The sequence below is a fragment of the Pedobacter frigiditerrae genome (genome assembly GCF_004331645.1).
Lineage (GTDB): Bacteria > Bacteroidota > Bacteroidia > Sphingobacteriales > Sphingobacteriaceae > Pedobacter > Pedobacter frigiditerrae.
The window spans coordinates 864,935-922,605 of record NZ_SJSK01000002.1; the positions used below are offsets into that span (position 1 = coordinate 864,935).

35 protein-coding genes (1 of these 35 cut by a window edge) are annotated in these 57,671 nt (G+C 35.6%); 21 read left to right on the forward strand and 14 right to left on the reverse strand.

Going from position 1 to position 57,671, the window contains the following annotated elements:
• From EZ428_RS10585 to EZ428_RS10600, 4 genes are all read left to right on the forward strand, one after another.
• Positions 1-2,623, forward strand: the 3' portion of a protein-coding gene (locus EZ428_RS10585) for a SusC/RagA family TonB-linked outer membrane protein (RefSeq protein WP_131553109.1). Its footprint begins 335 nt before the window's first position; the window shows 2,623 of its 2,958 coding nt (coding positions 336-2,958); its start codon lies beyond the left edge, outside the window; its stop codon occupies positions 2,621-2,623.
• Positions 2,624-2,636: 13 nt separating this feature from the next.
• Positions 2,637-4,220: a RagB/SusD family nutrient uptake outer membrane protein gene (locus EZ428_RS10590; protein WP_225871036.1), complete on the forward strand. Its 1,584-nt coding sequence runs from the start codon at positions 2,637-2,639 to the stop codon at positions 4,218-4,220.
• Positions 4,221-4,237: 17 nt separating this feature from the next.
• A complete protein-coding gene (locus EZ428_RS10595) occupies positions 4,238-5,245 on the forward strand; it encodes a SusE domain-containing protein (protein ID WP_131553111.1) in 1,008 nt (335 codons plus the stop codon).
• A 280-nt stretch (positions 5,246-5,525) separates the two neighbouring features.
• The gene (locus EZ428_RS10600) at positions 5,526-6,377 is read left to right on the forward strand and encodes an N-acetylglucosamine kinase (protein ID WP_131553112.1); all 852 of its coding nucleotides are present in this window, start codon (positions 5,526-5,528) and stop codon (positions 6,375-6,377) included.
• Positions 6,378-6,456: 79 nt separating this feature from the next.
• On the opposite strand, the gene EZ428_RS10605 is transcribed toward EZ428_RS10600, so the two are convergent.
• Positions 6,457-6,882 carry a T9SS type A sorting domain-containing protein gene (locus EZ428_RS10605; RefSeq protein ID WP_131553113.1) on the reverse strand — a complete coding sequence of 142 codons (426 nt, stop codon included), beginning with the start codon at positions 6,880-6,882 and terminating at the stop codon, positions 6,457-6,459.
• Between the two features lie 137 nt (positions 6,883-7,019).
• Positions 7,020-7,709 (reverse strand): NUDIX hydrolase, encoded by a 690-nt coding sequence (locus EZ428_RS10610; protein ID WP_131553114.1) that lies wholly within the window; start codon positions 7,707-7,709, stop codon positions 7,020-7,022.
• Positions 7,710-7,837: 128 nt separating this feature from the next.
• Here EZ428_RS10610 and pfkA point away from each other — a divergent pair, with 128 nt between their 5' ends.
• From pfkA to EZ428_RS10630, 4 genes are all read left to right on the forward strand, one after another.
• Positions 7,838-8,824 carry a 6-phosphofructokinase gene (pfkA, locus tag EZ428_RS10615; RefSeq protein WP_131553115.1) on the forward strand — a complete coding sequence of 329 codons (987 nt, stop codon included), beginning with the start codon at positions 7,838-7,840 and terminating at the stop codon, positions 8,822-8,824.
• A gap of 6 nt (positions 8,825-8,830) precedes the next feature.
• The gene (locus EZ428_RS10620) at positions 8,831-9,673 is read left to right on the forward strand and encodes a hypothetical protein (protein WP_131553116.1); all 843 of its coding nucleotides are present in this window, start codon (positions 8,831-8,833) and stop codon (positions 9,671-9,673) included.
• 5 nt (positions 9,674-9,678) lie between these two features.
• Positions 9,679-10,677, forward strand: coding sequence for a type I glyceraldehyde-3-phosphate dehydrogenase (gap, locus tag EZ428_RS10625; RefSeq protein WP_131553117.1), 999 nt, complete (start codon positions 9,679-9,681; stop codon positions 10,675-10,677).
• A gap of 975 nt (positions 10,678-11,652) precedes the next feature.
• Positions 11,653-12,501, forward strand: coding sequence for a hypothetical protein (locus EZ428_RS10630; protein ID WP_131553118.1), 849 nt, complete (start codon positions 11,653-11,655; stop codon positions 12,499-12,501).
• A 142-nt stretch (positions 12,502-12,643) separates the two neighbouring features.
• Here the strand turns inward: EZ428_RS10630 and EZ428_RS10635 are convergent, their stop codons facing one another.
• From EZ428_RS10635 to EZ428_RS10650, 4 genes are all read right to left on the reverse strand, one after another.
• Positions 12,644-13,342 (reverse strand): response regulator transcription factor, encoded by a 699-nt coding sequence (locus EZ428_RS10635; RefSeq protein ID WP_131553119.1) that lies wholly within the window; start codon positions 13,340-13,342, stop codon positions 12,644-12,646.
• The gene (locus EZ428_RS10640; protein ID WP_131553120.1) at positions 13,339-14,976 is read right to left on the reverse strand and encodes a sensor histidine kinase; all 1,638 of its coding nucleotides are present in this window, start codon (positions 14,974-14,976) and stop codon (positions 13,339-13,341) included. Before EZ428_RS10640 ends, EZ428_RS10635 begins: the two co-directional genes overlap by 4 nt.
• Before the next feature lies 1 nt (position 14,977).
• Positions 14,978-16,459 (reverse strand): TlpA family protein disulfide reductase, encoded by a 1,482-nt coding sequence (locus tag EZ428_RS10645; protein ID WP_131553121.1) that lies wholly within the window; start codon positions 16,457-16,459, stop codon positions 14,978-14,980.
• 203 nt (positions 16,460-16,662) lie between these two features.
• The gene (locus EZ428_RS10650; RefSeq protein WP_131553122.1) at positions 16,663-19,017 is read right to left on the reverse strand and encodes a PAS domain-containing protein; all 2,355 of its coding nucleotides are present in this window, start codon (positions 19,015-19,017) and stop codon (positions 16,663-16,665) included.
• 267 nt (positions 19,018-19,284) lie between these two features.
• Between EZ428_RS10650 and EZ428_RS10655 the strand changes: the two genes are divergently transcribed.
• From EZ428_RS10655 to EZ428_RS10690, 8 genes are all read left to right on the forward strand, one after another.
• On the forward strand, positions 19,285-19,851 hold the full coding sequence (locus EZ428_RS10655; RefSeq protein WP_131553123.1) for an RNA polymerase sigma factor: 567 nt from the start codon (positions 19,285-19,287) through the stop codon (positions 19,849-19,851).
• 90 nt (positions 19,852-19,941) lie between these two features.
• Positions 19,942-21,063 (forward strand): FecR family protein, encoded by a 1,122-nt coding sequence (locus EZ428_RS10660; RefSeq protein WP_131553124.1) that lies wholly within the window; start codon positions 19,942-19,944, stop codon positions 21,061-21,063.
• Between the two features lie 150 nt (positions 21,064-21,213).
• Entirely contained in the window at positions 21,214-24,603 is a 3,390-nt protein-coding gene (locus EZ428_RS10665; protein WP_131553125.1) for a SusC/RagA family TonB-linked outer membrane protein, read from the forward strand.
• A gap of 11 nt (positions 24,604-24,614) precedes the next feature.
• Positions 24,615-26,045, forward strand: coding sequence for a RagB/SusD family nutrient uptake outer membrane protein (locus EZ428_RS10670; protein WP_131553126.1), 1,431 nt, complete (start codon positions 24,615-24,617; stop codon positions 26,043-26,045).
• 17 nt (positions 26,046-26,062) lie between these two features.
• Positions 26,063-26,824 (forward strand): DUF4843 domain-containing protein, encoded by a 762-nt coding sequence (locus tag EZ428_RS10675; protein WP_131553127.1) that lies wholly within the window; start codon positions 26,063-26,065, stop codon positions 26,822-26,824.
• A gap of 14 nt (positions 26,825-26,838) precedes the next feature.
• Positions 26,839-28,359: a PKD-like family lipoprotein gene (locus tag EZ428_RS10680; protein ID WP_131553128.1), complete on the forward strand. Its 1,521-nt coding sequence runs from the start codon at positions 26,839-26,841 to the stop codon at positions 28,357-28,359.
• A gap of 60 nt (positions 28,360-28,419) precedes the next feature.
• Positions 28,420-29,808, forward strand: coding sequence for a TlpA family protein disulfide reductase (locus EZ428_RS10685; protein WP_131553129.1), 1,389 nt, complete (start codon positions 28,420-28,422; stop codon positions 29,806-29,808).
• Between the two features lie 94 nt (positions 29,809-29,902).
• The gene (locus EZ428_RS10690; RefSeq protein ID WP_131553130.1) at positions 29,903-31,069 is read left to right on the forward strand and encodes a retropepsin-like aspartic protease; all 1,167 of its coding nucleotides are present in this window, start codon (positions 29,903-29,905) and stop codon (positions 31,067-31,069) included.
• Positions 31,070-31,743: 674 nt separating this feature from the next.
• On the opposite strand, the gene EZ428_RS10695 is transcribed toward EZ428_RS10690, so the two are convergent.
• From EZ428_RS10695 to EZ428_RS10710, 4 genes are all read right to left on the reverse strand, one after another.
• Positions 31,744-32,211: a M23 family metallopeptidase gene (locus EZ428_RS10695; protein ID WP_131553131.1), complete on the reverse strand. Its 468-nt coding sequence runs from the start codon at positions 32,209-32,211 to the stop codon at positions 31,744-31,746.
• 21 nt (positions 32,212-32,232) lie between these two features.
• A complete protein-coding gene (locus tag EZ428_RS10700) occupies positions 32,233-36,582 on the reverse strand; it encodes a hypothetical protein (RefSeq protein ID WP_131553132.1) in 4,350 nt (1,449 codons plus the stop codon).
• A 2-nt stretch (positions 36,583-36,584) separates the two neighbouring features.
• Positions 36,585-41,915 (reverse strand): hypothetical protein, encoded by a 5,331-nt coding sequence (locus tag EZ428_RS10705; protein WP_131553133.1) that lies wholly within the window; start codon positions 41,913-41,915, stop codon positions 36,585-36,587.
• A gap of 328 nt (positions 41,916-42,243) precedes the next feature.
• The gene (locus EZ428_RS10710) at positions 42,244-42,432 is read right to left on the reverse strand and encodes a hypothetical protein (protein WP_131553134.1); all 189 of its coding nucleotides are present in this window, start codon (positions 42,430-42,432) and stop codon (positions 42,244-42,246) included.
• A 1,126-nt stretch (positions 42,433-43,558) separates the two neighbouring features.
• Here EZ428_RS10710 and EZ428_RS10715 point away from each other — a divergent pair.
• Positions 43,559-45,649 carry an HRDC domain-containing protein gene (locus tag EZ428_RS10715; protein WP_131553135.1) on the forward strand — a complete coding sequence of 697 codons (2,091 nt, stop codon included), beginning with the start codon at positions 43,559-43,561 and terminating at the stop codon, positions 45,647-45,649.
• 701 nt (positions 45,650-46,350) lie between these two features.
• A complete protein-coding gene (locus tag EZ428_RS10720; RefSeq protein ID WP_131553136.1) occupies positions 46,351-47,580 on the forward strand; it encodes an exo-beta-N-acetylmuramidase NamZ family protein in 1,230 nt (409 codons plus the stop codon).
• 153 nt (positions 47,581-47,733) lie between these two features.
• Here EZ428_RS10720 and EZ428_RS10725 read toward each other — a convergent pair whose 3' ends face one another.
• The gene (locus tag EZ428_RS10725; RefSeq protein ID WP_131553137.1) at positions 47,734-48,456 is read right to left on the reverse strand and encodes a hypothetical protein; all 723 of its coding nucleotides are present in this window, start codon (positions 48,454-48,456) and stop codon (positions 47,734-47,736) included.
• Between the two features lie 2 nt (positions 48,457-48,458).
• Positions 48,459-49,019 carry an RNA polymerase sigma factor gene (locus tag EZ428_RS10730; protein ID WP_131553138.1) on the reverse strand — a complete coding sequence of 187 codons (561 nt, stop codon included), beginning with the start codon at positions 49,017-49,019 and terminating at the stop codon, positions 48,459-48,461.
• 179 nt (positions 49,020-49,198) lie between these two features.
• Here EZ428_RS10730 and EZ428_RS10735 point away from each other — a divergent pair, with 179 nt between their 5' ends.
• The 3 genes from EZ428_RS10735 to EZ428_RS10745 all read left to right on the forward strand — a co-directional run bounded on the left by EZ428_RS10735 (position 49,199) and on the right by EZ428_RS10745 (position 55,176).
• Complete coding sequence (locus tag EZ428_RS10735) at positions 49,199-50,170, forward strand: hypothetical protein (RefSeq protein ID WP_131553139.1); 972 nt, start codon at positions 49,199-49,201, stop codon at positions 50,168-50,170.
• A 196-nt stretch (positions 50,171-50,366) separates the two neighbouring features.
• Positions 50,367-52,355, forward strand: coding sequence for a DUF7849 domain-containing protein (locus EZ428_RS10740; protein WP_131553140.1), 1,989 nt, complete (start codon positions 50,367-50,369; stop codon positions 52,353-52,355).
• Between the two features lie 148 nt (positions 52,356-52,503).
• Positions 52,504-55,176, forward strand: a complete 2,673-nt coding sequence (locus EZ428_RS10745) for a CHAT domain-containing protein (protein WP_131553141.1) — start codon at positions 52,504-52,506, stop codon at positions 55,174-55,176.
• Positions 55,177-55,200: 24 nt separating this feature from the next.
• Here the strand turns inward: EZ428_RS10745 and EZ428_RS10750 are convergent, their stop codons facing one another.
• Both EZ428_RS10750 and glgB read right to left on the reverse strand, forming a co-directional pair.
• Positions 55,201-55,554 carry a DUF6717 family protein gene (locus EZ428_RS10750; RefSeq protein ID WP_131553142.1) on the reverse strand — a complete coding sequence of 118 codons (354 nt, stop codon included), beginning with the start codon at positions 55,552-55,554 and terminating at the stop codon, positions 55,201-55,203.
• A 91-nt stretch (positions 55,555-55,645) separates the two neighbouring features.
• Positions 55,646-57,652 (reverse strand): 1,4-alpha-glucan branching protein GlgB, encoded by a 2,007-nt coding sequence (gene glgB / locus EZ428_RS10755; RefSeq protein ID WP_131553143.1) that lies wholly within the window; start codon positions 57,650-57,652, stop codon positions 55,646-55,648.
• Between the last annotated feature and the right edge of the window lie 19 nt (positions 57,653-57,671).

Consider the following 57,671-nt stretch of genomic DNA (forward strand, 5'->3'; position numbering starts at 1 on the left):
GGTTGTTATTGGTTATGGTACAGCAGAAAAGAAAAGTTTAACAGGTTCAATTACAACTGTTAATTCAAAAGATTTTCAAAAAGGAACAATTACAACACCAGAACAACTCATCCAAGGTAAGGTAGCAGGTGTTAACATTATCAATAATGGTGGAAGACCAGGTGGAGGTAGTGTAATACGTATTCGTGGTGGTGCATCATTAAATGCAAGCAACGATCCATTAATTGTTGTTGATGGTATTCCTTTTAGTGGTAATAGTATTGGTAATGCCCCAAGTCCATTATCATTAATCAATCCAAATGACATTGAGACCTTTACTGTATTAAAAGATGCCAATGCTACAGCTATTTATGGGTCTAGAGCTTCAAATGGTGTTATTTTAATTACTACTAAAAAAGGTGGTTCTGGTGCTCCAATATTTAATTTCAGCACAAACAATTCAATAGCTACGGTCATTAAAAATGTGGATGTGCTTTCTGCAGATCAAATTAAAGCTTATGTTAATGTTAACGGAACAACTGCCCAAAAAGCATTATTAGGTGGGGCAAACACTAACTGGCAAGATGAAATTTTCCAAAATGCATTTTCTACTGACAATGCATTGAGTATGGCTGGTTCATTTAAAAATGTTCCTTACCGTGTTTCTGCTGGCTATTTAGAGCAACAAGGCCTTTTGATAACAGATAAATTAGAACGTGCTACTGGAGCTTTAACAATTGCGCCAACATTCTTCTCAAATCATTTAAAGGTTAATTTAAACCTAAAAGGTTCATTATCCGAATCACATTTCGCAAATGATGGAGCAATAGCAAGTGCCATCCAATTTGACCCTACCCAACCTGTTTATGCAAACAATGCATTTGGCGGCTACTATGAATGGATTCAAGGTTCAGTACCAAATCCAAATGCACCAAGAAACCCAGTTGCTTTAATTAGGTTACAAGATAACAATGGTAAGGCCGCAAGAAGTTTTGGAAATCTTCAATTAGACTATTCATTCCATTTCTTACCAGAATTGCACGCTAATTTAAACTTGGCTTATGATGTAAATAAGGGTTACGGCTATACAAGAGTTGGTAGTATTGCAGCCCAAAGTGCTTCAACAAGTGGTTTTTATGGAAATCGATTAAACACAGAAAGAAATAAAATTTCTGAATTCTATTTAAACTATGCACATACGGCTGCTAGTATTAAAAGCAAATTTGACGTTACTTTAGGTTATGGTTATTATGATAATTCATCTACTGGCTATAATTTCCAAACGTTTAAAGGAACTGGAGAACTTTTAAATACCCCAGTATTTCCATTCTCAATTGAGCAAAACAAATTGCTTTCTTACTATGGAAGGTTCGTTTATACTTTAGCAGATAAATATATTTTATCTGGAACAATGAGAGCTGATGCTTCTTCTAAATTTGCAGAAGAAAATCGTTGGGGCTATTTCCCATCTGCAGGTTTTACATGGAGGATTATAGGAGAAGATTTCATGAAAGATAGCAAAACTTTCTCTGATTTAAAATTGAGATTAAGTTATGGTGAAACAGGTAATAAAGATGGCATCGGTAATTATGATTACCTATCTAAATATTATGCAAACAGTAACACTGGGCAATATCAAATTGGAAATACTTTCTATAACTATTATACCCCTGCCGCATATGATCCAGATTTGAAATGGGAAAGTACAACCACCTATAACGCTGGTTTAGATTATGGTTTTGCAAAAGGCAGAATATATGGAAGTATTGATGCTTATTATAAAAAAACTAAAGACCTATTAAGTACGATTAACATTCCTGTGGGTACAAACTTTAGCAACTTGCTAACTACAAACGTTGGCAACATGGAAGTTAAAGGTATTGAAGGAAGCATTAATTTTGCAGCCATTAAAAGTGAAAATCCCAATTGGGATTTCGGATTTAACATAGCTTACAACAAAAGAAAAGTTACTAACTTAACCTTAAACCCAGATCCAGGATCAAAAGTTGGAGCTGGCGATATTACTGGTGGTGTTGGTACAACATTAAAATACAATTCAGTAAATCAGATTCCAGGTTCATTCTTTGTTTACAAACAAGTTTACAACGCAAGTGGCACTCCTATAGAAGGCGTTTATACTGATTTAAATGCCGATGGTGTAATCAATACAAGTGATCAATACTTCTACAAATCACCAGATCCAAACTTCACTTTTGGCTTTAATACTGCTTTTAGCCACAAGAAATGGACTATCAGCACTGTGTTAAGAGCTAACTTAGGAAATTACATCTACGATAACGTTTCTTCTAATTTTGGCATTAAAACAAACATCTTAAGTCCTAGTGGAATAATTAACAACACTAATAGTGATTTCTTAAATACCAACTTCCAATCTAATCAGTTTTTGAGTGATTATTACATTAAAAACGCTTCATTTTTGAAAATGGATAATTTAGGTATTGCTTATAATGTTGGCAGGTTATCTAAAAATGGCAAAACTAATATGCGTATTTCTGCAAACTGTCAGAATGTATTTGTCGTAACTAATTATGATGGCTTAGATCCAGAACTATCTTCCGGTATTGATTATAACTTATATCCAAGACCAAGAACTTATACCTTAGGTTTAAATGTTGGTTTTTAATAAAAACATAAAAATGAAAAATTCATTTAAAACATTATTGGCAACTAGCATATTGCTAGTGTCATTAAATTCATGTAAAAAGGGCGATTTAAATCTAACCCCAACCAATGATGTAACTGCCGCAACAGTTTATGCTACTCCTGCGGGTTATAAGCAAGAATTGGTGAAACTTTATGCTACTTACGCATTAACTAGCTCTCAAGGATCTGATGTTAGTGAAATTGGTGGCATTAATTCTGGTTTTGCAGATTTTTTAAGATTATTTTGGACATCGCAAGAGTTAACTACCGATGAAGCGATTTGTGCTTGGGGAGATATTGGCATTCCTGAGTTAGATCATTCAACTTGGGCAGCAGATAACGTTTTCTTAAGAGGCCTATATTCTAGAAGCATTTTACAAATTACTTTTTGTAATGAATTTTTAAGAGAAAGTACACCAGAAAAATTAGCCACAAGAGGCATTTCTGGCGTAGACGCTTCTGATATTCAAAAATATCGTTCTGAAGCCCGCTTCTTGCGCGCATACCAATATTGGGTACTGCTAGATGGTTTTGGTAATCCTCCTTTTGTTACAGAAGCTGATGAAATAGGAAAAGTTTCTCCAAAACAAATAACAAGAGCTGCGCTATTTGCTTATGTAGAATCTGAGCTTAAAGCAATTGAAAGTTCCTTATCTGCTCCTCGTACAAACGAATATGGCCGTGCAGATCAAGGTGCAGACTGGGCTCTATTAGCCAGATTATACTTAAACGGTCAAGTTTATACAGGAACAGCAAAATACACAGAGGCCATTACTTATGCAAGCAAAGTTATTGCTGCTGGTTACCAATTAAAAGCTAATTATAAAGATTTATTCTTGGCAGATAACAACGTAAATAATTTAGAAACCATTTTAACTATTAACTATGATGGTTCAAGAGGAACAAATTATGGTGGTACAACGTTCTTAATTAACGCTGCTATCAATGGCGACATGAATCCATCTTCTTATGGGGTTCCAAATGGTGGATGGGGTGGAAATAGAACGCGTCAAAATTTACCCGCTTTATTCCCTGATCCTAATGGCACAGCTGATAAACGTGGTATTTTCTTCGGCACAAAGAACAATGTAGAAGATATAGGCGTATTTACTGATGGCTTAAGAGTTACTAAATTCAAAAACATAACTTCAACTGGTGCAACACCAAGCTCTCTTAATGGAACTTTTAGCTCACTTGACTTTCCATTGTTCCGTTTAGCTGAGCAATATTTAATTTATGGAGAAGCAGTAATGCGTGGTGGTTCTGGTGGCACGCAAGCACAAGCACTTATTTATGTAAATAATTTACGTCAACGTGCCTATGGCAATGCTTCAGGCAATGTAAGCTCATTAACCACTGATTTCTTTCTAGATGAACGCGGAAGAGAGTTATATTGGGAAGGTCATCGCCGTACAGACTTGGTTCGTTTTAACAAATTTACTGAAGCTACCTACTTATGGCCTTTTAAAGGAGGAATTAAAGCAGGTACTGGTTTACCATCATTCAGAAACATCTATCCTATTCCGACTGCAGATTTAATTGCAAATCCGAATCTGAAACAAAACACAGGTTATTAATCTTTATTATTTAAGATATGAAATCAATAATTTTAAAATCTTTAACGTTTAGCTTCATTGCTTTATCGTTATGGTCTTGTAAAAAAGACGAAACCCAATCGGTTGCAAATGCTGGCTCAGGAGGCTCATTAAAATCATCAGCAACAACAGTTGTTCTAGATAAAACAATGTTAGCCACTAACGTAATTACCTTTAGCTTAACTAATGCTAATTTTGGTTATCAAGCAGCAGTAACCAATGTACTACAATTAGCGGTTAAGGGCACAAGCTTTGCTAACCCTAAGGAAGCGATATTACCGGCAAATGCTACATCTAAAGCTTATAATGGTTTAGACTTTAATAACCTACTTTTATCGCTTAATTTACCTACTACAGCTAATTCAGATGTTGAAATTAGAATTAAATCTACCATTTCAAACAATCTAGCTCCTGTGTATAGTAATGTGGTAAGTTTAAGTGCGAAACCCTTTCCTCTTACTGCATGGATTTACGTACCGGGTAACTACCAAGGTTGGAATCCTGCAACTGCAGATAGTTTAGTATCACTTACAGGAAATGGAGTTTATACTGGTGTTATTGCTTTTGATGGAGGCAATTTCAAAATTACACCAGCAAAAAAATGGGACATTGCTTATGGTGTAGCTGGTGCTGGCAAAATTAGCACATCTGGTGGAGATATCAGTTCTATATCTGCTGGTGCAAAACAACTTGATGTAGATATAAATAACTTAACCTATACCATAACACCACTTGTATGGGGAATAATTGGAAATGCAATACCAGGTAGCAACTGGTCTGTAGATACAGACATGAAATATATCAATGATGGAAAAGGTACTTGGAAAGTAACAGTTGCCCTTACAGCAGGTGAATTCAAATTTAGAAAAAACCATGATTGGGGAACTAACTATGGTGGCAATCCTGCGGGAACTTTAAATGGCGACAACATTGCCATAACCTCAGCAGGAAATTATACCATTACTTTAGACATACCTAACAATAAATACACACTGGTTAAAAACTAAATCGTCTAAAAAATTTAAAAAGCCCTTAAAATATTTAAGGGCTTTTTATTTTATTAAAAATTTTACAGTGACCAAAAAACCGATCAAACATTTAGTCTAATTATCACCCTAATAGTGTATAAAGTACACTTTATGTTAAAACCGTTCTTTTGACGCTTAATCAAAACATATACATAAACTTACCATTAAGAAAATAAAAACAAAATTTTAATTTTTTATTTCAAAAAAGCCACATATATTGGTAGACTTTTTACTTATTACATAACTTAACAAACCAAAAATGATAGTTATTGCAGATGGTGGATCAACAAAAACAAATTGGTGCTTGATCAACGAAGCAGGGAGAAAAATCCATTTTAATACAGAAGGGTATAATCCCTATTTCGTAGACAGCGATTACATTGAGAGTTCATTAAAAACATCCTTACCAGATCACCTTGAGCCAGAAAAATTAACTGAAGTTTATTACTACGGTGCGGGCTGCTCAACAGACGCCAAAAGAAAAACTGTAGAAGATGGTATGCAAAAGATTTTTGTAAATGCAGAAATCAAGATTGGCCACGATTTATTAGCCTCATGCAGGGCTTTACTAGGAGATAATGAAGGATTTGCAGCTATTTTAGGAACAGGTACAAACTCTTGTTTATATGATGGCAAAGACATCTCATTAAACATCGATTCATTAGGATACTTCCTTGGTGATGAAGGTAGTGGAAGTTATATCGGAAAAAGGATTTTAGCAGATTATATGAAAGGCTATATGCCAAAGGGATTAAGAGAGAGCTTCTATGATAATTATGCATTAACTAACGAAGATATCTTCGATCATATTTATAACAAGCCTTTACCTAATCGCTTTTGTGCTAGTTTCAGTAAGTTCATTTATGACTTTAAAGAAAACTACGAAGATTACACGCATTCAGTTGTTGACTATGCCTTTACTGCATTTTTCGAAAACTTGGTAATCCACTATCCAAATTATAAAAACTACGAATTAAACTGTGTTGGCTCTGTAGGTTATAGCTTTAGAGACATATTAAGCTTAGTAGCCGATAGATATGAAATGGGTGTAGGCAAAATCATCCGTTCCCCTATAGATGATTTAGTTGACTACCATTTGAGCAAGAGATAATCTTTATCAAATAATCATAAAAATGCCCCAACAATTAGCTGGGGCATTTTTTTTTAAACAATATTATAATTTTTTAAAACTATTGAACAATAATTTTTCTACTGTAAGTCTTGTTATCAACCTGCAACAATAAGATATACATACCAGAGGTGATGTTATTTTTAGCAAGCACCCAATAATATTCTTGCTTACCAGCTGCTTGCTCTTGTTTTACCAATACAGCTAATTGTTTACCTGTCAAATCAATAACTTTTAGTGTAACATTTGCTTTTGCAGTTAAGGTATAGGCAATTGTAGTTTCGGTAACAGCTGGATTAGGGTAATTAAAGAAATTAGTAGCTTGTTTACCATTTAAACCAGCCCAATCTCTTCCAGAAGAGATTAAATTAGATTTACTTGATTTAGCAGAATTTAACAAAGAATTACCATCCCAATGTGCTTGAACAGGTACGTTCATCACAAATAGCACAACAAAAATCAATGTTAATTTGTAGAGTTTCTGCATATTAGGTTGATAGTGTAAATATAACACTCCAAAGCAAAATCCAATAAAGAATTTCAAATTATTTTTTAGCTTATATATTTTTTACCGAAAAAATTCGTTGCTAAGCTAAAATCATTTGGTTATAACACAATATGCCCTTAAAAGGAGATCTCCTTGCCAAATAGTTTAGCGTATTTTCTTCGATCGAATTTATATAAAGTAGCCGCTCTAAAAGAAACCCCTTTTTGTTTTTCATTCAGTTCTTTAAGCACGCCGAAACTCAATATTTTTTTCCTGAAATTTCTTTTATCTAATTTTTTACCCAAAATAAGCTCATACACGTTTTGCACTTGAGTTAAGGTAAATTTCTCAGGCAAAAGCTCAAATGCTATCGGTAGATGTTTAATCCTTCGTTTGATTTTCTCCAAACCTTTATCAAAGATATGCTGATGATCAAAACCTAACTTGGGAAGTTCCTTCACATTGATCCACTGTGCTTTTTTAGCATAAGAGGTTAGCGGTTTTAATGCTTTATCGCCACCTAGTCTTAACATGGCATAATAAGCCACAGTAATTACCCTACCTTGTGGATGTCGGTTTACCTCGCCAAAGGTGTAGTATTGTTCCATGTAAATATCACTCAACCCTGTAAGTTCATGCAAAATACGTGAGGCAGATTGTTCAACGCTTTCGTCTTCCCCTATCAGATTACCAGGCAAAGCCCACCAATCCTTAAAAGGCTCTTCGTTTCTTTCAATTAGTAGAATTTTGAGTTCTCCACCATCAAAACCAAATAACACGCAATCAATTGAAACCGCGGAATTAAACACAGGTAATACTTCTTTCAAGACAAAATCGTTTTTATATTTTATAATATTAGAACAAAATAAATACACTTGTTCATTTAATCCATAAAAATAATGAAAAAAAATTACTTAGTGTAAAAAATACACACTATATTCGTATAATATAAATAATGGAACCAAATATTAGAAATATTGCAGTACTAACATCTGGCGGCGATGCCCCTGGTATGAATGCCTGCATAAGAGCTGTAATTCGCACAGGTATTTATCACGGAAGAAATATGTTCGGGGTAATGCAGGGTTATCAAGGCCTAATTGACAACAATATCCAAGCAATGGATTCTCGCTCGGTAAGTAACATATTACACATGGGTGGTACTATCTTAAAAACTGCAAGGTGTTTAGCTTTTAAAGAAGAAGCAGGTATGGAAATTGCCTATAAGAATTTAAAAGATAAAGAAATAGATGCCTTAATAGTTATTGGTGGCGATGGAACCTTTACTGGTGCAAAACGTTTTGGAGAAAAATACGGAATCAATGTAATAGGTGTACCAGGCACTATAGATAACGATCTTTATGGGTCTGACTTTACCTTAGGTTACGATACAGCTGTTAACACAATTATAGAAGCAATAGATAAAATTAGAGATACTGCAGACTCTCATGACAGGTTGTTTTTTATTGAAGTAATGGGTAGAGACTCTGGCTGTTTAGCATTAAGAACAGCAATTGCAAGCGGAGCTGAGGCTGTACTTTTGCCAGAAAAAGAAACTTCTTTAAAAGATTTAATAACAAAGTTGAGGTCTGGTGCTGATACCAAGAAATCTTCAAGTATTGTAATAGTTTCTGAAGGGAATAAATATGGTGGGGCTTATGACATTGCAAAAAGTGTTAAAAGGAAATTTACACATTACGACACAAAAGTAACGATATTAGGTCACTTACAAAGAGGTGGAAGCCCAAGCGGATTTGACAGGATATTGGGAAGTAGACTGGGATATGCCGCTGTAAATGAAATAATTAAAGGCGAAACCATGCAAATGGTTGGGCTTCGTGGTAACGACATTAGATTAACAAGTCTTGAAGAAGCATTGCATGCTCATAATTATAAGTTAGAAGACGATTTATTAGAAATGACACATGTTTTATCAATATAAATAAGAATGATAGCAGTTGTATATAGCGGATCAAAAAGTGCTTTCTGGAAAATTTCCAATGAAGGAAAGACCATTGCTGAATGTACAATTCCAGGAATAAACCCTCGTTTTAACGACCAAAAGCACATTCTTTATTTATTAAACAAAAACATCGTTTTAATTAACCATGCAGAGAAAATAAAGAAAATATTTGTCTTTGCAGCTGGAGCTTCTTCTGTAAATGCTCAAACGTCTTTAGCCGAAACCTTAGGCAAATTTTTCAAAAATGCTAAAATCAAAGTTGAGGATGATATTTATGGTGCTTCAATAGCAGCATGTTATAACCAGACAGGCATAGTTGGCATATTGGGAAGCGGAGCTAACTGCGCTTATTTTGACGGAAAAAAACCTGAAAAGAATAACTTTGGATTAGGCTACATACTAGGCGATGAAGGTTCTGCCAACTATTTAGGCAAAATCTTATTGAAGAGCTACCTAGAAGACAAAGTCCCTCAAGACTTGAGAAAACAATTCGAAGAAAAGTATAATGTAGATAGGGCCATTATACTCGAAAAAATCTACAGGAAACCTAATGCGCAAAATTACCTTTGTTCCTTCTTAGATTTTTACATAGAAAATAGAAGCCATAAATATATAGAACAACTGATTGATCTGGCTTTTGAAAAATATTTTAACACCTATCTTGTACCAACAACACGTCAGCATCCAAATGAAGAAGTTCATTTTGTAGGTTTGGTTGCAGGAACGTTTCAAGATAGATTGCGCTTAGTCGCAAAAAAACATGACATAAACATTATTACAATAACAAAAGAACCAATATACAATTTACTTAATTATTACTCAAATTAATAAAAATGACTAAAGTAGGAATAAATGGATTTGGCCGTATCGGCAGATTAGTTTTTAGAGCTGCCTTGAAGAGAGGCTTAGACATTGTTGCAATCAATGATTTAATTGAGCCAGATTACATGGCTTACATGTTAAAATATGATACAACTCATGGTGGTTTTGACGGAACAATTGAAGTTAAAGACGGACAATTAGTTGTGAATGGAAAAACCATTCGCATTACTGCAGAAAGAGATCCTGCAAACTTAAAATGGGATGAAGTTGGTGTAGATATCGTTATCGAATCTACAGGTCTGTTCTTAACTCGTGCTGATGCAGAAAAACACATCGCTGCTGGTGCTAAAAAAGTAGTATTCTCTGCTCCTGCTAAAGACAGTGATATCCCTACTTATGTAATGGGCGTTAACCACGAGAAATTAACTGCAGACCAAACAATTGTATCTAACGCTTCTTGTACTACAAACTGCTTGGCTCCAATTGCTAAGGTTTTAAATGACAATTTTGGTATCGTGGAAGGCTTAATGAGTACTATTCACGCTGTAACAGCAACTCAAAAAACTGTTGATAGTCCATCTGCAAAAGATTGGAGAGGTGGACGTGGTGGTTTTTCAAATATCATTCCTTCATCAACTGGTGCTGCTAAAGCCGTAGGTATGGTTTTACCTGAATTAAAAGGTAAGTTAACAGGTATGTCATTCCGCGTTCCCGTAGCTGACGTTTCTGTAGTTGACTTAACTGCACGCTTAGAAAAACCTGCTACTTATCAGCAAATTAAAGATGCCATGAAAGCTGCATCTGAAGGTTACTTAAAAGGTGTGCTTGGTTACACAGAAGACGAAGTAGTTTCATCTGATTTTATTGGCAACGATCATGCCTCTATTTTTGATGCAGGTGCAGGAATTTCATTAAATGATAATTTCGTTAAAGTTGTTTCTTGGTACGACAATGAGTGGGGTTATTCTTCAGCCCTTGCAAAATTTGTAGAGTACTACGGAACTTTATAAGAGAATTCCTTTACGCAGATTAATACGAATGGCGGCACCCAAAAGGTGTTGCCATTTTTTTTAAAAAATAATATAAAAACTATAGTTTTTCATAACTAAATACAACAAAACACAAATTAACGCTTTACTAATTAATGGATTTATAAATTTTGCATAAATAACAGCTACTCGCCGTCACTATTTTTAGCATTTTATGATAATTGATATGAAATAATCAATAAAGAACTTAATAGTTCTCAAATTTTATATTTTTTACTGTTTTACCCCTTAAAAGTTCACCCAGTTTTTTGACACAAAAACTATTGATTTAACATAAATTTAACGTTCACTAATAAATAATTAAAAATATTAAAACTACTTTTGCATCTAAAATATTAGTCAAATGATGTTTTTGAGTACTTTTGTCATTTGAATAACACAAACAAAAAATAAATAAAATTTTTCTTAGTGTACTTTATACACTATAATAAAATTATTTCTATATTTGTATCATCATTAGCTGTTAAAGCAAAAACACTAAAGATTTAAAAAGAAAAAAGTCCGATCTATCGGAATAAAAAAATAACCCGTTCATACAGGTTTATATTTGGTTAGAAAAAGAGATCAGTCTGGATGGATGATCTCTTTTCTTTTTTAAAGCCATCCACAGAAGCAAAATTTTCAATTATAATTTCCAAACATAGATCAGAACCAAAACCTGTGGAGTAATTCTCTATCTATTGTCTACCAAGGTAACCCAGTTTAACCATAACCGAATAAGATTTCCATCTACCCCGTTCCTTATTAGTGAAAATGGCGTGTCGCAGTGTAACTCTTGTACAATATAAGTCCATAGTAGGTCCATATATAGTCCATAGTAAGTCCATATATTTATTGAATAACTTGGACTTTATACAGATTTTATATACATTTATAGTGAAGGGTTGTCGAAGGAGTGTTTCGATGCGGTTATATCCTTCTTAAAACGTAGTGATTATGGCTAGAATGGCAGGGAAATTCATTAGCGGGATTGTGGGCCCGGTAATCTTCAAGAAAGTGGGAAACAGACAGCTTGTTGTTTCCAAGCATAAGGGTGAGCTGATCCAGATGACGGCCGCCACCTATAATGCCGCCTATGTCTTTGGCCTTGCCAGTACCTTATCCAGTTACATCAGGCATGGTGCAGAAAACCTCCTTGCCCACTATGATGGCGGCATGGTTTCCAGGCTTACCGGCGAGTGCAATGGCATCCTCCAGAAGGCAACCATTGACGCTGGCGAGACATTCAGTTTTGACCAGGACTATTTCAGCAGGCTCAATGGCTTTGAGTTCAACGTGGCCTCCCCCGTTAAGAGATATCTTTTTGCACAGCCCGAAGTTATAACAAAAGATGAAGACCTTCTCATATCGCTTCCAGAGATGCTTGTTCCAAGGGACCTGACATTCGCACCGAATGCCAGGTACTGTACTGTGGCCTTTGAGGTTATCCTAATAGACCTAAAAAGCAAGCAGTACCTGCGACAGGACGCACAATCGTTTGAGATTGAACTTCAAAAGGACCCTTTTGGCCTTCCCCCACAACAACTCGTGTTCAAGGGTGCCCCGGGTGCAATCTATTTCGTTTCACTGGGACTCTTCTATGCCGAAAAAACATTTGCGGGAAAGGCCGTGCTCAATAGCCAGGACCTTCACCCAGCCGCCATCCTAAGGGCTGGGTTCTGCCCAGGTGACCCCACTGAGAGGAGCAATTGGCAAAAGATGAGCTTCAAGGACAGGAAAAAGAGAAAGAGCAGTGGGCAAAACAAGGATGATGCCCGTAAAGGATTATTTAGTGGGCGTAAATGATTGTTTAACCCTTACACAACTTTTGTAACTGATCCCTTAGTCCACAGGTTTTGGCTCTCATCCCCAAACATCCATAAGATGATCGACAAGGAAAGGTAATGGGAAATAAGTGAATTTGAATTAATGATCGTCTATAAAATCTCTAACAAATTAACTTATAGCCGAAACCTCTATGATTAATTATCTGAACTGCTGGATCATACTTAAAATATCGCCTTAGTTTAGTGATAAAAACGTCTAAGCTTCTCGAGCTAAAAAAATCATCGTCTCCCCAAACCTGGAGTAAAAATTCTTTCCTTGCCAGCAATCTATTTCTATTCTGATAAAGCGTTTTTAAAACTTCGCTTTCCCTACCCGTCAATTGCTTTATTACCCCTTTATGGACTAAAACTCCTCTCATTATGTCGTAATTATATTTTCCAATATCAACTACACCTGAATTTTTATCACTTTGTTCATTTTCCAACAAGCGGTTTTGGTTAAGCAATACCTTTATCCGAATAATCAACTCTTCCATATCAAAAGGCTTTCTAAGGTAATCATTTCCACCCGCCATATAGCCATTTAACACATCCTGAGGCGTTGTCCTTGCGGTTAAAAACAAAATAGGTGTATGCTTATCCTCTAGCCTAATTTTCTCAGCAATCGCTAACCCATTAATGGAGGGCAGCATTACATCAAGCAACATAAGCCCAGGTTTTTCGGAAGTGTAAGTATCATAAGCCAAGTTTCCATCTGTAATGTATATTACATCGAACCCCCTAGTTTCTAAACTATCCTTAATAATCAACCCTAAGGCAACTTCATCTTCTACTAATAGTATTTTAGGTGCCCCTTTCATTGCGGTAAATTAATTTCGAAGATTGAGCCATTATCATCTGACTTTATAAGTTTAATTTTTCCCTTATGTTTTTCTATTATATTCTTTACATAGTTTAATCCTAATCCATGACCTTTCACACTATGGTCGTTTGGACTAGGCACCCTAAAAAATTTATCGAAAATACTTTTCTGATAAGTGATGGGTATCCCGCTTCCATTATCGCTAATATCAATTTTAAGGCTAGTTGTGCTTTCAAAACATTCGATTTTAACCAGTACTTCCTCCCTACCATATTTAATCGCATTGTCTATCAAATTAATAAAAACGTTATAAAGATGTGTTTTATCTGCAAAAACTTCTTCTTTGGCTTGATAAGTCAATTCTATCTTAACTTTCTTTTTTGAGTGTAATTCCTGAATATTTATCATCTCAGTTAACATATCTCTCAAATTAAATTTAATAATGTGGAGATTAAAATCGCTTCGTTCATAGATAGAACTATTTAAAATGTTATCAATCATAACCGACAAACGCTGCATCTCTTTAGCACTGGCATCTAAATACATAGTAGTTTTTTCTTTGTCCTTTAGTACACCGAAATATTGCATTCCCTGAATGGCTGCTAAAGCAGTAGCAACAGGGGTTTTTAACTCGTGAGAAACATTACCTATAAAATCATCCTTAATTTCTGAGAGCTTTTTCTGTTTTAAGATGGTGTAAAACATATAGGTTAAGCAAGAGCCTATTAACAAAAACAATAAACAAGAGCCCATTATGCTAAATAGCATTTGATTAAGGATATTTGAGGGATTTACCTTAACTACAAGAATGATAAATGGTACTCCAAAATGTAATGTATTAGCAATATCATTGAGTATTGGTTTTACAACATAAATCATATCACTAGACTCACCTAATTTTTGCACATACGCATTCAAGGAGTCAAGCTGTTCGTTAAGCGGATGATAGCGATTATCACTCACCATCTCGACTACTTGCGTGGCTTCTGCTTGAAGAATCTTATTTACAGTTGATTTTTTATTATAGATTTCATTAATTCCTTTTTGATAGACTATCTGCGTGGAAAGGTGATAATTCAATGTCTCTAAACGCCTTTTAATTATTTTATTTAAAATAGCAGTGTCTTCATGCAGATAAAAACAACGCATCAGACTATCTTGGAGTTTATCCTCCCAACTATTAGGCTCGTAATGAACGATTCCAACAAAAGTCGAATAAACACCATCTAATACATCCAAATTCCCTTTGTTAATTCGGTCTAACAAAAGCGGATAAGGACTCCCTTGAACCTTATTCAATTCTTTTGCTGACACTTTAAAAGTTGTCCAAGAAGCATTGGGAAATCTTTTGGTCCTATAACCTAATTGCACATGCTGGCTATCTGGCATCTTCCAATGAACTTGAGTCTCAATATCACTTGGATTAATCGCCTTGATCAACAACCGCCTTACTCGCTCAGCAACCAATTCTCGGTGCTCAATTATCGCTTCGTCTAATACGGTTTTTGCTTCATTTGCTATTTTATCCTTACTCAACTGATAACTACTATTTAACCAGATTACCTGGAAAACAAAGACACCGAGCGTTGCCAAAACACTCAGAGCAATAAGAGATCTTAATTTAAGTTTCATCTTATTTCTTTAATAAGGTGGCAATTTCTTCAGCTTTTTCATTTACTGTACTTAAAGTTGTTTTCGACATCCTACTTACCACGGCACCTTTATCATTTACTAAGAAATGAGATGGATAACTGTGAAATTCAAATACATTATTTACTATATTAACTTCGTCCTTAGATAAATTGATAAAATCACCATCAATCTTAAATTTCTTCTTAACAGCTAACATACTTTCCACAGTAGTGAAAGTAGAAAGAAATAAGAACTTAATCTGCTTCCCTGCCAAGGCAGCAATTAACTTCGGATAAGTTGGCAATTCGCTCATACATGGCCCGCACCAATCGCCCCAAAAATCGATGTATAAACTCATACCCTTGTATTGTGAAAATATATTGATTAATCTTTCCTTTAAAACCGGTTTAACCTTTAGCGCTTTTAAGCGAGCTACAATATCAAATTCGTTAAAAGCTTTGTGCATTGGAGCTTGCACTGTTCTTATCTGCTGTTTTAAAAATGGGTTATCAATAACCTCATTAAAGCGAGCCAAATAGGGCATTGGATCCGAACCAGAGCCTGCTCTTCGTAAAAAAGACCCAAAGTATTGTAGTTCTCTAGCAATTCCAGTTGCAAATTTGTCAATTTCATCAAGGCAAATACCCATCGTGTTTTTTCCGTTCATAGCCTTAATTGCATCATACATTGGATTAATGTTAATCATGATCTGTTGCGCACCAGTTAAGCTACTTAAAAAAGCATAATAGGAAGAACAATTTAGCGCATTATCATTGTTAATTGGTATCGAGTTAATCAATTGCAGTAATTGCTTCTGTGTGATTTCCTTATTATACTTCCCTGCAAATGGAAAGAACAAAATACTTTGGCCTGCCTCATATTGAAACCGACTACGTTGCCAATTGATAAATTTTTGATCTGCAACTTGATTGTCCTCTACAAAAGCACTTAAAAAAGCTAATTGTTCATTGAGTTTTATAACCACACTGGCGGCAAAAGCACTGTCTGTCTGCTTTTTATCACCCATATCAAATTCAGATTTAAAAGGATATTTATCATATGCCGTTTGGAATTTTAGAATCAGGTTATTGATGCTTGCCAATTCACCTTTAGCTACAAAAGCATTTTCATAATGTATTTCTTGTTTTACTTTAGAATCATAAATCTCTAACTGTAAAATGTTATTTGGCTTGGTATAAACATTTATATAGGCGCCTTTATAATTCAATTGGATATCACCTTCAAAGGATTGATAAAGCTTGATCAAAAAATCTCCATTATCCTCTATCTGAATAGCTTTACTTGTGGATCTTCCAAACAAATCATAAGTTGAAAAGCTAAGGAAATGATCTGTCTGACTTGAGTCATAGCCTACTACTTTCCCACTAATTTGGACACTGTCCTTTGCATTAAATGGGTTAATTTGAGCAATTGCAGATTGAAATGCAATAAATGCCATCATAAACAATATGATTCTCTTCATGTTTTTTAGTTTTATTTTCAACGAAACTAGTCATCAAAACCAAACAAGAAAAACGCATTAAGAAACATTAACATTGTTTTTTAGGCAAATGGCTACAAGTTGTTCTTAGAATTCGATTTTAAGTTAAACCAAAAATTAACTTGAACTAATAAAACATACTTTTCATAGAAATAAACCTACATTCCCGTTACCGATCAAATGAGCTATTTAAAATAAATTTTAAATGTAGTTCCCTTATTTAATGCACTTTCTACCTCTATTTTTCCTCCCATTGCCTCTACTTGATTTTTTGAAATGAATAATCCAAAGCCCCTTGCATCGGCATTGCCATTAAAGGTTTGATAGATACCAAACAACTTATCTCCATACTTCTCTAAGTCAATACCAATCCCATTATCCGAAACCCTTAACACATCTTGTCCATCTTCCTTAAAGCAAGCGATAGAAATAACAGGTTTTCTGTCTGGATGGCTATAACGTAAGGCATTAGAAAGCAAATTGAGTAAAATACTCTCCAAGTATGCACGATTATAGTTAACTACGATATCATCATCAACCTTGTTTAAAATGGTAGCTTTTTTAGCCAAAATCTGTGTGTTTTGAACAGCCAAGGTTCTTTGTACATATTCACTCAAGTATAATGGCTCAATTTCAATGTCTATACTGGTTTGAATGTTTACTATATTGTTTAGGTTAAAAAGGGTTTCATTCAAATTGCCCGCAACCTTTTTTAACAATTGTATCATTTCATTCCTATCGTCATCAGTTTGGGCACTTTCTATTAATGCCGAAATACCTTGTATGTTGCCTGCATGTGAGCGTAAATTATGAGAAACAATATAAGAGAAGTTCAATAGTCTTTTATTTTGTTCGGTTACCAAATTAAAAGACTTATTTAATGCTTCATCAGCCTCTTTCTTATTGGTAATATCTATCATGATACCTCTTAATTTAAGAGGCTGGTCTTCTTCTTTTATTACCGTAACGATATCCCTAATCCAAACCATAGAACCATCTTTGGCAAACATCCTATACTCTGCATCATGTTGACTGCCATTTGGCAATAACTTGTTGAGATAGGTCTGCATTACTTCTTTATCATCTGGATGTAAGTGGTCTAACCAAAAATCAGGACTACTCATCCATTGTTTAACAGAATAGCCCAGTATATCTTGCACTTTTTCGCTTACAAAAGTACATTGGTGGGAGCTAAAATCACCCTCCCAAACAATTCCATCAATTGTATTAATTAAAGACTCTATCCTTCTTTGAGAATCTATCAATATCTGCTCCTCTAACTTGCGTTTAGTTACATCCTCAATAATAACAATATGATTTGTAGGTTCATCACCCTCATCCCATAAAGGGGTAATGGTTACACTTCCCCAAATCACAGTTCCATCTTTACCTAAATACCTACTTTCTTTCTTAAACTGCCTTAATTCGCCTTTTAACAACTTCTTAAATGAAATTCGCTCTTCTCCCAAATCATCTAAATAGATAAGCGATTTTATTTTTTTACTCAACAACTCGTTTTCCTGATAACCCAAAAAATCACACAAATATTGGTTTACCTCCAAAATCTGGCCTGTTGTAGAATTTACCCTCGCTATACCGACAGCTGCATGATCAAAAATATTCTTAAACTTACTTTCTGTATCAATTAATTGCGTGGCTTGAGCATAAACCACATTCTGTAGCTGGGCTTGTTTCCTTAAAAGTCGGGTTAACAAATAACTCGATAAACCAGTTAAACCCAAGCCAAACAATATGGCACTAATAATTTGCCATAGCGTACCATAAGGATCCACGTTAATTACATAAACTTTCCAATCACCCTCTGGCAAAACGACTGATTTGTACTGCTGATTGGTAATGTCGTATTGTTTTGGAAGAAAAAACTCTTCCTTTTTGGTAAGGGGGTTAACTTTTGATAGTTGAAATTTATAATTCTCGTATTTATCATTATCAATACCTGCCTTTTTAAGCAGTGTATCTAATTTCATCACTACTGCCGAAAATCCCCAAAACTCATTATTGATAAATAGTGGCAGCCTACCCACAACTCCTATACCTCCTTGCGTTAGTTTTACAGGCCCTTGATAATACATTCTACGTGTTTCAATAGCTTTTTTGGCTTCAAGAATAGTGCGTGTTGGGCTCTTAAAAAGATCTAGGTTAAAGGCTGCTTCATTACCCTTTAACGGATAAATGTATTTAATTACCCCATTAGGCACCAATTGAACAGCCTGCAAATCTGGATTGGTTTTTACCAATTGCGACGCCACCTTCTCAAAGCCATTGGGCTTGCCATTATTATCTAAAGTAAGTGCTAACGTTAAGGCAATGGTATAACCATTTTTTAAGGATTGCTCAATGTTTGATTCGACCCCATCTAAAATATTTGAAATTTCTCTTTCCCTATTTTCCTGGAATAATTGATAGCGCTGCGTAACTATTAAGGATATAAGGCTTAACAAGAACAGGAAAAAAATAAACCCCGTTGTTATGGGCCTAGATAAAAACCAGACAGATAACCTATTGGACTTTTTCGCCATGGCTAATTAAACTGATTGATTAAAATGACCCACATTAACTTAAATTGAGATTGTTGTGTGATAAATATAGTAAAATTGATTAATAAGATGTTGCAACAGAAATGTTTTAAAACAATAGCATTGCTTATTTCAAAATAAACCCCTAAGCACTAATCTATTTGGTAATTAGCTTATTTGTATTAATTTTGATAGCTACATCATAACTCTTGCTTTACCCCTATTAAAATTTTACTTCTTTGGTTTTCAAATAAAATTTGTGATTGCAGCATGTTGCTAGACACTTCTCCTTCTGACACCGAATTGATTGAATTACTGAAGAGTGAGGATGCCTTAGCCTATACCATCATTTACAACAAATATTTTGATGTTTTATACCTTCAGGCTTATCAAAAACTACGCGACAAGGAGGAAGCTCAAGACTTACTACATGAACTTTTTGCACAACTGTGGAACAAGAGAAATTCATTAGTCATTAATTCTAGCCTATCGGGATATTTATACACTGCTGTTAGAAACAAGGTTTTAGATGTAATTTCACATCAAGAGGTAGAATCTAAATACATTAAGTCTTTACAAGGTTACATAGAACAAGGTTATTGCATTACAGATCATAACATAAGAGAAAAACAGCTATCTGCCTTAATTGAAAGTGGCATTGCCAGTTTACCGCCTAAAATGAGGGAAGTTTTTAACCTCAGCAGAAAAGATAAACTTAGCCACAAAGAAATAGCTGCACAGCTTAATTTATCTGAACAAACGGTTAAGAAACAAATTAATAATGCGCTTAAAATATTGCGTAGTAAGCTAGGAATGATGCTTTTTATTAGTCTTTAAATTAATTTTAATTTTTTGTTAAATTTATATACCCCCCACCTACCCCCTTTGCCGTCTATATTTTAAAGAGGAAATAGTCTCTTTAAGGACATGAAAAACATCGAAGCAAAGCAACTACTCAAAAAATATAAGGAAGGCAATTGTACCGAATCAGACTTAGCTCTTTTAGAGAGTTGGTACCTAACAGTAGACAATGAAAAAATCGACATCAGCATTGAGGAACTAAACGAGGCAAAAAGCCAAGTTTGGGCAACATTACCAATTCACAAACGCAAAGAAAAAGCAATTAAACTTTGGCCAAAACTTGCTAAAGTTGCCAGCGCTGCTGTGGTATTAATTTGCCTGTCTTTTAGTTTGTATTTCTACCTCGACAAAAACAACAATCCCGCCAAAACAAGTCAAGCTATTGTTCAAATCTTACCGGGAGGTAAAAAAGCAACATTAACCCTGGCAAACGGCGTATCCATTTCACTAAATGAGGCGAACATTGGAAAAATAGGCGATCAGGGTGGCTCAAATATCTTTAAAACTGAAGATGGGCAATTGACTTATAACACTAGCAATGCAGCCGCTACTTCACAAATAAACTTATTGACCATACCTAATGGAGGTTACTATAATTTAACATTAGAAGACGGCACTAAAGTTTGGCTTAACTCGGCATCTAGCTTAAAATATCCAACTGTATTTAATGAAAATGAAAGGGTTGTTGAGTTAACAGGTGAAGGTTATTTTGAAGTAGCTCACAATGCCAACAAACCATTTAAGGTAATAGCCAACAACCAGGTTGTCCAAGTATTGGGCACCCATTTTAACATCAATGCTTATCATGACGAAAAGAGTATAGCTACCACATTGGCCCAAGGCAGTGTGAGGGTAAGGACTAAAAATGGCACTACTAAGGTGTTAATACCTGGTCAGCAAGCCAATGTAATAGGAGATTTAATTAATATTAAATCTGCAAATGTTGATGATGAAACAGCTTGGATACACAATGAATTTGTATTTAACAATGAAGACATGGGCAGTATCATGCGAAAAATCTCGAGGTGGTATGATGTTGAAGTACAGTGCCCAAGCGATTTATCAAGAATGGTATTTACTGGCTCAGTGTCTAGATCAAAAAACATTAAACAAGTATTAAGAATAATGGAATTAACAGAAAGTATTCACTTTAAATTCGAAGGAAGGAGGATTACTGTTATGCCGTAAATTTTACCTACACAAACAGTAAGCTGAAAATAAGTTAGAGGCGGTTGCAACGCCCCTAACCTTATACTCTAAAAGAGTTTTATTCAGGTTAGCTTGTTAAATAAATCGACTCAATTAACATTTGAAACTTAAACCCAAACAAACAAATGTATGAATTTTTACATGACATTTAATAGCGGTAAAACAAGCCGTATTTATGCCAAAATATTATTGAAATTGAAACTAACGTTCATCATCTTATTTTCGTTTATCGTACAAGCCAGCGCAACCACTAGTTTTGCACAGATCACACTTAACGAGAAGGCCGTTCCACTAGAGCAAATCATACAAAAAATCAGTAAACAAACTGGGTATGATTTCTTTTTCAATGCAAACATGCTAAGCCTAGCCAAACCAGTTACGCTTAAGGTAAAAAATGCATCAATAGAAGATGTACTAAGGCTTTGTTTCGCCAACCAACCTCTAACTTATAAACTAGAAGAAAAAACCATCGTTTTACAATACGCAACCAATCCTCCAAAAGAAAATAAGGAGAAAGACATTGTGGTTACTGGTAAAGTAATTGATGAAGATGGCAAACCGATTGTAGGCGCCTCAATTAGAGTAAATGGCACCAAGGATAAAGTTGCCATTACCGATAGTAAAGGCGAATTTAAAATAACCACAGCAACTGAAACTGATGTTCTAATCATCACCTATATTGGTTACAAAACTAAAGAGGTTAAAGCCAGTACCCAACCACTAACTATCAAACTAGAGGTTTCAGAAACTGAAATGAAAGACATAGTAGTTACAGGAACAGGAATTAACCGTAATAAAGATAGTTTTACAGGAACTACAGCCAAATTTACAGGAGATGACCTAAAAGCAGTTAGCAATAACAACATCATTCAAAGTCTTAGGTCATTAGACCCTTCCTTTCTCCAGATAGAAAATAACTTGGCTGGCTCTAATCCAAACGTAATGCCAGTAATTGAAGTTAGAGGTAAAAGCAGTATTCCAAGTACCACCCTGCGTGATCAATTTGGTGCCGACCCTAATCAGCCACTCTTCATCTTAGATGGTTTTCCCACTACCATACAAACCATTGTAGATTTAGACATGAACAGAGTAGGTTCTGTAACCATACTTAAAGATGCAGCCTCTACAGCCCTATATGGTTCTCAAGCTTCTAACGGTGTAGTGGTTATCGAAACCATTAAACCAAAGCCAGGCCAACTTAGCTTTTCTTATAGTCAAGATTTTAGGTTCGAAATGCCCGTTCTTTCTACCTATAACATGATGAATGCTACTGAGAAATTAGAATTTGAGCGCTTATCTGGTCGTTACATCCCAAGTACTGCAGGCCAACCTGATCAAGAGATTTACTTAGATCAACTTTATAATGCCCACCTTGCCAACGTGAGGAAAGGTATCGACAGCTATTGGTTAAGCGAACCTGTTCAAAATGGTTATTCTACCAACTCTTCAATCAGCGCATCTGGCGGAGACAATGCTTTTACCTATGGCGTTGGCATGAACTATAGAATTGGTGAAGGTACGATGAAAGGTGTAGGAACAGATATTGGTGGAGGTTCTACAACAGCTTCAGGAAGAGATACCTATAGTGGTAGCATTAATTTAACCTATCGAAAAAATAATTTCAACATCAACAACATTACTTACATCAGAGGTTATTCTAGTACAGAATCTCCTTATGGCAATTTCTCAACATGGGTAAATACTAATCCATATTATGAAAAATCAATGAATAGGTATCTTGAGGAATCGAGAACCAGTAATGGACTTACCTTACAGGTGAGTAATCCATTATTTGATGCCATGCAACCACAGTATAACAGGACAAAGAACTTAGAAGTTCAGAATAACTTAAACCTTAATTACGACATTAATGACGTACTAAAGTTAACTGGTGGGTTACAAATTACAAAGGGAAATACCAGCACCGAAGTTTATAAATCGCCAGACATGAGCGCATTTATCAATACACCAACCTTAAGGAAGGGAAAATATACAGATACCAGGGCTAGTAACTTTTCTTATCAGGCCAACTTAATGTTAACGTATCATAAGGTGTTAGCAGAAGACCACATCATCAATGCCAACTTCAGAAATACGGTATCAGAAAGTGAAAACAGAAGTTATAGCAGTGTAGCTGAAGGTTTTCCAGCAGGAAATTTAGGTAATCCTAGATTTGCCTATAGCTATATGGAAGGTGGAGCCCCAACCGCTTCAAGTAATGTTTTCAGAACACTAAACAGTACGGTATCTGTTAACTATTCTTATCAAAACAAATACCTATTTGATGCACTTTACCGCCTCGATGGTTCTACATCTTATGGTAGCAACAACCAATTCTCTCCATATTATTCATTCGGATTGGGATGGAACCTCCATAATGAAGAGTTTATCAAAAGCAAGAGTTGGATCAATACATTAAGATTAACGGCTAACGTTGGAATTACTGGTAATCAGAATTTTGCCAATATCAGCTCACTTTCTGTATATAACTATAACAGTAATACAAACTATAATGTATTTGGTCAAGGAGTAAGTTTAACAACCTTGGGCAATCCAAACTTGGAGCCACAAAAAACGCGTCAAATAAGCAGTTCATTAGAATTTACCTTGTTCAAAAACAGATTTACAGGTTATGTTAATGCTTATGACAAAAGTACAAACCCGTTAATTGTTCCAGTAGATTTACCATCATCTACAGGGGTGTTTAATTACCCATATAATGTTGGTAGTTTAACTTATAGAGGTATCGAAGCTAAGTTTACTTATTTCCCTGTTTACAATTTGGCCGAGCGCATTACTTGGAGTGTTGGCATATTTGGCTCTATGTATAAGAGCAAATATGGAGATATCGGGAACTCGTTAACCTCCCTGAACAAACAACAAGAAAATAACAAAACCACTGTTAGGTATCAAGACGGCTATAGTGCCGAAGCCATTTGGGCCATTAAATCAATGGGCATTGATCCTGCTACCGGAAGAGAGGTTTTCTTAACTAAAGACGGACAGTATACTTTTGACTACGCTACGGCAAACATTGTTAATGTGGGCAATACAACACCGGTGGTTGAAGGAGTGGTTTCTAACAACTTAAGGTATAAAAGCTTTTCATTGGGCTTTAGCTTACGTTATAAATTAGGTGGCGATGTATTCAATTCGGCATTGTTTGACAAAGTAGAAAACATCAGCTTTGTTAGCGTTAACAATAACCAAGATAAACGTGCCCTTTACGACAGGTGGAAAAACCCTGGCGACTTAGCACAGTTTAAAGGTATTTCTCAAACCGCAACCACGCCAATTTCTTCACGCTTTGTGCAAAAAGAAAATGCCTTAACCATTGAGTCTGTAAATATCGGCTACCTTTTAGACAATTCTAAATGGGTAAAAAGCTTAGGACTTAGAAGCCTACAACTTAACGCATTTACAAACGACTTCTACACCCTATCCAATGTAAGAAGGGAACGTGGTATAAATTATCCTTATGCTCAAACGATTGCTTTTTCTTTAAAAGCCTCATTTTAAAAAACATCAAAATGAAAAAGAATTTTATCAAAATAGTAGCATTTGTAGCATTAACAATTACAGTGTTTACTTCATGTAAAAAGTTTTTGGATGTACAACCAGAAGACAAGGTTTTAGAAACTCAGCTGTTCAGCACCAAACTAGGTGTACAATCTGTACTAAATGGTTTATACATCAACTTGGCTAAAAACGAATTGTATGGCGATCAAATGTCGCTTTCTACCATAGAAATTTTAGCACAGCGTTATAACATTCCAAGCACACACAGTTTAACCAAGATGGCTACCTACGTGTATAACGAATCACCAACAAATACTAGGTTAGAGAGCATTTGGACAGCAGCGTACGCTAACATCCTGAACATTAATGCCTTTCTAGAGAACATAGAAAAATACAAGGGAGCAGTAGACCCAAGTACAGAAGCCATCTTTAAGGGAGAAGCTTTAGCCATGCGTGCTTACCTCCATTTCGATTTATTGCGTCTTTATGGCCCTAGATATAGTACTGTTGATTCCACTAAACAAAGTTTACCATATTATGAGGGAAGTAAATCGAGCATCAACCCGCTATTGCCTGCCAATGAGTACATGGTTAAGGTATTAAAAGACCTTTCAGATGCAGAAAATTTATTACAGGCAGATCCAATTATTACTGGTGGGGTTAATACAGCAAGCGCAACCGATGTGGCCGACTTTTTAAAGAGTAACAGGAACTTGAGGTTTAACTATTATGCCGTAAAAGGCCTTCAAGCGAGAGTTTATCTGTATAGAGGCAATAAGATTGGGGCTTCGCAAGCAGCAAAAGTGGTTATCGCGGCAGTAGATAAATTTAAATGGACAACCACCGCTAATGCCTTAAACGAAAAAGTTAATCCAGATCGAACATTTAGTACCGAAATGATATTTGGTGTCATGAATACACAGCTTTATACCAGATACACCGCCATATTTGACCCAAGCGTGGCTGATGCAAGCATCTTAGCACCATTACCTGCCAGGTTAGCTACGGTATACGAATCAAATGACAACGATTACCGTTATAACCTCAATTGGCAAATTCCTTCAACAGGGGTAAAAAGTTACCGTACATTTTACAAATATGCTGATGTGGTAGACAAAACGAAAACCTTTAGGTTTACCATTCCATTACTTAAAATTAGCGAAATGTATTACATCGCAGCCGAAACCGAACCTGTTGCCGCCGATGGAATTAACTACCTCAATGTGGTAAGATTGAACCGAAACCTGATTAACCTTCTTCCAACTGCAGTGATAAACACCGAGTTGCAAAAAGAATACCAGAAGGAGTTTTTTGGAGAAGGACAACTTTTCTTTTACTATAAAAGAAGAAATATTACTTCTGTAGGTAACGGATCAAGTACAGCTAATATCATCATTAACTACGCTGTTCCATTACCTCTTTCAGAAAGTCAATATCGTTAACCCTTAAACTAAACGCAATGAAAAAAAATATAGCTTATATAATTGCTTTGGTAATTATATCGTTAAGCATCTCTTGTAAAAAACCACTCGATACTTATTCGGGAGAAAATTCTATTTATTTCTATGATGCAGGCAGGCTTCCTGTTTATACCGGAGAGCCTATAAAAGATTCAACAAATATATCTTTTAGTCTTGCCAAAAGCCAAGATTCGACCATGAATATGATTATAGCTGCCATTGGTCCAGTTTCAGATAAAGATAGGCCCTATAAACTGGAGCTTAATCCAAACTCTACAGCCATTGCAGGAGTTCATTATACCATCTTGAATACTTCTTTCCAGATCAAAAAGAACAAAACTTTAGACACGGTAAAAATTAAGTTTTTTAGAAAGGCAGAAATGCAAACGAATACATTTTTGCTAAGCTTCGACTTAAAAGCCAACGAGAATTTTGTAACCACCTTTAATAATAAAATAGCGAACACTACTACTGGCAGAATCCATTCTTTTGTAACCTACAGGTGGTTTGTTAATGACATCATTAAAAAACCTGCAAGATGGCTAGATGGATATCTAGGTGTTTTTACTCGTAAAAAATTAAACTTAATGATAACTGTTTTAGGAGTAGACCCAGCCTATTTAGACACCAGCGTATCCATTGCCGAAACATTGGCCTATGGCAAGTTCATGCAGCGTTACCTAAATGAACAAAGAGCATTGGGGAATAACATTTTAGAAGATGATGGTAGTGTAATGATCATGGGTTCATCAGCACAATAATTAAAACAAAAGTTATGAAATTAAATATATATTATAAAGTATTCGTTGTTTTAATGGCAATGGTACTTATAGGGGCTTGTAAGAAAGACCTTGGAAATTATAACTATAATGAAATTAATCAACTTGCAGACGTTAGCGGCTTACCAAAAGAAGTGAGTGCTATTTTTGGAAAAAACATCCTATTAAAACCTGAATTCAAATTTACACAAGATGCGGGCACAGATGATGCTAAATATAGTTATGAATGGATTTATATTGGGCCAAATGGCTTAGGTGGATCTAAACAATTTACTTTAGCCACCACACGCAACCTCGACATGAAAGTAAACATTGTTGCAGGTACTTATACCGCCTATTATAACATTACCGATAAAACATCTGGCGTTAAGTATGCCTATAAGTTTACTCTTAAGGTAGTTAATGAAATTAATGAAGGCTGGATCATAATGTGTGATTTTAATGGAGGTGCCAGAGTTGATATGCTTTCTTTAAATACTACAACAGGCACCTTTGATTTGATTATTGACTTATTAGCCACCACTGGTTCGCAATTGAAATTAGAAGGGAAACCAGTAATGACATATACTTATCCCACAGGACTTTTAATTGGACCAGATGCCATTAGTTATGGTTTGTATTTTGGGACAGATAGCTATACCACCAAGGTAGATCCAAATTCTTTTAAATGGACTAGCACCATGGGTTTAACTTATGAAATGTTTGGCGTTATCCCTGCTGGCTTTTATGCTGATGTAATTAAGATGGCTTCTGGGAGCTCGTCTTTCATGATTGGTAAAGAAAATGCATATTATTACGACCGAGCACAAAACATCTATTACTCAGCACCCATTAATTACATTAATAGCGAACAAAAAGAATTTAAGGTAGCGCCATTTATCGCAAGCAATCATAGCAGTTTCCAATATGCTAACTTTTACGATAAAACCAATCAAAGGTTTGTTAAATACACCAACGGGCAAGCTACCTGTACCGCCATCCCAGACCCATCAGCAGCTACTAAAAAATTCAGCTTTAGCACAGGTATGGATTTGGCTTATATGCAGTGGGTGCCATTTAATGGTGGCGAAATATTTGGTATCCTTAAAGGTACTGGCACCACTCGCTTTTTGGCCAGATTTAATCCAGCCAACAATGTGCAATCTTATTACGATGAAATAACAGGCACAGGCATTGGTAATGCTGATTTTTATGCAGTTAGTCCAAATTTAGGCTATATTTTTTATGCGGTGGGTAGCAAGATTTACGAATACGACATGATTCTTAAAACCTCAAAACTGATGCTAGAATTAGGCAGCAAGAAAATATCGTATTTCGGCTTTTATGATTTTAAGAGTACAACAAAATACCCAGGTAGCAACAACTTAATGGTGGGTAGTTACGATACTAATTTACCTGCAGGTGCCGATGGTAGCTTAAACATCTACACCGTGCCGCCAGTAAATGGCGACTTGGTATTAGACAAAAGTTATTCAGGTTTCGGAAGGATAAAAAGCTTAACCTACAGAGAGAGATAATCAACCACAAAATTACGTTGCACGATGCAAAAACATCGTGCAACATTTAAACACATCACAATGAACATCAAAAAATTAGGTGCCGTATTATGCTTTGCATTTGCTGCACTAGGAGCCAACGCACAACAAGGCGTTGAAGTAACCGGAAAACTAAAATTTTCTAAACCACGTACCGTAAAGCTATTTGCAGTTAACGAAGGTAAAACAACAGAAATTGCTACCATCATCCCTTCTAAAACTGGCGATTTTGGCTTCCATTTTTTTCCAGATTATGAGGGACTATACGTAATTGGTACAGGTACCACCATCAATGGAGCAGATAATTACAAGTTCTATTTCAAAGGGGGCGATAAATTATCAATGATCATTAACGATTCTACCTACGTATTAAATGGCAAATTAAATACCAAAGAAAATGTAGTTTTATCTCAATGGCATGACCTTACCTATACTATAGAACGCAAGTCGGTTAACTTCATGAAAGTGGGAAATAGCACGTTTTTAGATTTCTTCCCTGAGTTTGAAGAGGTCTACGCCAAATCTAAAACTTTCTTAAACGGTAAAGCCACTGGCAACATCAAGTTTGATGCACAGGTAAAAGACATCCTTAAATTAGATTTAGCCACTTATGCCACTACTTTTTTAAATACACCACGTAGTGCACATCCTTCTGTTGAAGAATATATTGATTACTATAGCACATTAAAAGCCGAAGACTTCAGTAAAAATGCCAGCTTAACTTATAATTATCCTTGGGGGTCACGTTTAATTTCTTCCATTATCTTGGTCAATATGCGCCAGAGGGATATTAAATTCTTACCTGGTTTACCTGGTTTAAAAAACCAATTAGATATGGTAGTAAGCGATACCCTAAAGGGAGATTTGATATTAGACAGAGCAGCTAGCTATAAAAATTACGATGATTACATCACTCTTAAAAATGAATACGGCAAGTATGTAATTACCAAAGGCCAAAAGCAAAGGGACATGGACATCTTAACGCCATTAGCAACCTTAAAACCTGGTGATGCCGCACTTAATTTTTCTTACGCTGATAAAGATGGTAAAACCGTAACCTTGGCTAGCCTAAAAGGCAAGGTGGTATTGGTTGATGTTTGGGCAACTTGGTGCGGTCCTTGCCTTGGCGAAATCCCAAGTCTTAAAAAGTTAGAAGAAGAAATGAAAGGTAAAGATGTTCAAATCATCAGCCTTTCTACAGACGACCCAAAGGACAAGGAAAAATGGCAAAAAATGATCAAGGATAAAGAATTAGGTGGTATGCAATTATGGGCTGGCGGACCAGGCAATGATTTCTCTAAATACTACAAGGTAAACACCATCCCTCGTTTTTTGGTATTTGATAAAAATGGAAAAATTGTAAGTGTAGACTCTCCAAGACCATCAGATCCTCGATTAAAAACTTTATTAGAAAAAGAATTAGCAAAATAAGGGAATTAACCACATAGACAGACATATAGAGGTTAACCCTTCAACTACCTGTCTATGTGGTTTTAAAAAACCAAAAACATCTTCATTTAAATTTATGGTAAACATTAAACACACAATGCTTTTTTGCATTGTCCTGCTATTCTTATTGCCTAAAACTAATGCGCAAACACCTGTTGCCGTTATTCCTTTCGAGCCCTATAACGAGTCTATTGTTTTACATGTTAAGTTAAATAACAACCCAAGGGTGTTACGTCTATTGTTTGATACCGGAGCCGATGGCATGGCTGTTACCCAAGCACTAGCAGACACACTTGGTTTAAAGGTAAGCAGGCAACAAAACACCTCTGTGGTGGGCGGCAATATGCAAATCTCTATTTCTGCTGGCAATGATGTAACCCTAGGTTCCTTTACCTTAAAAAACCAAAGCATTGCCTTGTTTAAAGATATGGGCAAAGAGCTTGATGGCATTATTGGCAATACCATGACAAGGCAATACATCACCAAAATAGATTTCGACAAGAAAGAATTGAGCTTGTACAATTTCGATAATTACGCTTATGAAAAAGGTGGCACAGCCATACCCATTAACATGACGGGTGTGTTCATCATTCCCGGCACCGTTGCCATCAATGCAGACAAACCTTATACAGGTAATTTTGTGTTTGATACGGGAGCTGCCTATCACCTGATCTGTTTTAGGCCCTTCGTTAGACAAAATCGTTTGCTAGTAGGTGGTTTCAAGCCAGAGTATCAAGCCAGCACCACCAGCATGGGTATCTCCTCACCTACCTTTAATGGCAAGGCAGCTAGTTTTTCTTTTGCAAATACCAAAGCTATAACCAATATGCTGGTAACCCTAATGGCGGGTGGTGGACAGAACGAAAGCTGGAAACCAGGCTTTGATGGTTCCATAGGTATGCGATTAATTTACCGTTACAATTTCACCATTAACCTTCAAAAAAAAGAAATATACCTCACACCAAATAAAAATGCTTCCCATCCCCTTGATTTTATTTTAGGGGGTTATGCCTTTGGTTTTAACCTAAAAGGAGAACTAGCCATGCAAAACTCAAGTACACACCATCCAGATCAAAAAATTAAGGAAAATACTATTATCACCAGTATCAATGGGATAACAGCCCAGACTATTCTCAATAACCCAGAAGCCTTAAAACGTTTGTTGGATTCAGCAGCAGGCACAAAGTTATCTATCATGTATAAAAATGGGCAACAGTTGTTAACTGAAATCATTACTAAATAATTAGAAAGCATTGTCATCCGATGGGTATAAAGCAACCTGCAAATCTCATCTGTTAACTAAGAAGTTATATCTCCAAACCATATTTGTGGCACTTATGCTCACACAAAGAGACACCAACAATGGATGTTGTTGATTAGTTAGAAACAGTTAATTACTAAATGGGCTTGATAATTTATCAGCCCATTTTTAGTTACAAAAACACTTATCATCCAAGATGTCTGTCATTCCGACTTTGGAGGAACCCCCGAAGGGCTCAGTGAGCTAATCTATGACTTGAGTTCATTTTCATTTGCTACATCGTCAACATGAAGTTCGGTTCTTCACTGCACGACCTGTTCCGATTCATCGGAAAGCAATCTCCTATTTGCAATTTTTACACGCCCTTCTTTCTTGAACTACGCTTCTTGAACTATGCCGTCTCCCTCTCTGAGGTGGTGAGGGTGCGGATTAGCTAAAGTATAGTCCTCCTCTGGAGAACCTGTCCCGTTTCGATAGCTATGTGGACATTAGAAGGGTTAAGTCAGGAATCTAAAAATCTCGCATTCACGCTTCCAATTATATTGTTCGACTTGCACTTCTTGAAATGATGCAGTTTATTTAGAATGCCATTTAAAATAGATCAATTTTTATACAAAGTAAAAGGGTTACCTTGTAATGGCAACCCTGACGTTTTATTAATCTCCTGTATCCCAAGTTTCTGGATCAATGAAATTTCGACCTGTACCCCAACATGCATAGTCTGGGGCCTCATTTTTAAATACTTGAAGATGAAGATGAATACCTGAGATATCAGTACCTGCGGGCACCTTTTTCCCAGTTTTCCCTAATACGGTATCTTTGGTAACCTCAGCACCAACCTTGACTGAAATGCTAGAGCAATGCAAATACTGTATAGTTACAGTACTATCGTGGGCTGGCTTAACAGCTATTGTGCCCCAATCACCACCAAGAGGCTCAACTACCTTACCCTTCACTCCTGCCTTAAAGGGTTTTTCTTTTCCACTACTTCCAAAATCAGTTCCTTTGTGTGGACAACCCTCTCTATCTTCACCAAAGGGTGCAGTAATTTTGTCTAAGCCAACCTTTGCCACTGTAAAACCCCTGTTGAGTTTATTGTCGCCTAATGTCATCTGTTTTTTCATAATTATTTATTTTTTTGTTAATTATTCAAGATTAAACGTACTCACCAGCACAACTCTATTGTTCTTATTCTCAATTAATTGATCAAATGAAGATGGGTTTGAATCTTCCCAATGTTCAGTTTCTATAATCACTAATTGATAGTTTTTATCATTATTGTTTTTGTAATCTAGTCTCTTTGGTAACTGATCTGCTCCATTACTCAATTGAAAAAAAGCATCCGTTGCATCTGTTTTCTTTGCAGTTTTCCAAGCGAAACTATTTGAATATTTTTCTCTTACGACTGCAAAAAATCTACTTCGGTTATCAGAAGATTTACCTTTTAAAGAAGTGACATCAAATTCTATAGCGGGTTTTACATATCCTTTACCAAACTCTACCGTAATTAAACGTGATCCCATGATATAGGCAAACCCAGATTGATATACGTTAGAAATCCGACAATCTTTGATTAGATTGTTTTCTGATGTTTTATTGTAGTTGAAAGATTTTTCTTGATAATGAACCAAGGCGAACTTTAAAAATGGATTATGAAGTTGTTTCCCATTTTCATCTTTAATATCTAGTTCCACATCAACGTACCAAAGATTCAGCTTCTTATCAAATTTAGGCAAATAAGTCATAATCCCGAGATCTTTAACATACTTAGGAGTAAAACTCTCTAAATCTGCTTTAGGCTTCTTAGTGGTATTATCGTAAATATATTGGGGGTCTCTGATCACAAAATTAGATTCAGATAATAAGACCTCATTATTACCTTTACTTCCATCAAAAGGCTTAACTGTATCAGAAATGATATCTTTCCCAACCATTGAAACTAAATTATTCTTCACCATCTGATCATTGTATGTGCCAGCTGGTTCATTTACAATAAATCCAATTCTTTCGCCGTTACCGGATGTCAACCTACCCCTCTCAAAGAAAATCCTTAACCTATTCATGGAGGCGCCTCTTTTAAAAGTTGGCCCTTCCTGCCAATCTTCAATTACTGAAATCAACTTTATTCTTTTTTGATCTGATATTTGTGGTGGTGCTGGCTTTCTACTATTTAAAACCTCCATTGTGTATGGAATAGCCGAAAGCCTATTATAATACTCTTTTGACTGCCAGCTATTTTCAGGTAGCGACTCGTCGTCTTCTACACCTCTATTTTTAGGGTAGTAAGAAGTAAATTGTGATTTATTCTTAATCCATAATACTTTCTTCAGGTACTTTGTTTCCCTAATATCATAACTAGCGTTTAAATCAACCGCATAATTTTTAAAGTCATTTCTTAATGAACTAATTTTATTTAATGTTTTTTCCATGTTTAATAATTGTGGGGAAACATCAACATTAAACTCGAAAATGGCTGGCGATTCTTTCTTATTAATATGCGTAAATTTCTTGAGATCCACGTCATTAACTGGCATCAAAGGAGTCCAGTTATCTGAAGTGACATGTTTTGGGTCATCTAGATACTCTTCCCACTTGGCATAAACCTCTATATTCCCTGTTGGTTTAGTATTCTCTAGGTAACGGGTAATGCCTGCATTATCTTTATAGCTGTAAAGTTGCTCTAAATTTGTGGTAATAGTTAGTGATAAATTTGTTTGGTCTAGTTCTTTTTTACTAACCGTCATATTACCAAATTTAGGTCTAATTAAAGGTCGTTGGATAGCATGTACTAAAGTAAACTCTAAAGGTGGGGTTAAGAGATCATTACCACCAAATCTGGTAAATTGGTTATTGTTTCCAAATGTTTCCATTTGATTACTATAATCTTCAGCTAAAATAGTGCGAGCAGTTACAAAAATTTCACTTCCCTTCTCTATCCTTACCCAAATCGTTTCTGCACTCTTATCAAATAGAACCATTTCGATATCATTGGGTTCATAATCAACAAGAATAATTTTCCAAGCATTAATTTCCGGATAACTTCCAGTAAAATAATATTCGTAATCCTCATATTTTTCATATTCCTTCGCTTTAATCAGCCTATCTTTATCTCTAAAAAACTGAAACGTAAATCCTTTCGACAATGGATCTGGAAGATAATTGATATCACAACTCTTATTATAAAAATCCCTCATTCTTGTCGATCCATCTATTGCTTCCTTTAAAGAATTTTTCCGATAGCTACCATCAGCTAGCAATACAGGGGACCATTCATTGTTCTTATCCCATTGCATAGAAATTTCACCTTCATTGATGGGATAATGGTGCTTTAAATACCATTTATATGACTCTTTAACAGACATTCCTTCAGGGTTATGTTTATTATTGAATAGTTTATTATGCCATATGGCCTGTTGAAAGGAAATAGCAGGTGGCAAAATATGCCTGATGCTAGTCTGATTAGTTACATATACCTCATCATTATCTACATTACTAAAATTTCTAATTACCAAATTAGTAACAGATTCTCCCTCTCTTTCTTCAATTGGAGCACCAGATTCCTCTACCAACTGGTGATACAATCTGAATTCGATTGGTTTAACCGGCTCATTTCTCTTAAAAATAAATTTTTGAGTAGTCAAGCAGTGTGAGTTTTCATCCTTTAGCTTAGGAATTAATGCGGTTGGTATGGCATATTTATTTTTATATTCTGGTGTAAGAAATACTTGAATTTCACGACCGAATATTAATTTCTTATTTTGAATTGAATTTAAAGAATATGATAATTGAATAGGAAGATTAGCTATATCTGTATGAAGCTTTGAATCCTGATCGCCTTTATGGGCATTCCTTTTATATTCTACACCTTTAATTTCATAATCTTCGATAAAAAATTTGCTCAATTGTTCTGTTACAAATTTAATAGAGTCACTTACTGCTCCTTCATCTACTGTTGACTCAAAGTTCTCTTCATTTTCTTGGTTAGAGAAAACACTTGGCATACCGATATTTTCACCTCCCCAATTATTCATCGCTTGGTCTGCGATGATTTGAGGTACCATCACTCCTTCTTTGTCACGAAGAAAAGCATGAGCTCCAGAATCCGTATTAATACCAATGTCCTGAATTGATAATTCATTTGGAAGATTAATTTTGTTTCCTAGTGTTCCCTTTAAACTTACAGTACGCAAGCCTATCGGTGTTAAGTCCACACTTTTAACACTTTTTACGGCAAATCTGTAACCACTTCTAATTCTATACAAGTAATTTGGCAATACAGTATTGTTACTTTCTGCTGCAGCTTCAATTTGTTTCTCCTTAACTAAAATACCAGGAAGAGAGAGATTATAGGTATTTACCCCAATCGTCATTGCAGCAGTGTCTAAAGTCATTAGTTGTTTTCTAATCTGGTATTTTTCAGACTCGTTAACACTAGCATCATCTAAAATATCAAGATATTTCTCATACTTCTCTTTGATAGCTTTCAACCCAACTAATTTACCGCCAATGTCATAATTGGTAGCTTGTATTTGAATTGGAATTTTGTCTAATTCATTTTCTTCTCGTACCAAAATTACCTGCATCGAAGGATAAATCCTACAAGGCGTAATTAAGTGTTCCCAAGTTAATTTAGTTAATTTTGCCACCTCTTTCAAAACATCGTCTGAAAAGCTAAATACAATATCAAACTCTTGTTTATCTATATAATTTGATATATACTTTTTTAACTCATCCTCTTTAATTTCGAAATCAATAATTTGCCCCATAACACGTTGAAGAATGGCATTCGAATCAATAAATGACCAAAATTCTAACATACTAGCTGCATTGTCATAAATTGAAGTATATTTTTTCTTAGTACTTTTAAGCAAGGAATTGGTTTCCATAGCATTAACCTGTTCAGAAAATGACGAAATCCCGCTTAACATATTGCTAAAGTTTTCGATATCATCGTTGACTGATTTTAATCCTGCTCGCAAAGGGCTTACCAATGGCTTTAGTGACTTTATATCCATTTTTTCGGACTCGAGTTCCATCATCATCGACCTCCTTAATTGTTGACCATCTGGGATTGTTCCTGTTTTAGTCTTAAAAATGGGGATAGTATGGGCAATTGAAATGTCTAAACCTTGTGCATATCCTGGCGTTTCATTGTTCCCTCTAGTTGTGTAACTGTTAATCGGCAAACTATTCCAAGCTGTAACTATTTGACTAGTGATAGTAGGAAAGCATACAGCGCTTGATTTAACAGGGATATTTTTTTCACCTGTTTTATAGAGATTAATGCTCAAATTTTTAATCAACAGCGATGAAATAGAATTCGCATCATTGGCATAAGTCAAAATAAACCTCCTCAGTTCATCCCTATCAACTACAGCTTGGTCATCGCTATAATTTGGATTTAAATCTATGCACAACGAAAAGCGATAGGATTTAGTAGTTTTATTATAACCAAAAGGCAAAATGCTGGTGCGAATATTTTTAAAAGGTTCCATAATTAATCAATGTAAGAGTTAATGAATTTTTCCCATTCTGTTTGGGTAAGAGGCCTGGTTTTTCTTTCTTCAGCATTTTGCATTGGAGCAAAGTCAATTGCTTTATCTGACGAAAATCCATTAAGTGCCTTATATTTGTTAGCAATTCTTTGTGTATTACCAGATTGATTATTACCTGGTGATGCACCAGCAACTTTTTTATAATAGGTTGCAGAAAACGACCTTTTAAAGAAGCGACTAATTCTAATCTCGTAAGATACTGTACAACGGCCTTCTACATAACCGCCTTGACTCCTTACACCCATGTAGAAGCGGGCAGTAACCATAACGAACCATAGCTTAACACGACCTTCACACAAGAAATATCCTTCTATAATTACTCCTGTTAAGTCTTTCCTGTAATATAAACCAACAACTAATTTTACTTCTCCTCGAAGTGGACCAAGATTTAAACCAAAGTAACCACCAAATTCTATGCTTACTTCTATTGTAGTAATTCCCTGTTTTGGATTGCCAATTACAATGAAATAAAATAATCCAGTATAAATGCCAACAGAAAGTTTAGTTCTATTCTCTGGTGTACCAATTCCTACACCTAGTTCCATTGGCTTTTGGTTAAAGTGAAGCGTGTAAAGAATTTTAAACAAAATGTCTTTAAAACCAAAAGAAGGTGCTCCTAAATAGGGGATTGGTAAAAGGTATTGGATTTCTACACTAAGTGGCTGTATTTTTACAGAAAAATTATCTCCCAATAATTTACTAAAAATGCTTTCTAAAGCTTGCACAAATGAAAATGCACCAGCAAATTGTACATCCCTAATTTTAACTTCGAATTTAGATTTCTGATTGGTTCCGGCTACAAAACTAACTTCATTGAAGTTAATGATAATTGCCTTTAATAAACTGATGCCGAAATTATTTAGCCTATTTTCTGCAAGCGAATCAACTTTACTTACAATAGCTGGAAACTTAAGAGGTTCAAAATGAATGGTATTTCTTACCTTAACAGTTAATGATGTTTTAGGACTGGTAGATGCTATGAAGGAGACAATACCAAACTCTGCATTTTTAAATGAGCTAGTTTGCCAGTCGTAATTAATTTCTTTTTTGGTTACGGAAGTAAGTAAATTAAATAATTCATTAAGTTTGTTAAAGTTAGCTATTAACTCTTGGTTTTCTGGGTTGGCCAAAACTTGTTGTTTTACCTTTTCTATTTCAGCATTGACCTTTCCAACAATACCTGATGTAGCTTGTTTTACTTGCTCTCTTAATAAAAGCTCATACTTTTTAAACTCTTCTCTTAAGTCGTCTTCTAGTTTTTGGAGTTTTTGTCTTGCAATTTCCTCAATTTCTCTTCTAATCTCTTGTATTTCTGGAACTTCAAATTTGCTTATGGAAAGAACAATATCTGTAACATCATTCGTTATTCCCAAGATTTCTTTTATGGCTTTTTGCTCAGGGATACTGTCCTTTAAACCCTCCCATATAAAGGATTCTGTGATGTATTTATAAGCATTAACAATATTGTTGCTGTTGAGTACAAGCTTATCAATATCTGCCCTTGTATTATCATACACAGTAAGATAATGGTTTATGAGGAGTTTTTTTGTTTGATCAACTTGTTTCTGAAAACCTGTAGTTTCTGCTATAGTACCAAGAATAGTGCTTAAGGTTTTGTCATCAAATTTTAATTTGCTTTTGATGATCTCAAAATCTTTGGCTGCCTTTTCATATTGATCTATGTAAAATGGAAGATCAAAAGAATTAATAAAATCAATTCCATTTTTTGCAGCTGTTTGCACTTCGTCAAACTTTCCTTGCAACATTACGGTTAATTCTCTATCGACTGCATTTCCCTTTAACTTTATTTCTTCGGTCAGGCTTTTGAAATAAAACTGCTCCTTTAATACCTGTATTTCATTCGTTACGACATCTAAAGCTTTCGCCGCTGTCTGATATGCTTTTAATAAGTTGTTATTTTTTTGGGAATTTAAGTAATCTTCTTTTGCCTTTAACTCAACAGCCACTCCTTTAGTAAACTCATTGTATTTGGCCAAATAAGGTTCAAATGATGCTTTTAATGTTGCTTTTATTTGGTCACGTGTTCTTAAGATTTCCTCTTTTTTAGCGGCGTTTAAATTGAGTATTACATATTTACTTGCATTAAAATATTGCTGATCTATATAATTTTGAATAATACCTAAAGCCACTCCAGAAAATGCTTTCCCATCTTGGGTGAAACTCTTCAACCCAACTAAGGTTTTTTTAGCCGCAATAAGTTGGTGGTAAAGCGCATATGCAACTTCCGTTTTTGCCAATAAATCGGTAATTACATTATTAAGAATACTTTCAACATCTCCCTTAAAGGTTACGATATCATTTTCATATTGCAAAAAAGGGATTTTATACTGAGCAATCTTATTCTCTACCAAATTTTCAAGGTCAGCAAATTGCCAATCAAAATTTAACTTGTCTTTTAGAGATATAAGTTGCTTTTTATACGTTTCAATTTGTGCTTGGGCGTCTTCAAAGAATTTGATGTACTTTAAAATTTGGTCATTTACATCTTTTAATTCCTTTTTAATATTTTGATAAATCGGGTTATTAATAATGCCATCCTGTAAGTTTTCTAGCTGAGCGGTAATATTTTTGATTTCATTAACTGGTGCTTCATAATCCGGAAAAATTTCTTGAAGAATATCTAGTAAACTAATTCCATTAAAAATCTCTGGTGCTTGTCGCAATAAATCTGAAGGATTGAACTTCTCAAATTTTCCTGTGAAATTGTTTAGCTCCTCATATTTTTTGTTAATGTCCTTTCCAACCGAAATGCTTTGCTTAATTAAACCGATTGTTTGAATATCGAAATCTGGATTTACCAATCCACCGATAGCAGCTCCAGCTGACCCAAATGCTTCTTTTATTTTTTGATATCCTTGACTTGCTTCATTTCTCTTATTTAAGACACCGTCCTTTAGGTCATAAATTTGAGCCTTACCACTCATAAATGCAGCAGTATGGTTAAAGATTAATTTTCCTTTATTATAGGTAGTTGCTTGTTGTTTACCTTTAATTACAACTATTTTATTGCCTTCATAACCATAATTGATAAAATCATCATTGTATTCTACAACTGATACTAATGGTTGCGGTGTATAACTTTGAATATTATCTATATATAATTGCGCTTCTTTAACCTGAGGATAAAGAGGGAAAAAGCGCTCATTAAAAATAGAGCTATTTGGCAAACGAGCAACATCTGGCACTACCTCTGTAGAACTTATGCTTCTGGTAGGCTCTAAACAAAGACTAAAGTAATATTCTAAGTGATCTACTTTAGCCACATTAGATTTGTTTTCCGAATCGGCGTTAATAGCTGCTGTCGAAAAATCAGGGGTTAATGCGATTTTTGAATTAGCAAAACGGATGCTTCTTCTTTCAAATCGTTGATTGATAAATCGATTATTGTAAATCTCTGTATGCAGTTGTTCTAAATTACTTTCGCATTCTATAATTTTTTTTCTAATAAAAAGGAATGTACTCGAAAATTTGATAGCTTGATCGTTCCAATCATAACCTATAAAATCTAGATAGCAATCCTGATCCTTACCATTAAGTTGTTTTTCTAAAACTGGCCAAAAAACTGTTGCACAATCACATGCTGCATGCTCATAAGTTAAAGCGGTTGGTTTTTTTGTTTTATCAGTTTCAATAGGTTTACTGATCAAAGTTACCACTTCAATTTTTTTAAATGGCCAACGGCGATAATTGGTATGCCAGTTTAATTGGGCCTGATCTGCTGAATAAGGGTGATTTGGTAAATAATTAGGAAGGCTCCACAAAACTGAATCTCTAAAAGTATTGTCAGTTTCTATTGAAGGAAGGTCAATGCTGTGAATTACTTTATTAGGCTGATTGTAAACAGACGGATATGCTCTTGCGTGAATAAAGTTTTTTGGTTCTTTTAATATTTGTCCTTGTTGACTTCCAATAAATAACTGGCTATCGAAATAATTGATCTCTTTTTGAACGATCTCAATATATTCTTTAAAATCCATGTAAGATTCCCCTTTTACAATTTTCCGTTGCCCTATTTTTATATGCAAAGCCCTTTGTCCAGTTACAGAGATTACTCCAAGTCTTGCCACCTTAATATATTCATCCCTTCCCATGGTAATGTGGTGTTCATATTCCGCTAAGTCGGTATCTTTTGGTGGTGTTAAGTTTTTATAATGAAATTTGGCTATAGCACCTAAACCTGTAAAAGTTAAACCCTTAGTTTCAATATTCCAATCCTTCGTATCATTGTCTCCTCTGCCTAAACTTGTAAGGTAAACCAACTCTTTTTTGTCAAGCAAAGATGGCAAGAAAGTGAATTCATCTTTAGGACACTCATCATTACCTCTGATTTTCTCTGCTTCTTGTCTCGGAACATAACCAACAGCTCTTAAGAGAGGATCTATTGGACCATTTATAGAGTCAAAAAACAGAGAAGGCGACCAAATTTCCTCTACCGTTCTAACTACACTTCTATTTTGATAATTAATTAAAAAGCGTGTTTTAGCAATTTGATAATTATCAATAAATGCCCTTCCCCCTACTAGACTGTATGGAGAAACCAATAAACCTTCTGGAATTTCAAGTACAGTAATGGGATAGGCAGTTTCTTTAACAAATATTTTTTTACAAATATCCTGATACAACTTACTAATATATCCTGTTGATGGATTAAGCTCAGTATCTGTTATTTCTGTAACCTTATTTATTTTAAAGGTATTCCAATCATTCCCATTAAATGATTTGAAATCTTCTTTTTTAGGTATAATTAACTCAAAATTGGTAGCATTAGTCCAATTAAGCAGTGTTTCTGGTTGATCAAGATATAGCTGTTTTTTTTGAGTGACGACCGTAGCGCCTGATGACGATGTGCTTTTAACCTTAGGGAATACATGAAACGCTAGGTAGGAAAAGCCTGAAATTTTTGATTGTACGTTTTTTTTATTGTCAGTGTAAAGTGCCAAATCAGATTCCTTAATCACCTGCTCTGCAATATGTTGCTGAGGTATTTTAACCACCATATAAGCAGGCTGACCTACATTTAAAGGTTTTAAAAGCTTACCCGTTACTTTTGCATTTATAAAAAAGAAATGCAGGTTAGTTAAATTGTTATCGAAATAATGAAACTCATCCGTAAAAAAATCCTCAATATACTTGGGTTCTATTTTTAGAATTTTTGCCAATGCATTTACGGTTGGCAAAAAGCTGAATGAAGCTAACGAGCTTAGCTTCAAGAAATTTCTTCTAGATGTACCCTCAGGTTTCCGATTTTTCATATTTATGAATATTATGGTGGTAATAAAATTACTCCTCAAAACTGACTAACAATAACCACCAGCAATCAAGGTGTCATGCTAATACTATTTTTCTGTACGGTTCTATCACAGCCCAGTATGCCAATTAATACTTTTACACCAAGCAAAGCATATCCTAACGACTTATCAAATTAAGTCGTCGTAGGTAATTATTATTCGTACTGTGGATCTGAATAATTTTAGTTGTTATCTAGGCAAAACCAAACAATCTTTTTTAGAGAGATGACCATTAAAATGAGAAGCAATAGGTTACAGCGCAACTACTTCTCCTTATTAGTTAATAAGCAGCTTAACTGTTATCATCCTGTTCCCTCGTTTCCGCTTCATGGCCTTTATCAGCGATATGGTGATTTGTCCTATTATCAATTACTTTTTTATCACCAGAATAACTACCTATCCTTTTGCCCTCTGTTACACAATAGGTATAATAACTTGGTACCTTTTTGCTTGCAGTTGTTGTTTTTTTGTCTTGGTTCATATAGTTCGTTTATTTACGTTCAAGTTAAATACTAAAATCTTAAAAAAAATACCTAAAATTAGGTATTTTAAGACCATAATGTCAAGAAAATGAACATTTTATCGCTTAAACTAAATAGTTAGTCAGTAATGTTTTAAAACTTGGTGAGTTTGTAATTTTTACATCATTGCACTCAAATGCTTTGTTGTCTTTGACTTTTTTAAGAACACTCTTTACAGCTGAATTGGATAGAAAAGATACGATAACACACAGATTGTCAAGAGTTGCAAACTTCAGCACATATAGCGCCATCATCTAGCTTTTCACTCCCTACCTACCTGTGGGAGACACTTCGGCTTTCCCAATTCTACACCGGGAAGGAACCTCATAGGTCTTGATGAAGCTAATTTCGGAGATTAATCCATTTAGATCATGCCATCGTTGCGAGTGTTGATTTCATTGCATGAAGCCTGCTGCGGCAGGTGGGGTTATCCTAAAAGGGGTCACTTCTTTTTATCCAAAGTGGTCACATATTACGCTCCAAAATCGCCTCTTTCTTATTTTAATAGGTTTTAATCGTCAGAAAGAGTGTTTTGAACACTATGTGAGTTGCTGTCTAAAGTTGAAATCTAGCGCATTAAATTGGCTAAATCAGTAAAGCTTTCTAGTTGGTGGATGTATTGGATTCAGAGGTTTGGATTCTGCGACCTTGAAGGTGTTCTTATCCTCTTTTGCGAAGCAAAAGCATAGGAAGAGTACTGGAGGTGGTAAATCTTTAGACGCTTGGTATCTGAGCATCAATCTGGCTTCACGTAACTCCTCAAAGGGTCTTCAAAATGCGATGGTTTCTTTTGGGGTGGCAAGAAGTTGGAACGGAATATGGTATTGGGACGGAGCAGGTTCTCGCAATGACGTGAATGATGTGCTATCAGTTCTTCGCAAAAATTTGATGGGTTTAATCTGCTTCTTGCATTTCGGCCTCTTTTCTCTGCTATTTATTCTTTGCTCCTTTATCCCTCATACTCCCGACTTTTCGGACTTCTCTCCATTTTCCATCTTACACCTTTCTTCTCCCTTAATGTTGAAAACATCTTCCCTACCCAAAAAGCAATTGCCTTAATTTAGCACCACATTTTATCTACCTATAATGACACTGGATCCCCTGCATAAATTAATCATCGACTTTATCGAAAAAACCAATAAACCGATATTTATGACAGGTAAAGCAGGTACAGGAAAGACTACCTTTTTGCGTTACATTAGATCGAACACCAAAAAGAATTTGGTTGTGGTGGCACCCACCGCTGTTGCTGCCATTAATGCCGGCGGGGTAACTATCCATTCTTTTTTTCAGGTTCCCTTTGGCCCCATTTTACCCACGCCATTTGCCAATGCTTTTAATGAATTCTCAGGCAAAAGTTTTGGTCCCGAAAAATCAAAAATCATCAAATGCTTGGATCTCCTTATCATAGATGAGATCAGTATGGTAAGGGCAGATACCATAGATTACATTGATAGGATATTAAGATTTGTTAAAGGAAACAGTCGGCCTTTTGGTGGTGTACAATTGTTAATGATTGGTGATTTGTACCAGTTGCCCCCAGTTTTTCAGAAAGATTGGCATTTGCTCGGCAAATTCTATAAAGGCCCTTATTTCTTCGATAGCTTAATTTTCAGGGAATTTCCGTTGCTCACTTTCGAACTAACAAAGGTACATAGGCAAAGTGATCCGATATTTATAGAAATACTAAACGAAATAAGAAATGGCGCTATTAGCGAAGACTTGCTGCAAAAGCTAAACGAACATTACAACAAGAACTCCGCTAACCATGACCTTGCAGACCATGTTACCTTAACTACGCACAACCCATTGGTTAAACAGCTAAATGAGCAAAGGTTAGCAGCGTTAACAGGTAATACGCACTCATTCAAAGCTAAAGTTACTGGCGATTTTCCAAAAGAAGCCTATCCGACAGAAGAAGAGCTTGTGCTTAAGGAAGGTGCAATGGTTATGTTCATCAAGAATGATAGCTCTGGAAAAAAGCAATTTTATAATGGCCGAACTGCCAAAGTACAAAGCATTAGTGGAGATAGCATTAACCTAACCTTTTTGGATGATGGCTCAAGCTTTGAGGCCAATCAAGAAATTTGGGAAAACAATAAATATGCACTTTCAGAAAGCGATCAAAAAGTAACACAAAGCAGTGCAGGTTCCTTTACTCAATTCCCTTTAAGGTTGGCTTGGGCAATCACCATTCATAAAAGCCAGGGTTTAACGTTTAACAAAGCTGTTATTGATGTTGGCGCAGCCTTTGCCCACGGGCAAACCTATGTAGCGCTTAGTCGTTGCCGTAACCTTGAAGGCCTGATCTTGAAGGAAAAAGTGCAGCTTAAAAATATCATTACTGATGCTTCGGTAACGGCGTTTATGAAAAAGGCGCAAGCCGAATTACCTAGTCAACAAACACTAGAAAATGCCTTACTTGCCTTAGAGCTAGAAACCTTGCAGCAAAGTTTCCAATTCGCTCCCACAATGGCAGCTTGGCAACATTTAAAGGTAGTGATCATGGAACTAATGCCAACTGAACCTTTAATAGCTGAAAAACTAAGCCATATCCAGCAAATGCTGGAGCATAAAATCCATAGTGTTGCCGCTCGTTTTATTCAGAAAGAATTAAGCATTAAACAAGTTGTACTCTCTGAGATTAAGGCTCGTTTAGAAAAAGCTGCTGGTTATTTTCTGCCAAACCTCATCAACCTACATACAGACATTACAGACTTGCACCAAATGTTAAATGGAGTGGCATTTCATCCAGACTATTTTTCTACCTTAAATCAATTGCTCGAGCAGTTGGAAACTAAAAGCGAAGTATTTAAGCTATTGCCTACCATTAATAACTTTAGTGAAATAGACAAAGTTATGAGCAGTAAGGCAGCAAAGTATAAACCAGTTGATGACTGGAAACAAAATCAGGCAAATACAGCAGCAGTAATAGAAAACCCTGTGCTTTATGCCCAGCTATTGGACTGGCGAAAACGAACGGCAGAAACAAAAAAATTGATTGGCTACCACATTATTTCTGATCAGGCGATTATCGATATCTCTGCAAAACTACCCAAAACACTCACACAACTTTCTAAAATTAAAAATGTTGGCGAAGGAAAAACCGCAACTTATGGCGATGACATCTTAAGACTTATACGTCAGTACTTGGGCGAGGGTGAGCTTTTGTTTTGATATGGTGAATTAGGTTAACTGCTGAATCGGTTAACTAATTACAAGCAATCCTGCCGCGAAGGCGCTAACAAGATGGTTAGTCAAACTTTAAAAGCATTAATATTGCCTTCCGATGCTTTCGGAACGAGCTTGAAATGACGACTGAAGAAAGCACTAGACAGGTTTGTCTTTAAGCCTCAGGCATTTCAATGATTAACTTAACGGCTGTTTTTTAGAATGAGGTTGAAATTGGTGTGCCTTAATGGCAACTAATAAAACCAGTACATCTAAAATGATGAGGACGAGGATGGCACTGTTCACGGTATTCATACATTTTCAATTAATTAAGGGATCTTTTTACAGTTATTCCCCAACAACAATAAGGTTCTTTTTTTATAGGCTTGAGTATGCTATTAGCTTGCAACTAAGTTAATGGAAAGTTAATTAATTATTAAATTATCATTACGTTAAGGAGATAGCAAGATTCAATAATTGCTTAACGTCATTTTCTTCGAAAAATATATACCTACCTTATAATAAATTAGTTACAATCTTGGCTAATTGGTTCATTAGTTCAATGGTATCATTAATCATCTCTCTGACTTTTTCGACTTCCAGGCCTTCTTACATTTCCCAGACTTTTTGACTTAAATAGCATACTTTATTCAATTTTATTAATTTAGTCTTTGTAAATCAAGACAGCTTATATTAAACCCTCTAAAATGACGAGACTTAACCTTATACTTTTTTTAACAACCTTGGCTATTTGTAATATTAATTGTACGGCACAAATTACATCGTCAAAACAGAGTACAGCTAATAAGTCGGGGATTATTACTGGTGCAGACCAAACTGAGAAATATTTGCCTTACTTAAAAGGAAAACGAATTGGCTTGGTGGCAAATCAGAGTTCGCTGATTGGCAAGAAAAGCAGCGTTGATAGTTTAGTGAGCCTTGGAATTAAAATTGTAAAAGTGTTTGGGCCGGAGCATGGTTTTAGGGGCAATGCCAGTAATGGAGCTGTGGTAAACAATGAGATAGATGTTAAAACGGGCATTCCAATTATCTCATTATATGGTAAAAACGAGAAACCAACAAAAGAACAATTGGCAAACATAGACCTAATGGTATTTGACATTCAGGATGTGGGCTGCCGTTACTATACCAATATCAATACACTTGAGTATGTAATGGAAGCCTGTGCAGAAAACGGAAAAGAATTGCTAATTCTTGATAGGCCTAACCCTAATGCTTATGTAGTTGATGGGCCAGTAATGACTGATGATAAATTTAAATCGGGCATAGGAATCCATTATACGCCAATGACACATGGCATGACCATTGGTGAATTTGCACAATACCTTAACGGCGAAGGCTACCTAAAGCAACAATGCAAGATTAAGATCATCAAAGTGGCGAATTGGAATCATGACACACCCTATGTATTACCAATAAACCCATCACCGAATTTAAACACACAACAAGCCGTGGAACTTTTTCCCAGCTTGTGCATGTTTGAGGGAACAGCAATTAATGAAGGCAGGGGAACGTATATGCCATTTACCATATTAGGCGCACCTGCATTGAAAGGCAAATATTCTTTCTCCTACAAACCAGTAGGTATACCAGGAATGAGCGAAAGACCAAACCAAAAAGATTCTGTCTGTTATGGTCTAGACTTGCGTAAGTATGACATTAATAATTTACGTAAGAGCCGTCAGCTTAATTTATCATGGGTAATTGAACTCTATAAAGCCTATCCAGATAAGGCAAATTTCTTTGGTAAAGAAAGAGCAGACACAGGTGTATCTCCGTTTGATTTACGAATAGGTACCGATCAGTTAAGAAAACAGATTATAGCGGGAGTATCAGAAGCAGATATTAGAAAAAGCTGGGAACCTGGCTTGCAAAAGTTTAAGGGCATACGATCGAAATATTTGATTTACCATTAGTTAAGTCGTTAGGCGTTGTTCGTTGATTGTAATTGCAACTCGATTTTTAGTCTTTCTAACTTACTACTTAAAGCTCCGTTTCCTTTACTAAATGCTCCTTAATCTTTCTTACTCTCTAACTTTTCGACCTCACAACTCCACAACTTTACACCTTTACATCTTCCCTAACAACTCCTTCGCCAACTCATATTTCGTAGTTCCTGCCGGGATTTTTTGAAGCCAAGTTTTAGCATCAGCTTTTTTGTCTTCTTTTAAATAACTAAGAGCGATGCTGTAGGCAGCTTCGTATTTAAATACCGATTCACCCTCATAAATTACAATCAATACTTTTCTTGCTTCATCTAAGGCATTGGTTTTAATTAACGATAAACCGTAATAGTAGGCAATCATTGTATTGGAAGATTGTTTGATGTAAAGTTTTCCAAGTGCTGTTTTGGCTGATTCGTAATTCTTCTCATTATACAAAGCTGCGGCTTTATCTAAATCAGTTAGTGTGGCAGCTCCTCTTTCTGTTACCAGCATTTGACTATCATCAGCATAGGTATCGTATAAATTGGCATTCCAAGGTGCCCAAATAAATAAACCAATTACTAATATGGCAGCAATGCCACTTAACCATTTTAGCGCTGGCTTAAAAGAAATAACTTTCGGCTCTTCCCCAAAATATTGTTTATTGAAACCTTTTAAGGTGTCTTTAAATTCATCATTGTTTGCCAACTTCATTTTTAGGCTCTGATGAATATGGTTATAATCCTTTAAATTTTGTTGTAGTTCATCATCGCTCTTTAACTGAGTTTCGAATTCGGCAATTTCAGCTTCATCCATATCTCCCTCAACATAGCGAGCAACCCATAAGATTTTATCTTCAGTCATCATTTCTATTTATTTACTTGAACCAATTTAATTAGGCTCGCCATACATTCAGACTTCTTTTTCCGTAAATAGCCATAGGTAACACCTAATGCTTCGGCCACTTTTTCCTGTGCATCGCCTTGCATGCTCCATTTTATAATTTCCTTGCAACGCTCTCCCAGTTTTTCAAAGGCCTTTAAGAATATTTCAGATTGTGCAGCTTGATCTGCCAACTGCTCTGCTTGTTCAAATGTATCCTCACCAATTAGTAATAAATCATCTTCACTATTTGTTACCTGTAAAACTGATTTTTTCTTTAGGGTATTTAACCATTTGCGTTTACACACCAATAAAAGGAAAGGTTCGAAAGGGCAAGTGAGTTGCAAATCTTTATATTTTGCTTGGTTATAAATATCTACCAAGGCTTCCTGAAAAATATCTTCGGCATCATTGGCTGTTCCGTTATTAAAAATAACGAAGGATTTTACCTTGCCTGCGGATTTTTTATAAATTTCATTGATAAGACCTGCATCATTATTAAGCAATGCTACTAAATAACGTTGGTCTTGATGAACGGTTTTTGCCATTGGCGATAGATTTAGGATGATTTGGTTAGCCTAATTTAGGCTTTCTTCTGCATTGAAAGAAAAAATTTAATAATAGGGGTAACAAATTTTTGGTTTGACTTATATATCATCAAACCCTATTAAATGGCGTACGCTGAAAAGCCTTTAAAAGAGTAAGCATCAATTTAAAATTAAAGATCATGAAAAAGTTAAACCTAACCTACGCAATTTTTGCAATTATAATCTTATTTTCTGCAGCTTGTAAAAAAGACAAAAACAACGGTAACACTGCCAACTCGGCAAAAGAATTTGCTGCTCTTTTGGGTCCGCAAATACAAAGTGTAAAAATTAACGGAAGTACATCAAACACGTTTACCTTAAAGGGCGGAACAAAAATTATCATTCCGGCAGGTGCCATTAAATTAGGTGGTGTTGCCGTAACCGGGGAACTCACCATTGATGCGATGGAAGTTTTAAAAAGAAGCGATGTTTTATTTAGCGGCACTAATACCAATCATATTAGTGGTGCCCCTTTAGCATCAGATGGCTTCATCTACCTAAATGCAAGTGTAAATGGAGTAAAAGTAGACCAGGCTTTAAGTGCCGCCATTAAAATCTCTATCCCTACCAATAGAACTGGAACTACCCAGATTTGGGAAGGTGTAGAAAAAGTGGGTGCAGATAACCAAATGGCTTGGCAAGCACCTGTACAAAACCCTGCTGGTGGTGGTGTACAAATTAAACGTGAAGCAGATGCTGCTGCTGGCTCATTTACTTTTGACATGGGCAACTTAGGCTGGATTAATTGTGATGTGTTTTATAGTTATGCCAATCCGAAAACAACTACTCGTGTAACCTTGGTAAACAATCCTGGTACAATGGCCTCATTTAGGGCATTTAGTGGAGAAACTTTTGTATTCTTCTGTGCAAAAGGAAGTAATGTGGCTGCGCAACTATATACTCCAGATGGCGCAAACAAGGTAAAAAGTTATGATGATGTAATGCCAATTGGTGTACAGGGTAAATATTTATCGTTCTCTATTAAGGATGGTAAATACTACTATGCAGAGCTAGAAACTACCATTGTGGCTAGCCAGAACATTACTTTAACCTTGGTTGAAACTACTGAAGCACAAGTGCAAACTGCTATTAATAGCCTAAACAACTACTAATATTCTCAAATATTAACCATAAAGATGGGGTCATTCATTTGGCCTCATCTTTTTCGATTTCTTTATTACAAATAAAAATCTATAAATTTAATAATGATGAAACCGTCATATTTAAAAAGAATCATTAGGCGCAAAGAGCAATGATTCTTTTTAAATATAAAAGGCTTCATCTGGCAAAAATCAAACCAAATAACAGATGAAAACGCTATTCTCAATTTTGCTTTTTGTAGGAGTTAGTTCTGCTTATGCACAGGTTTTACCAAGCGATACCGTCCCTGCAATTATCAATTACACCACAGAAAATGGCATCACTAAATTTACATCAGAATTAAGGCCTTTAAGGCAAATTGCAGGTGCGCCTGCCCCATTCTATACTTATTTTTGGGAGTTTGGTGATGGAGGTTTTAGTTTCGAAAAAGACCCAATTCATATTTACAAAGGCAAAGACCCAATTCTAGCTAGACTTTATGCCACCAACAATTACGATGATGGTAAACGTCCGCCAACTAAACCAAAGCCAATTATTAAACCTAACACTACAAGTAGACCTATGATGGCTTCCAATTCTACCGAGCCCTCATTATTTAAAATGGGTGGCAACATAGAACTGAAAAGCAATTGTATGCCCAAACCAGGCGATGACATGATGATTGTTTTTGGTTATAGAAACAAAGCAGAAAATGGTCAACAGAATTTAAATGGTACAGTTGCCCTTTTATTTAATGATAAGGAGTTTGCCAATAACAATTTCGTGCTGGCAGAAACGAGAGCATATCATGAAGAAAAGAAAGCGGACTTAAAACCATTATTAAACACTGCTTATTTGCCAATAAAAAAGAACAACCCAGCACTATATTATGCTTCGCTAAATGGGATGCAATTTAGTGCCGATGAAAAAATACTGTTAAGTGATAAAGCAAAGGATTTCAAAAGCAGTGAAACTTGGCGTTTCGAAAACCTGAAACAAAATGAAGAGCGTTTTCTGTTCATGCATTTTAAAACAACACCAGAAATGCTAAAGGATACGAATGCAGTAGTAAGGATTACAGCTGTTTTTATTCCTGATAATCCTTTGGTAGAAAAGGAGTTTTTTAACATGGAACTGCAGATTGTGGCTTCTCATGACCCTAATAAAATGGTACTCAGAAAAACCAGGATGAACTATCGTTTTACAGGAAAAAATAGAGAATTAACTTATAAAATACGTTTCCAAAACACAGGTAAAGGGCCTGCAAAAAAAGTTGATGTAGCGGTAAATATCTCTGAAGTGTTTAATCAGGAAACGATAAAAATTACCAAAACCAAACCTGAAGTAATCAATTGCGATTCTGCATATACCAATCAGAGTTGCATTAAAACCATTAAAGGTACTGATAGTGTCCACTTTGTGTTTAGCAATATTTATTTACCAGGTTTACAGCAAAAAGGGGTAAATGATGCCGACTCTACCATGGGTTTTGTAGAATATAAAATCAAGTTTAAGGAAAAGCCTAAAAAGCTACCCATTAAAAGTGGTGCCGCCATTGTATTTGATAAAAACGAACCCATTTATACCAATAGGGCTGTCGGCCGATTTAAAATGGGCCTATCTCCAGGCATAATCATTGGTTATGGTTTCCCTTTTGAAACCGACAATAAAAATTACCTGAACAGCAAAAACGTAGTTATTGGCGGCAGTTTAGCACCCTATGCACCACACCGATATTATTGGCAGGCCGAACTATACCTAAGCTCGTTTAAAGAAAGTGCAGATTTAGTGAGTTCAAGTGGCCCAGGAAAAGATACTCTCATTAACAGAATCCCTTACCGAATATTGAACAAGGACTATACAAAATTTAGAAAAGTAACTACCGTTAATTTAGTCCCTGCCCAAATGAGGTATAACATTAGCAAATATATTGGTGCTGGTGCAGGTGCTTTGGTTTCGTTAGATATTTACAACAAAAACACCGATGTACTTGATTATAAGTTGAGCACTCAAAGTGCCAATGGTACAAGCACAGATTCTGATTTAAAGGTAATTGCCAACGAATTAAAGCAGCATTTCGCTAATGCTAGAGTTTCCTTTTTTGCTGATGTGCAATTAGGCTTGGTAAGGGTTGGCCCATCAATTGGCTTTAGGTATCTCTTCGATCCAAAAACAGATAACAATAGAATGGCAACTTATGTTACTTGGAAGTTTTGAGTTTAGGGTTTAGGGTTTAGGGTTTAGGGTTTAGGGTTTAGGGTGATTAGAAATGGTTAGTTGCTAAGGTTTAACACTTATATTTCTAAATGCTAACTACTATATACTAACTACTTTTTATTAAATTAGCTGAACTGCAATCCCTTTCATGCGTTTGGTACGATTACGTTTTACATTTTTAACGTTACTTATTTGCTCAAGTATTTTCTTATTTGCGCAGGGCGATGCCATTCAGAAAAAACTAGATTCATTTAAGCAAAAGGATAATTTAAGCGACTGGATTTATGAGCGATTAAATTATGTGACGGAAAATCCGCAGTTGCGATTAGCTTATTTGATGGAAACACAAAGTAAGGCTTGGCGTAAAGCAAAAACAGCTAGTGAGCATTATGTTTGGCTAAATCTATTAAGTACACAAGGTTATTATCAATTGTTAGATGGAAATATATTGAGTTCCATTAATAGTTACGAAGCTGCATTTGATTATTACCTTAAAAATAAAGTAGCTGATTACGATATTGTAGAGTACACCTTTAAACCACTTAGTAATAATTATACTAGACTGGGGGATTACGAGAAAGCCGTATACCTACAACAACGCTCTATCAGCTTCCTTTTAAGAAAAAATGATTTACCAGAAAATATTGCATTATTATACAGCAATATGGCCATTTCCTATCGCTCAATGGGCAACTTAAACGAAGCGGAGAAAAGTATAAATGCAGGCTTAAAATTAGCCAAGCAAAACAGTAAAGTAAACATCATCTTAAACAATATATTGGCTGGTATTCTATTTGACAAAAAAGAGTATGCCACTGCAGCAAAGCTGATTGAGCTTAATATTTCAAAACAGAAAAACATCAATCAAGATAATGCTTATTGGTTAATGGGTTCTTATACTTATGCAGGAGATATTTTTAGGGAATTAAACAAACTATCGCAAGCTGAAAGCTATTTCAGTAAAGCTTTAAACATCCTTAACAAATATTATAATGGAACTAGATTAAGGGAAAAGGCAAATATCCTTACTCAATTAGGCAGTATTAAATTATTAGCAAAGGAACCTCAATTAGCAATTGCTTATTTTAATGAGACATTGACTACTTTAAGAATAACTAACCTAAACAAAGTAGATGTTAACAAAATATACGGAGATAACATGGTTGTTAATGTTTTTCAGGAAATGGCGGGGGCTAATCTACAATTAAACAAACCTAAAGAAGCTTATCAATACATTAAGTTGGCTTTGCTTTCTGCAGACAAAATCAGGAATGAATTTGCAGATGACAAGACAAAGGAACGTTTACAGGTTAGTCTCAAACTGATAGCTGAAAAAGGTATTGAAATCACTTTTAACCTTTATCAGCAAACTAAGGATAAATCGCTTCTAAATGAAATTTTAAACCTGGCAGAACAAAGCAAAAGCAGAACATTATTAGACCAGATCAACAGAAACCAGGTTCTTGCTGCTGCTAACCAAAAAGATTCGCTCTTCATTAAAAAACAAGCTTATGAAAAAGCTATCATTTATAATGAAAAACAGGAAATTGAAGGTAAGAGCAACAAGAGTTCTACAGAAACAGCCAAGTTGAAATACTTTTTGGCGCTGGTAAACAAACAAATCAAGCAAACGCATAAACAATTTAATAGTGATAGATTTAACACCCCAATTACGAAAGTACTATTGGCTTTGCCCAATCAAAAGATAATTGAATATTTCTTTGGGAAGGATGCGGTTTACATCATTGACATCAATAACAGACAGGTTAACAATGTCATCAAACTGGATAATTCTAGACTAATAAAAACTGCAATCCAAACCTATGCAAACACTTATTTTCAGCATGGTGCTGATGCGATGATCAATGAACCAAAAGCATTTTATTTAGCTTCCCATCAAATTTACCAAACCATTCTCCGTGGAATTAAACTTCAAAAAAACGAATCTGTTATCATAGTACCAGATGATGTTTTGGGCTTCATTTCTTTTGATGGCTTAATAACCGACAAAAATTATAAACCTAGCATTTCAAGCTGGCCATTTCTAATCAAAAGCAACAGTTTAACCTATGCTTTTTCTTTGAAAACGTTAATCGCTCAGAAGAAAGCGTCGAGTGCAAAAAACTTTACTGGGCTTTTCATTACACATCAAAAAAATGGTTTAAAGCCTTTACAAGCAGTTGAAGATGAAGCGGTGGCTATTAAAAAAGTACTAAAGGGAGATTTTCTATTTAATGAAAAAGTGAATAGCGCTATGCTTAATAAGACTTTTGAGAATAGTCAGGTATTACATATAGGTACCCACGCCTATTTATCTGGTAAAAATCAAGAGCCAACATTAGACCTAGGTAAGGAAAAACTATTCTTGTTTGAACTCTCAGCAAAAAAGCAAGCACCATCTTTAGTTGTTTTAAGCGCTTGCCGAACAGCAGATGGTTTATTGGCCAATGGCGAAGGGATAATTAGCTTATCACGGGGTTTTATTGCAATTGGCACACCTGCAACAATTGCGGGCTTATGGAATGTAAATGATGTAGTTGCTTCGGTGATCATAGGCGATTTCTATAAACATATAGTTAGCCACAAAAGCAATGGTGAAGCCTTACATCAGACAAAAATTGATTGGCTAAACAAGCCTCAAAATAACAATGCTTTTTACTTGCCTTATTATTGGGATAACCTCATTTATATGGGAACAGACCAGCATATAGAATTGACTAGTGCTACAAATTGGGGGCTGATTTGGGGTGTTGGAGCTGTTTTTGTTATATTATTAGCGATGATATTAGTTTTAAGGAGGGGAATTGGTAGGGCGAATTAACATCGAGTGACGACCTTAACTATCTCACTTCACCTTAAAAAACAATTTCTGAGGAATATAATCGAAAACAAAACTTGTTACTTCGCAAAGCCATAGTTTTAAGTCTATTTTCTCAGATTGATAGGTCTCCAAATAATAAATCCCTCCACCACCCAGATTCTCTTCTCTAATGCGCAATAGCGTCAAGGTTTCAGCATTGGCAAAAGGTTCATCAGCCATTTCGATTTCTACCTTATCGGTATTCTTGCTAATTAAATCCAACCATTGATCTGCACCTTCAATCATTTGCAAATCTTCGGGGTCGCCTTTCCATTCTGGCAAAGTTAACCACCATTCGGATTTATCTTTTTTGTTAAACTCGAAGTTTCTTTTTAGCATTGACATTATTTACAATATGCGTCACCCTGAATTCATTTCAGGGTCTTTCCTGCAAGCCAGATGCTGAAATAAATTCAGCATGACGCTATAATTAACTAATTCCTTTTTTAAAAACACATACCGCTAAAGGTGGAACGTTGATTGAAATTGATTGCGGATGGTTATTATAGTCAATATTTTCGGTATCAAACAGTCCTTCATTTAGTTTACCACTACCATAAAACTCAACTGCATCGGTATTAAAGATTTCTTTCCATTTCCCTTTCATCGGCATACCTACCCTAAAGTTTTCGCGGTAAACTGGCGTGAGATTAAGTACAATGACCAAAGTATCCTTTGCCTTTTCTGCCTTTCTTGCATACACATAAATCGAGCTATCTGCATTATCTGCATCAATCCACTCAAAGCCTTCATAAGAGAAATTATATTTGTATAAAGCCGGTTCGTTGCGGTAAAGGAAGTTTAAAGCCCTAACCAATTGCTGCATTCCAGCGTGTGGAGGATATTGCAATAAATCCCAGCTTAATGATTCGGTAAAATTCCACTCGTTGGTTTGTGCAAATTCATTACCCATGAACAACAACTTAGTACCAGGATGGGTAAACATGTAAGCATACAATACACGAAGATTAGCAAACTTTTGCCATTCGTCTCCAGGCATTTTATAAATCATTGATGACTTACCATGCACTACTTCATCGTGCGAAAAAGGCAGCATAAAGTTTTCGGTAAAAGCATAAGTCATACTAAATGTCAATTGATGGTGATGATGTTTTCTGGCAATTGGATCATTCTTGAAATACTTTAAAGTATCATTCATCCAACCCATCATCCACTTCATTCCGAAGCCTAAACCACCTGCATAAACTGGTCTGGTTACACCATCAAATGTGCTGCTTTCTTCTGCAATGGTGTGTACGCCTTTATAATTGCCATAAATGGCTTCATTTAAATCTTTCAGAAACTGGATTGCGCCCAAATTCTCGCTTCCACCATATTCATTTGTCCCTGCTTCTTCTGCTGTTCTAGAAAAGTCGAAATATAACATAGATGCTACTGCATCAACTCTTAAACCATCTGCATGGAATTGATCAATCCAGAACATCGCATTGCTAATTAAAAAAGAGCGGACTTCATTTCTATCATAGTTGAAGATGTAAGATTTCCAATCGGGATGAAATCCTTTGCGCATATCTGCATGCTCAAACAAATGCGTCCCATCGAAATTGAACAAACCATTTGCGTCTCCTGGAAAGTGTGATGGAACCCAGTCTAAAATTACTGCAATATTGTTTTTGTGTAATTCCTCTATCAGATACATCAAATCTTGTGGAGAACCATGTCTAGAACTAGCGGCAAAATATCCAGTGATCTGATATCCCCAAGATGGGTAATATGGATATTCCATGATGGGCAATAACTCAACATGCGTAAAGCCCATTTCTAAAATATATGGGACAAGCGTATTCGCTATTTCGCCATAACTTAAAACCCGCTCTGAATTACTTGGGTCGCGTTGCCAAGAACCTAAATGTAGCTCATAAACGGATATAGGTTGGTCTAAAGCATTTAATTTAGGTCGTTTAGTAAGCCAAGCTTTATCTTTCCAAGTATAATCTGTATCCCAAACTATGGAAGCTTTTTGAGGCGGGTGTTCCCATCTTAACGCATAAGGGTCTCCCTTTTCTAAATCACTGTCATCAAAACCTTTGATGTAGTATTTATAAACTTCACCTTTCCCTACAAAAGGGATAAAACCTTCCCAAATACCAGAAGCATCCCAACGTTTATATAAAGGATGACTTTCTCTAGCCCAACTATTAAAGCCGCCAATTACTGCTACTTCTTGTGCATTCGGTGCCCAAACTGCAAAATAAGTTCCAGCGGTCTTATTTACAGTTAGCAAGTGAGCACCCATTTTTTCGTATAAACGGAAATGTTTTCCAGATACGAAAAGGGCTATATCAAAATCGGTTAACAGACTATGCACCCAAACACTTCTAGAATAATCTGCAAATGGGTTTTCTTTTTTTGGCACGGCTACTTTTTTAACTGCTGCAGTAGTTTTTGTTGGAGTAGTTTTTTTAGTACTTGCCATGTTCATAGTTGATTAGATT

Excerpts from the sequence above, each read along its gene's own strand:
- EZ428_RS10645 (WP_131553121.1), bottom strand. The coding sequence starts at position 16,459 with ATGAAGAGAATCATATTGTTTATGATGGCATTTATTGCATTTCAATCT.
- EZ428_RS10675 (WP_131553127.1), top strand. The coding sequence starts at position 26,063 with ATGAAAAAAAATATAGCTTATATAATTGCTTTGGTAATTATATCGTTA.
- EZ428_RS10590 (WP_225871036.1), top strand. The coding sequence starts at position 2,637 with ATGAAAAATTCATTTAAAACATTATTGGCAACTAGCATATTGCTAGTG.
- EZ428_RS10740 (WP_131553140.1), top strand. The coding sequence starts at position 50,367 with ATGAAAACGCTATTCTCAATTTTGCTTTTTGTAGGAGTTAGTTCTGCT.
- EZ428_RS10685 (WP_131553129.1), top strand. The coding sequence starts at position 28,420 with ATGAACATCAAAAAATTAGGTGCCGTATTATGCTTTGCATTTGCTGCA.
- EZ428_RS10670 (WP_131553126.1), top strand. The coding sequence starts at position 24,615 with ATGAAAAAGAATTTTATCAAAATAGTAGCATTTGTAGCATTAACAATT.
- EZ428_RS10705 (WP_131553133.1), bottom strand. The coding sequence starts at position 41,915 with ATGAAAAATCGGAAACCTGAGGGTACATCTAGAAGAAATTTCTTGAAG.
- EZ428_RS10725 (WP_131553137.1), bottom strand. The coding sequence starts at position 48,456 with ATGATGACTGAAGATAAAATCTTATGGGTTGCTCGCTATGTTGAGGGA.
- EZ428_RS10710 (WP_131553134.1), bottom strand. The coding sequence starts at position 42,432 with ATGAACCAAGACAAAAAAACAACAACTGCAAGCAAAAAGGTACCAAGT.
- EZ428_RS10650 (WP_131553122.1), bottom strand. The coding sequence starts at position 19,017 with ATGGCGAAAAAGTCCAATAGGTTATCTGTCTGGTTTTTATCTAGGCCC.
- EZ428_RS10690 (WP_131553130.1), top strand. The coding sequence starts at position 29,903 with ATGGTAAACATTAAACACACAATGCTTTTTTGCATTGTCCTGCTATTC.
- EZ428_RS10640 (WP_131553120.1), bottom strand. The coding sequence starts at position 14,976 with ATGAAACTTAAATTAAGATCTCTTATTGCTCTGAGTGTTTTGGCAACG.
- EZ428_RS10695 (WP_131553131.1), bottom strand. The coding sequence starts at position 32,211 with ATGAAAAAACAGATGACATTAGGCGACAATAAACTCAACAGGGGTTTT.
- EZ428_RS10730 (WP_131553138.1), bottom strand. The coding sequence starts at position 49,019 with ATGGCAAAAACCGTTCATCAAGACCAACGTTATTTAGTAGCATTGCTT.
- EZ428_RS10630 (WP_131553118.1), top strand. The coding sequence starts at position 11,653 with ATGGCTAGAATGGCAGGGAAATTCATTAGCGGGATTGTGGGCCCGGTA.
- glgB (WP_131553143.1), bottom strand. The coding sequence starts at position 57,652 with ATGGCAAGTACTAAAAAAACTACTCCAACAAAAACTACTGCAGCAGTT.
- EZ428_RS10635 (WP_131553119.1), bottom strand. The coding sequence starts at position 13,342 with ATGAAAGGGGCACCTAAAATACTATTAGTAGAAGATGAAGTTGCCTTA.
- EZ428_RS10745 (WP_131553141.1), top strand. The coding sequence starts at position 52,504 with ATGCGTTTGGTACGATTACGTTTTACATTTTTAACGTTACTTATTTGC.
- EZ428_RS10665 (WP_131553125.1), top strand. The coding sequence starts at position 21,214 with ATGAATTTTTACATGACATTTAATAGCGGTAAAACAAGCCGTATTTAT.
- EZ428_RS10700 (WP_131553132.1), bottom strand. The coding sequence starts at position 36,582 with ATGGAACCTTTTAAAAATATTCGCACCAGCATTTTGCCTTTTGGTTAT.
- EZ428_RS10600 (WP_131553112.1), top strand. The coding sequence starts at position 5,526 with ATGATAGTTATTGCAGATGGTGGATCAACAAAAACAAATTGGTGCTTG.
- EZ428_RS10735 (WP_131553139.1), top strand. The coding sequence starts at position 49,199 with ATGAAAAAGTTAAACCTAACCTACGCAATTTTTGCAATTATAATCTTA.
- gap (WP_131553117.1), top strand. The coding sequence starts at position 9,679 with ATGACTAAAGTAGGAATAAATGGATTTGGCCGTATCGGCAGATTAGTT.
- EZ428_RS10655 (WP_131553123.1), top strand. The coding sequence starts at position 19,285 with ATGTTGCTAGACACTTCTCCTTCTGACACCGAATTGATTGAATTACTG.
- EZ428_RS10605 (WP_131553113.1), bottom strand. The coding sequence starts at position 6,882 with ATGCAGAAACTCTACAAATTAACATTGATTTTTGTTGTGCTATTTGTG.
- EZ428_RS10680 (WP_131553128.1), top strand. The coding sequence starts at position 26,839 with ATGAAATTAAATATATATTATAAAGTATTCGTTGTTTTAATGGCAATG.
- pfkA (WP_131553115.1), top strand. The coding sequence starts at position 7,838 with ATGGAACCAAATATTAGAAATATTGCAGTACTAACATCTGGCGGCGAT.
- EZ428_RS10715 (WP_131553135.1), top strand. The coding sequence starts at position 43,559 with ATGACACTGGATCCCCTGCATAAATTAATCATCGACTTTATCGAAAAA.
- EZ428_RS10750 (WP_131553142.1), bottom strand. The coding sequence starts at position 55,554 with ATGCTAAAAAGAAACTTCGAGTTTAACAAAAAAGATAAATCCGAATGG.
- EZ428_RS10720 (WP_131553136.1), top strand. The coding sequence starts at position 46,351 with ATGACGAGACTTAACCTTATACTTTTTTTAACAACCTTGGCTATTTGT.
- EZ428_RS10595 (WP_131553111.1), top strand. The coding sequence starts at position 4,238 with ATGAAATCAATAATTTTAAAATCTTTAACGTTTAGCTTCATTGCTTTA.
- EZ428_RS10660 (WP_131553124.1), top strand. The coding sequence starts at position 19,942 with ATGAAAAACATCGAAGCAAAGCAACTACTCAAAAAATATAAGGAAGGC.
- EZ428_RS10620 (WP_131553116.1), top strand. The coding sequence starts at position 8,831 with ATGATAGCAGTTGTATATAGCGGATCAAAAAGTGCTTTCTGGAAAATT.